This window comes from Paenibacillus antibioticophila (genome assembly GCF_000455265.1).
GTDB lineage: Bacteria > Bacillota > Bacilli > Paenibacillales > Paenibacillaceae > Fontibacillus > Fontibacillus antibioticophila.
The window spans coordinates 174,340-232,010 of the sequence record NZ_HG005141.1 but is presented as its reverse complement, the minus strand read 5'-3'; the positions used below and the strand labels follow the sequence as shown (position 1 = coordinate 232,010).

Here is a 57,671-nt window from a genome sequence, read left to right as displayed (position 1 = left end):
TCTCATTTAGGTTGAGGGTAACAAGGTTTTCCTGTTCTCAAATGACGCGGGTATGTTAGCATAATTAATGAGGGCGCTTTCAAAGCAAGCAAACCAGTTCAACTTCAGGGGAGCGATATAGCGATGATGAATGTGCTATTGGTGGATGACGAGCCTTGGGTAATCGAGGGGCTCCGAACGATGGTGAATTGGATGGATCACGGATTTCAAGTGTGCGGGGAGGCCTCCAATGGTCCTGATGCGTTCAGGATGATTCAGGAGCTTGGACCGGAGCTGGTTCTGACGGATATCAATATGCCGGTGATTAACGGGTTGGAGCTGATTGAGCAATCGAACAGGGTAATGGCCAGACCTCCGAAGTTTATCATATTAAGCGGATACGATAATTTTAATTATGCACTCACCGCGATGCATCAACGGGTAGCGGAATATTTACTCAAACCGATCGACGAGGAGGAAATTGAGGCGGTGCTGGTCCGCTTGCGCAGGAGAATTATGGAGGAGCTTGAAACGGAGCAAAGCCAAAGCCGCATGCATTTTTTGCTGGTGAACAATTTGGTGAATCGCTTGCTTCAAGGAGAAGACAGTGCGCAACTGATGCATCAAACGGCACATACCCTTCTGCTGCCGGAGGATGCCCTGCTGCGCTGCATTCTGATCGAGGCTTCCGGAGACACTTCCGATTTGCGCCGCCAGGCACGGAAGTATTTTGCGGAAACACCGGAGCGTATATTTGAGGATAGCGCGGGCAGGATTGGCGTCATTCTGCCTGATGATAAATTCCCATACTGCCGGGTACAGGAGCTCGCCGCAGGGCTTTACAATGAACTTAAGAATGAGTCGAACGGGCCGGTAACCGTAACGGTAAGCAACGCTCTCCAAGGTATCGGTTCGGTTCGCGAGCTGTATATGCAGGTGCTTGAGGTCAATAAATGCAAGCGTTGTCAGGAAAGAGACGGTGTGCATAATTACAGGGATTTACGGCAGCACGGAAATACCGGCAATCATGCCAGGGAGAAATTCAAGCAGCTTCTCGAGCTCGTGACGGCGGGCCAAACTGATGAAATCCACTCCGCTGTAGAGGACGCGCTGGCTTCCATGACAGAAGGGCTGCCCGATCTGAGGCATGCCATGGCCCATGTGGCCGATCTCGAATTGAATCTTTGCAGACGGATTGGGGAAATGAACGGGGAACCTGATGCATTCATGAAGAAGGTTCAGGATGAATATGGTAATATCGGGAGCTTCAAGACCTATTCGTCCTTGAGAAAATACGTCCTTGAGCTTTGCCTGGAGGCGGCACGCGTCCTTGCAGGGCTGGAGGAAAAGAACGAGCATAATACGATCTTCCATGTCATTCAATACGTGGATCGGGAATACCGCGGCAGGCTGCAATTGCAGGATCTGGCTAAAATGTTTCATATGAATTCAACTTATCTGGGTCAGCTGTTTAAAAAAGAGACCGGGAAACCGTTCAACGATTACCTGAACGAAAAAAGAATCGAGGAAGCCAAACGGCTGCTGAAACGAACTCAGATGAAAATTTCCGAAATCGCGCTTCAGGTGGGATACCCCAATACGGACTATTTTATCAGCAAATTCAAATGCAAGACGGGGATGCTGCCCTCTGTCTACAAACAGGAATCCAAGAGGCCGGCTTATTGAACACGCACTTGCAGGCAGGATGGTGCATAAATCATGAGAAAGCGCATTAGATTTCGGACACTCATTAACGATATTCCGCTGAATTATAAATTTATACTGATCTATGTAATTGGCGTATTGCTGCCTATTGTGGTGATTAATATCGTATTTCTGGACGAGATGACCGGAATTATCAAGGAACGGGAGGAACAAAACCTTGAAATCTCGCTCGAACGGGCCAGAAAGGATATTCACGATTTTATCGACGGCGGGGTGGCGATCAGCCATGCGCTCAACACGGACAAGATGCTCTATGAAACGTTGGACAGAACTTACGAAAGTCCGATCGAATTTTACGAAATATTTGACGACCAGCTGCGTCATCGGGTCACCGGTTATATACCGGTCAACAATCATATTCAGAGAATCAGCATTTTTACGGATAATGATACCATCGTATCCGGCGGGAGTTATCAGCTGCTTGATGACAAAGTGAAGAATAGCGACTGGTACCAGCTGCGGCAGCAATCGACGCTCCCCGTGCTGGTAGCGGCCTACCGGGCGACCGTGGCCAATAGCGCCACTGTGACAGGACCTTATCTCAGCGTGATTGAGAGTATGGATTACTTCGACACTTACAATACATATGACAAGCTGCTTCGAATCGATATCGACCTGAGCAAAATTTACGATGTCATCGTACGGGAGCAGGATTATTTAAACCTGTACCTGGTCAATGAGCGTAATGAAATTATTATGTCCGCGGACAGCGGCTACCAGCGGGGGGTTACCGATGCCTACCCGGTTTTTGAGCTTTCCGAGAAAGTGAAGAACAAGGACGTTCGTGTCATCTCTATCGGAACGGCCAGCTACGTAAAGGGCTGGAAGCTGATCGGCGTGACGCAGGGGAACCGGTTATCCAGCGCCATGCTCGATATGCAGCTTTATGTGGGATTCATCGCAGCCGTTATTACACTGTTTTCGCTTATATTCATTTATATCATGCTCAGATCCTACAATTACCGGGTGAAACGGCTGTCCCGCCATATGCAAAAGGTGACCAACGAGAAATTCGACCTGATTCGGATCGAAGAAGGGAACGATGAAATCGGCGGTTTGATCCAGAACTTCAATATCATGACGGCCCGGATCAACTCCTTAATCAACAATGTATACAAGCTTGAGATTCAGAAGAAGGATTTGGAGATGGAGCGGGTAAGGGCGGAATTGAACTTTTTACAAAGCCAGATGAATCCGCATTTTTTGTTCAACACCTTGAATGCTATTTTAGTCGTCTGTACCAAAAATAATTATGCCGACGTGACCGATATTATCAAAAGCTTGTCCAAGCTGCTTCGGAGACTGCTTGGCTGGAAAGAGGACATCGTGCCTCTGGAGGAGGAAATTTTATTTATCGAAATGTATCTCAAAATTGAGAAATTCAGATTCCGGGACAAGTTCGAATACGAGCTGGATATTGCCCCGGAGGCGCTCCATTATAAAATTCCGAAGATGAGCATCCAGCCGCTAGTGGAAAATGCATGCAAACATGGCATCCAGGCGGTAGAGGGGGAGGGTGTCGTCAAGATCGCAGCCTCCGTATCGGACGACCGCCTCTGCGTATCCGTGAAGGACAACGGCAAAGGCATCGAGCCGGAAAAGCACCGGGAGATGCTCATATCCATGCGCAGCGAGAGTACATCCGGCAACAGTATCGGTATCCGCAATGTATACCGTAGACTCGAACTGTATTATAACGATCTCGTCCGGTTCAATATCGACAGCAAACCTAATCAAGGAACGACAGTGTCCTTTGAGATTCCGATCAGGCTGCTGGACCATCAGGATTATCCGCAAGGAGAGTGACGGATGTGAGATTTAAAGTGCTTTTGATCGACGACGAGCCTGGCGCTTTGGAAGGCATGCAGCTGTGGATCGACTGGGAGAAGCTTGGCTTTGAAGTGTGCGGTACCTGCACCAACGGCGCTGAGGGGCTAAAAGCGATGGCGGAGCTTTCGCCGGATCTGGTCGTTACCGATGTGAATATGCCGCTGATGAGCGGCCTTGAGATGATTGAAGAATGGCGGAAGAGCGGAAACAAGAGCATCAGCTTCGCGATCATTAGCGGATACAGTGAGTTTGAGTATGCAAGGAAAGCTATGCGTTACGGAATCACTCATTATTTGCTAAAACCGGTCGAGCCGGAAGAAGCCGCTGGCGAGCTGCGAAAGATTTACAGTGAACTGCTGCATGAGGCAGAAGAAAAACAATGGAGCGAGATGGCCCTCGTGGAGGAACAGGTCTTCTTGATCAGACAGCTGCTTGAGGATAGCCCCGGTTCAGAAAGGGAATATCCGGATAATCTGATTACGCTGTCCGCTGGCCGGGAGGCATGGAACATCTGTCTGATTCAAACTGAGCCTACCATGTATGCTGAGCTTAGGGGAGCCGCGGCGGGATTGATTTCGCAGGAGCAGGCGATGTTTCTGATTGACCTGGCAATGAACCGCTTAGGCATCGTGTTCGGATATTCACCGGATCAAGGGCAGGCGGACGGTGTATGCCGGGTGCTTGCCAAGCTTGCCGCGCGGTACACCGGACAACGGGCGGCTGTGGCCATCGGCGCCCCGGAGGAGTCGCTCTTGCACCTTGCAAACTGCTATAAGACCGCAGAAGAAGCATTGAAGTTCAAATTTTATGACCCCGAATACACCGGGGTTATTTCTTATGCTTCAATTGAAGACAGGCATTTTCAATACCACTACGACCCGACCCGGTTGGTGGATAACGCGATGGAGGCGTTAACTCTTCTGAATGCAGCCGGTTATCGCGAGACGGTCACAGCGGAGGCGGAGCTGTTTCGTGAACTCCTGCTCGCACCGGAAATAGTCAAGAAGGCGATTTATCATCTAATGTACAAAATGAAAGAACACATGGAGGATTCCCTAGGCAAGAAAGCGTCAGATGCGCTGGCCAAATGGGACTTTTCCGCGTTGGCTGATTCGGCCCTGGGCCTGAATGAGCTTCTGGCCCTGCTGCTGAGCCTCGGTGACGAATGCATCGATTTGCTCAGCGAGGAGCAGGAACTTAAATCGCAGGGGATTGTACAGGAGATCAACGAGTACATACGGGAGCATTATCGGGAAAGGCTGACAATCAAGAAACTGGCCAAACATTTTTATCTGCATCCGGTCTACTTGGGGCAATTGCTCATGAAGAAAAACGGAGTCGGATTCAATGAATGGGTGCATAACCTCCGGATCGAGGAGGCCTCCCGGCTGCTCCTGGAAAACAAGCTTAGAAACAGCGAAATTGCGGAGCAAGTGGGCTATGTGAACTACAGCCAATTCCTGAAGCAATTCGAAAAACGGATGGGGATGTCTCCGGGTGAATATAAAGGCAGGAACTAAAGTTTTTAAGGGTAATGCTTTAATTGTGTTATAGTTCGCTTTTGGCAGCGCTTTTACAATTAAGATGAGTCATTGAAAGGGCTTACAGCCTGAATGGCTAAAACATTATGGAGGTGCTTTAAATGGGGGGCAAGAAACGATCGGTATTCCGGTTGAGCCTGATGCTGCTGCTCTCGCTCGGTCTGGTTTTGTCAGCCTGCGGCGGCAACAATAAGGAAGCCGCCAAAAGCGGAAATAACGAACAGGTATCCGGAGAAAATTCCGAAAACGGGGTGGAGCCGTTTGAAATATCGGTATTTATCGGTGAAGCCGGCCAACAACCGACACCTGACAACAAGATCTACAAGTTGATCAAGGAAAAGACGGGAGCTTCCTTCAAATTTGAGTTCCTTGCAGGCGATATCGATCAAAAGCTCGGCGTTATGATCGCAGGCGGCGATTATCCGGACATGATGACGGACAATCAGAAATTAAAGGCCGCAGGCGCCTTTATTCCGCTCGAAGACTTGATTGAGGAGCATGCTCCGAACCTGAAGAAGCATTATGAGAAGTACTGGAACATGATGAGGGATCCTAACGACAACCATATCTATACCCTTCCTAATTATGGCGTTTATAATTCTGACCCTGATTCGACCTGGTATTCCGGACCTGCCTTCTGGATCCAGAAGGACGTTTTGGCGGAAGCCGGATATCCTCGAGTGAAAACGCTGGATCAATACTTTGACTTGATTAAGGAATACAAGGAAAAGCATCCGGATATTGACGGAACCCCGACGATCGGCTTTGAAATTCTGAACTATGACTGGAGAAACTGGGGGCTGTTCAATGCACCGCAGCATTTGATCGGTCATCCGAATGACGGCGGCGTAGTGGTTAAAGACGGTGTAGCTGAAATTTTCGCGGATAAAGACTATGCGAAGCGCTACTACCAGAAGCTGAACGAGATGAATGCGGCAGGCGTCGTCGATAAGGAAACATTTACCCAAAACTATGACCAGTATATGGCCAAAATTTCCAGCGGCGCGGTTCTAGGGATGTTTGACCAGCACTGGAACTTCCAGAGTGCAGAGGACGCGCTGACGACTCAGAAGAGATTCGAAAGACAATATGTTGGTCTTCCGCTTGTTTATGATGAAAGCATAAGAGACCATTATAAGGATCGCCCGGCGCTTAACCTGGACAACGGGTTCGGAATTACAGTCAACGCATCCGAAGAACAAGCTATAAGAATCCTTAAACTGTTGGATACGTTGATTCAGGAGGATTGGCAAAAAATCTTTACCTGGGGTATTGAAGGCGAAGATTACATTGTCAATGAAGAAGGCCGTTTCATGAAAACGCAAGAACAACGCGATGCCTTTACCGACGGAACCTGGAAGCTGGCTAACAAAGCCGATGCCTTCTATGGCAGAGCTCCAAAAATGCAAGGCAAATTCTCGGACGGGAATTCCACGGATGCCGCCGCGCAGCCGGAAGAATATCAAGCTGGTTTAGAAGAATACGACAAGAACTTCCTCGCGCAATATGGCTTTAACAGCTATGTCGATTTCTTCAGTGAAGCGCCTGAGAACGAAGTGGCTTACCCTGCATGGTCTGTCGACCTGGTAGATAGCTCCGAAGCGAAAATCGTCAACACGAAGCAAAACGAATTGTCTACGAAGTACTTGCCGAAGGCTATTCTCGCAAAGCCGGATGAATTCGAAAGCGTGTGGAATGAATACGTTAGCGAAATTCGCAAGCTCAGCATCAAGGCTTACGAGGACCGGATCAATGAAGTGCTGCAATGGAGAAGAGATACCTGGACAGTGAAATAAGGCTTTGACTTAAACGGAGAATGGAGGGCGTTCATCTGCCTTCCATTCTTTCAAAAATAACAGGTTTTGGGGAGAAAAAACTATGGATCAGACCTTGAAAGAAGATCGAGCCGTCCGGAAGCCAAGGAAAGTAAAGAAGATTACCTGGTCCCTGATCAAAGATCAGAGTCAGTTGATATACATGTCCGTACCATTACTGGCGTATATCATATTGTTCGCCTATGTTCCGATTTGGGGCTGGACCATGGCTTTTCAGGACTACAAGCCCGCTAGAGATTTTAGCGAGCAGAAATGGGTAGGGTTTAAGCACTTCGAGTTCCTTTTTAAAGACGACAGCTTCCTGCAGGTGCTGCGAAATACGCTGGCCATGAGTGTCATCAATCTGATTCTCGGCTTTACAACAGCCATTATACTGGCATTATTACTGAATGAAATTAAAAAAGTATTTTGGAAAAGAACCGTACAGACGATTTCCTATCTTCCGCATTTTCTGTCCTGGATTATTGTAACCGGGATTGTGGCGACAAGCTTGGCGTCGGACGGGATCATCAATGATCTCCTGATGAAGCTGCATCTGATCAATGAGCCGATCCAGTGGCTCAGCGAAGGCAAGTACTTCTGGGGAATCGTCGGAGCGTCGCATGTTTGGAAGGAAGTCGGCTGGAATACGATTATATATTTGGCAGCGATGGCGTCGATCGACCCCGCGCTTTATGAAGCCGCAGATATTGACGGAGCAAGCCGCTACCGGAAAATGTTCCATGTCACTTTGCCGGGCATTAAATCTACAATTGTGATCCTGTTGATTATGCAGGTCGGCCACATTCTGGAGGCAGGCTTTGAAATCCAATATTTGCTTGGCAACGGCCTTATTGTCGACTGGTCGCAGACGATCGACATCTTCGTACTGAAATACGGGCTCGCTCAAGGAAACTATTCATTAGCTACTGCTGCCGGTATATTTAAAACGGTCGTTAGCGTAACGTTGCTGCTGATTGCAAACGGAGTCGCCAAACGGCTAGGGGAAGAGAGGCTGTTATAGTTATGGCAAACCAAACCGTCAGCCCTGGGCCAGCATCCGCTGCCGCAGTGACTAGACCTGTCGGAAAGAGAAGTGTGGAGCCGATCCTGTTTAATACCTTCAACGCCCTATTCATGCTTTGTCTAGTTATAGTCACGTTATATCCGTTTCTGAATACGATCGTTGTGTCCTTCAATGCGGGGAACGATACGATCCGCGGCGGTATTTACCTCTGGCCGAGAGAATTTACTTGGCAGAACTACAAAGCGGTATTCGCCTCGGGATATATTTATGATGCATTCTGGGTCTCGGTGGCAAGAACCGTACTTTCAACCTTGCTGAACCTGGGACTCACCACGATGCTGGCTTATACACTGAGCCGCCGGGAATATGTGTTCCGCAAACCGATTACCCTGGTCTTTATTCTGACGATGTACTTTAATGCCGGTTTGATCCCGGGATACTTTCTGATGAAGGAACTGCACCTGATTAATACGTTTTGGGTATATGTCATTCCATCGATGATCAGCGCGTTTAATATGATTGTTATTCGCACTTATATCGGAACGATTCCGGAAAGCCTTGTTGAATCGGCAAAGATCGACGGGGCGGGGGATTTTAAAATCTTTGTGCGAATTATCTTCCCGCTTTGTAAGCCGGTATTGGCTACAATCGCCTTGTTCGTTGCCGTAGGCGCCTGGAACACATGGTTCGATGCATTCATCTACACCTCCTCGAGACAAGAACTGAGTACGATGCAATATGAGCTGATGAAGCTGATATCGTCCAGTATGAATGCCAACAACAACCCTGCGGTTGCTGCAGGGGCGGGAATAACGCAGGAGGCTGCTCAGTCCATGGTAACGCCGATCTCGATCCGGGCTGCGGTGACGGTCGTTGCGTCCGTGCCGATCCTGCTGGTATACCCATTCATGCAGAAATACTTCGTCGTCGGTCTTAACGTTGGCAGCGTAAAGGAGTAAAGCATGGAGAAAAATTCGATAAACTATTCAAACCCGGTTCTGCCGGGATTTTACCCCGATCCGAGCATCGCTCGGGCCGGGGATGACTTTTATATGATCTGTAGTTCGTTTGAGTATTTCCCGGCCGTGCCGATCTTTCATAGCCGGGATCTGGCGCATTGGAAGCAAATCGGCCATGTCCTGGACCGGGACAGCCAATTGGATCTTCGCAGCCGCCGCAGCTCGGACGGCATCTATGCGCCTACCCTGAGATACCATGAAGGCACATTCTATATGATTACGACCGATGTGCGCGGGATCGGCAATTTTTACGTAACGGCCTCGAATCCCGCCGGCCCCTGGTCAGACCCGATCATGGTGCCGTACGGCGGGATTGACCCGTCCCTGTTCTTCGACGATGACGGCAAGGTTTACGTGACCGCCCAGCAGGGTGCGGATTACGACTCCCATGCGATCCAGTACGAGATCGACATTGCTACGGGGAAAGCGCTGTCGGAGCCGGTAGTTATATGGAGGGGAGACGGAGGTCCTTGGACGGAAGGTCCCCACTTGTACAAAATAAAAGGCATGTACTACATGATGACGGCCTCGGGCGGTACCGCGAAGGACCATCGGGAAATCATTGGCAGGAGCGCGAATCCCTACGGGCCGTTCGAGCTGTATCCGTATCCGATTCTGACACATCGGGGGATAGAGCATCCGATTCAGTATTTGGGCCACGCGGATCTGGTCGTAGATTCAAACGGGGACTGGTGGGCTGCCTTTCTAGGTGTCCGGCTCGTCGATTCCGGATACAGCGTACTCGGCAGGGAGACGTTTCTCGCTCCCGTAACCTGGAATGATGAGGGATGGCCGATGATCGACAACAATGAAGGCACCGTAAATCTGGAAATGAGCGTGCCTCGGCTGCCGGGGGAACAGGAGGAGACGATGTCCGCTCGGGCGGCTGTTTTTGAAGGCAAGGATGATTTCGAGGGACCGGAGCTTCCGCAGGGCTGGACCTTTCTCCGCAACCCGGCGAAGGGCAGCTGGTCTTTGAAGGAGCGGAGAGGCTGGCTGACCTTGCACGGACAGTCCGCCGGGCTGAGTGATGTCGGCCAGGTTGCTTTTGCCGGGAGACGGCAGCAGCACGTGCAGTCGGAATGGAGCACGCTGCTTGAATACGGCAACATCGGTGACGGCGAAGAGGCCGGGCTTTGCGCCAGAAGAGATGAAGACGCCCATTATGAAATCTTCTTGAGGCAAGTGGGCGGCAAGAAGCTCGTTGGCGTCAGACTGACGGAGAGAGGCGTATCAAGAATAGTCGCAGAGGATCCGGTTGAGGCAGACCGGGTGTTCTTTAAAATCCGGGCGAGTGTTACCGATTATTCGCTGCTGTACTCTCTGGACGGGCAGGAGTGGGTTCTGCTCGGCGAGGGATCCACACGGGCGCTGTCGCCTGAAGACTTCGTGAACAAGATGTGCTTTACAGGTGTGGTGATCGGATTATACGCCAGCGGGAACGGCAAGCCTGCTTCCGGAGCGGCTCGGTTTGACTGGTTCGAGGTCCGAAATGGATAAAGGGGGCGGAGATATGAATTCATCGGAGCAAATTATTACCGGGCGAACGGAAAGCACATTGTATAAAGCATGGCTGCAGTACAGTGAACCCGATTCATCCGAACTTCGCAACCTGTACAAGGGGATACTGGAACGGGTCGTGGTTGAAGGGGGAGTATCGAGGATTCCCCCGGCCGCAGTTCGGGAGCTTGCGGCAGGCGCGGATACGATGCTGGGCGTAACTCCCGAGTTCATGGACCAAATTCCTACGAACGGCGAAGGACCTTATCTATGGATTTGTCTTCATTCAGAAGAGAATGGTTACGGCGCTGACCAGCGGAGATGGGAAACCAGGCGGGATGCCTATTCACTCAAATACGTGTTATCTGCGAAAGAAGAACGACTTGAGCTCATTGCGGCCTCGAAAGCAGGAGTCATCTACGGTATTTTCCACCTGCTTAGAGGAATCTCCCTCGGCTTCAAGCCGGCACAATGGGCGATAGAGGAGCATCCGGTCAATCAACTGCGAATGATCAATCAATGGGACAATGCGGACGGCTCGATTGAGCGGGGATATTCGGGAAGATCTATTTTTTATAAGGACGGGGAGATTTCCAAAGATTTGGATCGCGTTCGCGATTATGCGCGGCTCCTTGCCTCGGTGGGGATCAATGCGATCTCGATCAACAATGTGAACGTTCATGAGGTGGAAACCGGGTTTATTACCGAGGAAGGTCTCCCTGAAGTGACCCGGGTGGCGGAAGTATTCCGGGATTATGGAATCGCGTTGTTCCTCAGTATCAATTTCGCCGCCCCGATTGCTGTGGGAGGACTTGATACCGCGGATCCGCTTGATGCGGGTGTCCGGGAATGGTGGAAAGAGATGAGCGAGCGGATTTACCGGCACATCCCCGACTTCGGCGGCTTTGTTGTGAAGGCGGATTCGGAGCACCGCCCCGGTCCGTTCGCCTACGGGCGGGATCATGCCGACGGGGCCAATATGCTGGCGGATTCGCTTGAACCGTATGGCGGGCTCGTAGTCTGGCGCTGCTTCGTTTACAATTGCATGCAGGACTGGCGGGACAGATCCACGGACCGGGCACGGGCTGCTTATGACCATTTCAAGCCGCTGGACGGCAAATTCAAGGATAATGTGCTGCTGCAGATCAAGAACGGGCCGATGGATTTTCAGGTGCGGGAACCGGTATCGCCGCTTTTCGGAGCGATGAGAGCTACCAATCAGATCATCGAATTTCAGATTGCACAGGAATACACCGGGCAGCAAAGGCATTTATGCTATCTGGTTCCGCAATGGAAGCAGGTGCTGGATTTCGATACACATGCGGCCGAGGAAGGCAAGGGCCAAGTGAATCGGATCGTGTCAGGCTCGCTGTTCGGCATGAAATACAGCGGTGTGGCCGCAGTGTCCAATATCGGGGACGATGAATGCTGGACCGGCCACCCGTTGGCACAAGCGAATTTGTACGGCTACGGGCGTCTGATCTGGAATCCGGGCCTTTCCGCCGAGGGCATTGCGCGGGAGTGGGCGCAGCTTACGTTTGGAAGCGATCGGGATGTCAGCGACAAAGTGACGGACATGCTGATGGCTTCCTGGCCGATTTACGAGAGCTATACAGCGCCATTAGGGGTGGGCTGGATGGTTGTCCCGCATTATCATTACGGTCCCGACGTGGACGGCTATGAGTATTCCCGCTGGGGAACCTACCACTTCGCAGACCGTGACGGCATCGGCGTAGACCGAACGATGGCGACGGGCACCGGGTACGCCGGACAATACTTCAGCCCGAACCGTGAGATGTATGAGTCGTTGGAAGATTGCCCGGACGAGCTGCTTCTTTTCTTCCATCATGTTCCCTACGGGCATGTGCTGCATTCCGGCAAAACCGTAATCCAGCATATTTACGACACGCATTTCAGCGGGGCGGAATCGGCGGATGGTTTGTGGGAAAGCTGGGCCTCACTCCAAGGTCGCGTGGACGCCGTCCGTCATAAGGCCGCCGCAGACCGGTTCGCGGAGCAGGCCGAGCATGCCAAGCACTGGCGTGATGTTATCAACACATACTTCTACCGGAAGTCCGGGGTGCCGGATGAGCACGGAAGAACAATCTATTAATATGGAAGCCGTCTTCAAAGCCGGTGATGATGAGTAGAATAGGGGCTGCCCAGAAATCAGCTTTCGCTGATACCTCTGAACAGCCCCTCTGTCATGCCCGGCTATTGCTTACTGCGCCATTCCTGGAATTGCTTGTTATACTCTTCTACCACGTAATCCATCCCCGCTGCCTTCATATTTTGCAGAGCGGTAGGGAAGAAGGTTTCATAATCGACCACGCCATACATCAGCGGATAGATACTGGTTTTTAATTCGGCTATGCTGTTGGCATAAGCGCTTGCCACATTTGAGGGATCAAAATTGAAGCCGATGGTGACGCTGTTGATCGCATCCTCTGCAATGGTAGTACGGCGTTGCAAACGGCCATCTTCAATATTGCTTGGGTATCGGTTGAACTCTACATGCCCAAGCAGCCAGTTGGCCAGCTCATATACAGGTGCGCCATTGTCTGTTGTGGCCAGGATGTCTTTCTTATGATCTCCGGTGTTTTTCCAATGCACGCCCTCGATGCCGCTTTGAACCAGGTCAAAGTTTGCTTGATCACTGAACACCCAGTTCAAGAACTGAATACCTGCTTCCGGGTGAGGTGATGTAGCCGATACACCGTTGGAATTACGAAGTGCGTTCGCTCTGAATTTGATGCTGTCGTTCATATAGAAGGCGTCGTTGCGAGCTCCGGGGAACGTTTCCCGTACGGCGTCGTTAATGCCTACATCGCCCGGGCGGAACAGATAACGTCCTGCCAGCTCTTCCTGATTGATCACTTCGGCCGGAGCCGTCAATACATCTTTCATGATCAGGCCGCGCTTGTAGGCCTCATTCATAAACTGAATGTCCTTCTTGAATTCTTCGGTTTCCAGCCAAGGCTTAACATTGCCTTCCTGGTCGACATAAATCAGCGTATCGATTACGGTGAACGGATAAGTGTCATATGTTGTATGCAGGTGGTTAGCGGGCTCCGTCAGCACCTTGATGTATACATCTTTGTTATCCTGCGGCCAATTCTTCTGGAACACTTCAGCTACATTTAACAGCTCATCTGTTGTGGTCGGCGGCTGCAGGCCATATTCCTCCAGCATATCCACCCGGAATGTAATCATGCCTTCATTCATGGCCACGTCAATCCAGAAGTTGGGAACGGTTACAATTTTGCCGTCGGTCTTCACAGACTCCCAAGCCCAGTCGGGCAGCTTCTCCTTCAGCACTGGACCGTACTCATCCAGCAAGTCATTAATCGGAATGATGCCTCCATTTCCGGCCAGAACGTTAGGGCCTTTGGTATCATGCATGATGGCAATCAATTCGAACTCCTCACCTGTGGACATCATCAGGTTTGTTTTCTGGTCCCAGGCATCCCAAGCGATATAGGTCGGCTGGTAAACCAGGTTGAGCCCGTCCGCTTCCAGCTTCGCATTAATTGCATCTACGACCTCACTCAAGCCCTGGGGCTCATTGCCGGGAAGTAAATAACGAACCGGCAGTTTCTGAGCGGTTGTTCCGCTCTCCTCTCCCTCGCTGTTTCCTTGCGCGTTCTTATTCCCTCCCGAGCAACCTGCGAGAATCAACATGAGAATCAGAATTGGTGCAAGCCATCGTTTCCAGTGCTTCATTGTGTAGCATCCCCTTCCGTGTATGTGGTTTGAGTGTTGCTAGTGCCTAATATAAAGGAGGGGAAAGCGACGCGTATACTTCAATAATAAGGATTTCTTCTTTTTATAAACGGGAAAGCGATTTCAATTTGGGGATTGCCCAATTTTGAAGCCAGATATTTAGTTACTGAACCGCACCGGTGCTCACGTTTTCTTGTTGACGGAATTGAGCCGGAGACATTTTGTAATGCTTCTTGAACAAGGTGTAAAAGTAAGTCGTGTTATATACTCCAACCTGTTCGCTGACAAGCTGTACAGGCATATCGCTAGATACCAGCAGCTCCCTCGCTTTGGTCAGCCTGACCTCATTCAAATAGTCGTTAAAGGAAATCTGACAATGGGCTTTGAACAATTTGCCGACATAGCTTCGGGATAAGCTGACTTCACTGGCAACCATCTCTAAGGAAAGATCAGGGCGCATATAATGCTTTTCCACAAACATTCTGATATCCGTCACGATTTTCTTGTAGCGCGTGTTGCTGGCCTCTTCCATTTCGTCGCACAGGCGATGGGCCAATTCCTTTAGGGAATCACCGATTTCCTCCAGCGTCTCATAGACATCGATGTGGTGAATGAACTGAGAGAAGGAGGCCGATACAGTATGATCACGCAGTGTCTTTGCATGGAATTGCCGATACAAGCTTCCAACCAGTTGATTCATATAAAATAACGCCTCATGATACTCGCAATCCCTGATGCCAAGAAGCCACTGTTCGATCTCTCGATTCAGACGAAAACGCTGCTGCGATTTAATCGCCTCAATGATGCTGGTTTCAAATTTATGCGGATATTCCTTGCTCTCCGTGGATACATCCTCGTCCAGTCCATAAAAGTAGATTTGACCTGCCCCATGCAGGAAGCGCTGCTGCACACAGGTGCAGGCTTTCTCGAAGGAGGCGCACAGCTCATCATATTCGTGAGCCGAAGAGCCGATGCCGATGGTGACGGACACCCCCAGCTGCTCGTAAATCCGGCTTTGCAATTCCATAAATGCACTGCCCGGCTGCGTTGGATTAGGTCCATCTGAAGCCTTGATTACGCCTGCGATCATACCTTCCTCAGCGATAGCCATCCGGGCTTCATTGTCTCCTAGTATCTCTTCGGCCATTTTATAGATCGAGGCATAGACGAAGGATCTGGCTTCGGCATCCCGGTTATTGCGGAAGGTGCTGAGCTTGTCCACTAGAATGACCATCACCGAATACCGCTTTGCCGGGAACTGCTGCTTGAACCGCTCATATTGAAGCGGGTTTCCTCCCTTGAGCATCTGCACCAGCTCCGCTTGTTGTCCTCTGCTGGCTGCTGACTCCATGGCAGATAAACGTTCCTTTAATTGCGAATAGCTGTCATCCAGCAACGCAAATTCGTTAAGCCGCATATTGCCGATTTTCGTCTTGCCGGCGGGCAGCATCTTATCGAGCAAATGGCGAAGCGGATTGTAAGCATGATTTGTGAGCCACAGAGAGACGCCAAGGCTAAGAGCAAATATGAGGATGGCCAGACCTAATGCGGACCATTTGAGCAAATTCATATTAAACAATAAATTTTTATAATCGCTGACGCTGACGAACATCCAGTCCAAATCGGGTGACTTCACAAAAGTAACAAGCTGATGCTTGCCGTCCGTGAAATAACCGCTTTCCTGCTCCGTTTTCAGAATGTGCTGAATGTTGGCGTCTTCGGACATATCCGTCAGGAAGCGTTCTGACTCGGAATGCGTCAATACCTGGCCTTTCGCATTGACCACGAACAGTTCATCGGCGGCTCCATTCTTGTATCCGCCAATCAGGGATTGAATATACTCCGAATCAATATTGATCAGGATCGCCCCTTGCTCCGGCATCAGTGAATAATAGCTGGGAAGAAGAACGAACGTCAATACCTGCCGGTCTGTTGAGGAGCCGGGCACGGTCACTTTTCTAGGGAATAAGTTGAAATACGAGCTGTTTTTCTGCACGATTTGCCGTAGCAGCGGCCGTTCCTGATCATAAGAAATGCCCGTCGTATTCATATATGAATCCGTCAAGCCGTTATACAGTCCGATGGATTGTATATAAGGATAGGTCGATTGCATCCGCCGCAGGGTGAACATCGCATGGTAGCGTTTTAATTGATCATTATTGCTATCGAATAGAGCCGAGATCACCTGCTGGTCAGCCAACAGCGAGTTTCCGATATTATACACTTCATCTTTGATCACGCTCGATACCGCGCTGTTCTGCTTGAGCATGGATTCGGATATATTACCGACCTCCCGCGCGGTGCTCCAGGAAAACAAGGCAAATAATACTACGGTCACCAGGGCGATAATTCCTGCCGTCAACAGCACGAAGCTTAGAAACATGTTGCGGTATACAGAATAGCGTATCAGTCTTTGTCTAATCAACTGCCATCTCCCCCTTAATTCCGCTTTAAACATAACGCCGGCCAGAAGTAAGCGCTTTAATTATTGTTGTTTCTTATTTTAAGTCCTTATTGAAATAGTTCAATAGCTAGTCTAATCATCCAAAATTACCCATATAACGAAGCTTTGATAGAAAAAGCCTGATAAATCAAGGATTTTCGTCAATTTTCAACTCCTTCTTCGATTCAGGGCATTGCTCAAACTTGAAGCTGGCGCCCAATTTTGAAGTTGAATCTACCCCGTTCAAACCTGATATCATCCACTATTCAAAGTTTACCGGCGGTTATGCCCCTTTTACACTTGAGTCAGATCAGCAACTACAACCGAGGGAAAGGACGTGAATCATTTATTATGCACACTAAAAGAAATAGAGGCTTTCTTCATGAAATAAGGCAAAATGGCTCCGCTTACTTGCTTGTCATACCTGCTGCCATCTATACCCTTATTTTTGGCTACTTTACTCTGCCGTATATGTTAATCGCTTTCCAGAAGTTCAACTTCAAGACCGGGCTGTTTAACTCCAAGTGGATCGGGCTTGAGAACTTCGAGTTTTTCTTCCGGTCGCCCAGAGCCTGGGAGGTAACCTTCAACACGCTTAAGCTCAACTTTTTATTTATTGTGGTCGGTACGGTTGTTGCGATGGCGCTCGCCATTCTCTTTAATGAATTGCGCAGCAAGCTGTTTTCTCGAATTACACAATCTACAATTTTGTTTCCGCATTTTCTGTCTTGGGTGATCGTCAGCTACGTTATCTACAGCCTCTTTTCAACGGATTATGGCGTCATTAACAAAATTATTGGCTGGGTCGGTCTTGATCCTATCAACTGGTATTCGACTCCAAAATATTGGACCACGATTTTAGTAAGCGCTGCCGTCTGGAAGGATGTCGGCATGAATCTGGTAATTTATTTGGCGGCAATTGTCGGCATTGATGACACGTATTATGAGGCGGGCCGTATCGACGGGGCCAGTCGTTGGCAACTGATCTGGCGAATTACAATACCGCTAATGATGCCGACCATCATCATTCTCTCTTTGCTTGCGCTTGGCAAGATCATGTATGGCAGCTTCGATATGATATACGCGATTATCAAGGACAACGGAGTGCTCTACCCGGCGGTCGATGTTATTGACACTTATGTGTTCCGTTCCCTGCGCACCATCGGCAACCCTGCTCAAGCCATGGCTGTCGGTCTCTATCAATCCGTAGTCGGCTTTATCCTCGTATGGGGCAGCAACAAAATAGTACGCAAAATCAACCCGGATCATGCTTTATTCTAATCGACGAAAGGAGAGGGGCGTACCGATATGAAAAAGCCTAAATTGTTCGATCTCGCCAACTATACCTTTATTGCCTTGTTCTCCATCCTTTGTATCCTGCCGATGCTGCTGGTGCTGATGGTGTCCTTTACGGACGAAGCCAGCATCAAGCAATTCGGTTATCAGTTAATTCCGGACAAGCTGTCCTTCGACGCCTATAAGCTGCTGCTGTTTGGCAACACACCGCTCTACCGCAGCTATATGATCTCTATTTTCATTACCATAGTAGGCACAACCGCGGCAGTCCTGATGACAGGCATGGCGGGGTATACCCTTTCTGCCAAGCACGCCAAATACCGTAACCATCTGGCTATATTTTTCTTCATTACTATGGTCTTCAATACCGGTCTGGTGCCCTGGTATCTGATCAATCTGCAATTGGGACTGAAAAATACGATTTTCGCTCTCATTATACCCTCTTTGATTTTTAACCCGTTCAACCTTTTTCTGGTAAGAAATTACATGTCTCAAATCCCGGTGTCTCTTACCGAGGCAGCCAAAATAGATGGAGCAACCGATTTCTACATTGCGTTTCGTATATTCTTTCCGCTGTGCATGCCTGTATTGGCGACGATTACGCTATTCTATGGCATAGGCTACTGGAACAATTGGTTTAACGCCATCATGCTTGTAGACAATCAGCAATTGTATCCGCTTCAATATCTGCTGTTCAAGTTGAATTCCGAGATTAATATGATTCAGCAGATGCAGAGCAGCGGCGTACTGTCCGGCACTGGCACGATGCCGCAGGAATCAGTCAAAATGGCCACGGCTATTCTGACCATCGGCCCGGTCGTGCTGTTCTATCCTTTCTTGCAGCGCTACTTCATCAAAGGCCTTTTGATCGGTTCTGTTAAAGGATAATGATCCGGCAGATGTGTCTTCTCCAGACAATCAAATTTGCAAAGGAAGAAAGGATTGAGACAGAGTGAGAGAAGGTTTTGTTGTACCTGATAAGTGGAAATGGTTCACAGAAAGTCGCTACGGTTTGTTCATTCATTGGGGTCCTTATGCGCAATGGGGACGGGGCGAGCAGGTGTTGTTTCGCGAGCATTTGAATCACGAGGAGTACACGGAGCAGGCATGTGCTTGGAACCCCCAGCACTTTGATCCTGAGTTGTGGGCATATACCGCCAAGAAAGCGGGATTTAAATACGCCTGCCTCACCACTCGCCATCATGACGGGTTCTGTCTGTGGGATAGCGCCTTTACGGATTATAGCAGCGCCAAGCAGGCTGCAGGCCGCGACTTTGTGAAGGAATATACCGAGGCTTTCCGCAAGGCGGGATTACGCATCGGCTTGTATTATTCCTGGATCGATTGGCGTCTGCCTGCTTACTTTGACGGTCCGCAGAAGGACCCCGAGGGCTGGGAGAAAGTTAGAACGTATTTACACAACCAGGTTAAGGAACTACTCACCAACTATGGGCAAATCGACCATTTCTTTTTTGACGGGGTATGGCCGCGCAATGCGGATGACCTGCAAAGCGTAGAGCTGTTGGAGGAAATGCGTAAGCTTCAGCCCAATATTCTGATTAACAACCGACTCGGTTATTCCAATAAAATCGACGGCTTTCGGGCTGATGGGGGCATTGGTGCAGGCGATTCGGATACGCTTGGAGACTTCGGTACGCCTGAGCATGCTATCGCTTCGGAAGCGACCCGGCTGTGGGAATCCTGCCAAGTGACAACTTGGCGTTTGTGGAGTCACGTCATCGGCGAACGCTGGCGCAATACGGATGTCCTGCTTGATATGCTGTGTGAATGCGCAGAAAAAGGAGGAAAACACGGAGGCAATCTGCTGCTGAATGTGGGCCCGACCGCCGATGGACAGTTCCCTCCGGAATTTGTAGAGCGTGCGCTTGAAATCGGCCGCTGGCTGGACGTTCATGGTGAGGCCATTTATGGCACAGAGGGCGGTTCGCTGACGGAATTTATTACCCGTGGGCGCCAGACGATGAAGGACAACAAGCTGTACCTGATTATCCGCTTCTGGGATGGACGTCCTGAGCTTAGACTGGCGGATCTGACAAGCCGTGTGCTTGACGTGGAATTACTGACAACAGGGCAGTCGTTGCCGTTCGAGCAGGATGGCGACACCCTTATTATTAACGGATTGCCACGGGAAGCGCCAACGCGCTTGTTCCCGGTCATTCGTATCACCTGTGACGGCAAGCCAGCCACGAATGAATGGGGAGAGTATCGGCTGTGGGAAGGGGATCCGGAGCGCGTAGCAGCCTGGGCCCGGGAGCGCCGCGGCGCATCCGTATATGTCGATGGACGTGAGCGGTAGCATCAACCAATCCTTTATTTTGAGGAGGAAGCAGTTATGAGCATGGTAGAAGAGCGATTGGCGGCGGCAGGGATCGTATTGGGCGAGGTTCCGCCTGCTGTAGCTAACTATGTGCCAGCCAAGCAGACAGGCAATCTGGTATATACCTCCGGTAATGACTGCCGGATTAACGGCGTTTTGATGTATACGGGTAAGGTAGGCGCACAACTCACGGTACAGCAGGGTTATGAAGCGGCCCGTCAAGTGGCGATCAACCTGCTGACGGTGCTGAAGGCCGAGCTGGGAGATTTGGACCGCGTCAAGCAGGTAGTCAAAATGCTGGCGTTCGTCAACTCCGCTCCCGGTTTTATGGAGCAACCGTTCGTGATTAATGGAGCTTCAGACTTGCTGGTGGAAGCGTTTGGCGATGCTGGCAAGCATGCGCGTTCAGCATTATCAGCGAATGAGCTGCCCTTTGATACACCGGTTGAGATTGAATTAATTGTAGAAGTAGATGGGGAGAGATGAGCAGCCCGGGTAGAGGTTACGATGGGCGGATCGTACCTGATATTAACGGTAGTCGTGTAGCGGAAATTTTGCAGCAGTTAGTTCGTATTCCGAGTGTGAATCCGGCGTTTCCCGGCGGGACTGGAGAAGCTGAACTGGGGCGTTACGTAGAGGAATTCCTGTATCGCCTGAATTTACCTGCTGAACGTCAGGTCGTGGCCGGAGGGCGCTTCAATGTGCTGGGCACACTGCCCGGGCGCAGCCAACGCAAGCTGCTGCTGGAAGCCCATATGGATACGGTTCAGACCATCGGGATGACCATCCCGCCCTTTGATGGCAGGATAGAAGGCGGTAAATTGTACGGACGGGGCGCCTGCGATACCAAGGCTTCCCTGGCCGCCATGCTTGCCGCAATCGAAGCTCTGGCGCTGGCCGGCATCCGTCCGGAAGTCACGACTGAACTGGCCGCGGTTGTGGATGAGGAGACGACCTATATCGGGGTGTCCGCTCTCGCCGAGCGGATTAAGCCGAACGCTGCTGATTATATGGGTGCCGTGGTGGGCGAGCCGACGGGTCTCGCTGTCATTTCGGCGCATAAAGGGTGCTGCCGCTTTTACGTGGATGTCTACGGCGTGGCCTGTCATAGCTCTAATCCGGCGCAAGGGGTTAACGCGATCAATCAGATGAACAAGGTGCTGACATTTCTGAGTGAGCTGCATGAGTCGCGTTATCCGCAGCGCGCCCATCCCTTGACGGGGCCGCCGACGGTCTGTGTAACCGGCATCCAGGGTGGCATCGCACCTAATACGGTGCCTGCGGACTGCCGGATCACGGTCGATCGGCGTACAGTTCCCGGCGAAGAGCCGCTTGTGGTTTACGAGGAGATGAAGCGGCAACTGGAAGAGCTGGCAAGTACCGAAGGGGTGGCAGTGACCGTCAGTGAGCCGTTTGTGATCGATTATGCGATGGAGACGGATCGGAATGAGCCGATCGTGCGCTATTTATTGGCGGCGACGCAGACGTATGAGCCGCAAGCGAGCGTCCAGGGTGCAGCCTATTGCAGCGATGCCAGCAAGCTGGTCAGAGTAGCTGTGCCGTCCGTGGTGTTCGGCCCCGGCCATATTTCGGAAGCGCATACGCAGGACGAATGGATCGAGCTGTCTCAAGTAGAACAGGCGGCTTGCGCCCTTCGTGATTTGATACTCAGCGTGAAAGCGATATAAGTTGAGCTAAAGAATAGGCATAACAAGCAAGCGAGAAAAATGATTAAAGTTATAAACCGGAAGGCGGGTCCACATTGAACATATTGCTATTTTACGATCAATCCTTTCCTTTTGACGGCAAGAGGCCGGACACCTCATTTCTGACTGCTGCGTCCGCGTGGGCCGAGGTGGTTGATGCCGAAGGGCTGGTATCCAGACTGCAGGCGAAGAAGTGGGACACCCTTGTCTGGCTGCATGGTCCATATTTCCCCAAGGAGTCCTGGACGGCGGTACGCGCTCATCTCCAGTCCGGTGGCGGTCTGCTGCATACGGGCGGGGCTCCATTCCGCCGGCCAGCGGTACAGACGGACACAGGAGAGTGGTGCATAGAACGTGAGCAGGTAGGCTACCATCAAGTGCTGGATATTCACGATGCCTTGCCTGTTGATGTATCGCTCGTTCGAACCCAAAAAGCCGGAGCGGAGTTCCCCGTTCTAAGCGGTAAAGAAAGCTGGTTTGGTATCGAGCCTACCTGGGGACTCACTTTGCATCCGAGCAAAACAAGCGATATTCCCGCTGAGATGGGATCATGCGGACCGATGGACTCGGTGATTACGCCGTTGCTGATTGGTGCGGACGCCGCAGGGCGCGAGCGTGCCGCATCTGTTGTGCTTTTGGAGCAAAACAAAGGTATTTATGCCGGCGGACGCTGGGTGCTCGTGAATCAGGAGATTCCTATGATTGTTGGCTGCGCTGAAGGAGCGGACTTGCTGCAGGAACTGGCGTCATTTGCGGGTTACGGAGTAACGGAAATCTGGCTCAAGCCTAACTACGCTTGCTATGAGCCGGGCGAGCAACCTCTGCTTACCCTGCAATTGCAAGCTCTGTCCCGCACGGAGGCCGGAGCGGAGAACCGTTGGCGCTTTGAAGTGGAGGTGCGGAAGGAAGGGGCGGATGAGCCTGTTTGGACAGCCAGCCTGGAATTTGAAGCAGGGAGAGCCGTTCCTGATTTGCAGCCCGTTCGCCTTCCGGTAAAGCTGGCCGCCGAGCCGGGATTGTACCGGGTTACAGCTTCTGCCTTGTCTGCCAAGGGAGAGCGCCGGCTGCTTACCCAAGCCTTCTGGGGCATGGACCGGGAACTCCTGCAAAGCGGGGAGCCGCTAAAGGCGGGGCGGGATTACTTCGAGCGCGGCGGCAAGCCCGTACCGATTGTAGGCATGACCTATATGACTTCCGACGTTTCGCGTAAATTTCTGCAATTGCCAAATGTGGAGCGCTGGGAGCGGGATATGGGCGAAATGAGCCGGGCCGGCATCAACCTGATCCGGACAGGCATCTGGACGGGATACCGCCAGATTATGTTTGCAGACGGCCACGCTGTTGAGGATGCTCTGCGTGCAATCGATGCCTTTATTTTAACGGCCAAACGGTTTGAGCTTGAAGTGACGTTTACCTTCTTCTCCTTTGCTCCGGAAAGCTGGGAAGGCGTTAATCCATACCTGGACCCTCGTTCGGTTGAAGCACAGAAGCGTTTTATCGCAGCCATTGTGTCACGTCAACAGGGGACGACCAATGTGCACTGGGATCTGATCAACGAGCCGAGTCTGTTCGATCCGGCCCGTATCTTCGAAGGTCCGGTTACCGCACGTGACACGTATGAGCAGCAAGCCTGGTCAGACTGGCTGAGTCAACGTTACGGCGGCGATTTGGCGGCCTTACAGGAGCGCTGGAATATGACGCCGGAGCAATTGCCCGACTTTGCCTCTGCTCAAGCGCCGGACCCGGATGACAAGGTATTCCGCAGCGTGTTGCAGCCCAAAAAATGGGCCCGTTGGCTGGACTTCACACTATTTACAATGGACATGCACAACCGCTGGGCCTCCGAGCTGATCGGTACGTTACGGCGCATTAATCCAGAGCATCTGGCAACCGTCGGACAGGATGAAGGCATATGCTCACAGCGGCCTTCTCCGTCGTTCTACGCCCGGGAAGTTGACTATACGACGGTTCACTCCTGGTGGCAGAACGATCATCTGGCCTGGGATGGACTGTTCACTAAAACTCCGGGCAAGCCCAACCTTGTTCAGGAAACCGGCATTATGCATATACAGCATCCGGATGGACGCGCTAAACGGACGGAAGCCGAGCTGCGCAACATTCTTGAGCGTAAATATGCTTATGCCTTCTCAACCGGCGGAGCCGGTGCTGTTCAATGGATTTGGAATATCAATTACTACATGAATAATGCTAACGAATCCAACATAGGGGCTTTGCGCGCCGATGGAACGCAGAAGCCGGAAGCAGATGTTTCTTATGATTTTGGAAGCTTTATGAGCGAGATTGGACATTGGTTCCGTGGCCGGAAGCTGGAGGAGGTGGTTGTGGTCTATCCGTACTCCAATGACTTCTCCAATCAGCCGCTCGCTTATGGAGCAACGACCAAGGCAATCCGAACACTTGCCCATGTGATGAATGTGCATCCGCGGGGCATTGGGGAATATCATTTGCACGAATTGCGCGAGCACCCGGCTAGGCTGATCATCGTACCAAGTGCGCATAACTTTGACGATGGGGCTTTTGCTGAACTTGTCGCGCTTGCGGAGCAGGGTGCCATCGTCCTGTGGAACGGACCGATTCGTCTTGATGCGCACTGGGGAGCGACCTCGGATCGCTTGCGAGAGGAACTGGGTGAGTTGGACCAAGGCAATGTATTGCGGGAAGAGACGCTTGAACTGGAGGGAAGACAGTACCAGGTAGCCTTTGGAGAACGCAAGATTAATACGCTGGTCGTGGAGCGTCCAGCCAAGTATGATAGTAAGCCGGGAAGTGCATTGTCGCCAGTCGTGGTAAGCCTGGGCGCCGGCAAGCTGATCTGGAATCCGCTGCCGCTGGAGCTGAACGAGCGGGATGAGCCGATCATTGCCGCTTACCGGCACGCTTTGGCCGAGAGCGGTGTGGCAAGTGAACTGGAATGGTTCAAGGGGGGAGAACTGGCGGGGATTTATGGACGCAAGCTAACCTTTGAGCAAGCCGACCTTTATATTTTTGTCTCGGAGTTCGGAGCGGATGCCGAGATCGCGGTTCGAAATCCTCAGACACAGGCGGCTTACCGGTTTATCGTAGAGCGCGAACGGACCGTTATGTTCGCCGCAGACAAACAAGGGGAACTACTGGCTGTGTACCGGCCGGATCAGGTTCATATCGAGCGAGTTTATCTAGATAAGCTGAATTAAGGAAAAGGCATAACAAGCAAGCGAGAAAAATGATTCAGAAGAAGCGGAGCGTTCGCCTTTGTGAATGGATTTCTACCTTATAAGAACTTATTAAATAAAAGAAATCCGTGAGCAACAGTGATCGTAGGAACATTTTCTCGTCTGCTTCTTTGCATTAAACATAAGTTCGACTTATATAGACTAAAGGAGATGTTGACGAATGAGCTATCGCAACGCCTCGCTTCCTCCGAAGGAACGCGTGCAGGATTTGTTGTCAAAAATGACCAGGGCCGAGAAGATCGGACAACTCGTTCAGCCTTTTGGCTGGAAATGCTACCGTAAGCTGGAGGACGGAACCGTAGAGGTGACGGAGGCTTTCAAGGAGCAGTTAAAGGCAGGCGGCGTAGGCTCATTGTACGGAGCATTGCGGGCCGATCCCTGGACAGGCGTCACGCTGGAAACGGGGTTGTCACCGGAGCAAGGCGCAGAGGCCGTGAATACAATTCAGCGATATGCGATCGAGCAGACCCGGTTGGGCATTCCGATTCTGTTCGGCGAGGAATGCTCCCATGGGCATATGGCCATTGGCGCGACTGTATTCCCGGTTCCGCTAACGATCGGCAGTACATGGAATCCCGCCTTGTTCAAGGAGATGTGCCGAGCCGTTGCTGTTGAGACCCGGGCACAAGGCGGGGCCACCACCTATTCCCCGGTGCTCGATGTTGTGCGTGACCCGCGCTGGGGACGGACAGAGGAGAACTTTGGCGAGGACCCTGTGCTTGTGGCCGAAATGGGTGTGGCCGCTGTGGAAGGACTTCAGGGCGACGACCTTGCATCCGAGAGCAGTGTCATGGCCACTCTGAAGCACTACACGGCGTACGGCAGTTCCGAAGGCGGGCGTAACGGCGCGCCGGCCCATATTGGCTTGCGCGAGCTGCACGAGGTCGATCTGTACCCTTTCCGTAAGGCTGTGGAGGCGGGGGCCGGTTCTGTAATGCCTGCCTATAATGAAATTGACGGTGTCCCTTGTACATCCAACCGCTATTTGCTGCATGATGTGCTTCGCGAGCAATGGGGCTTTGATGGTTTTGTCATTACCGATTGCGGCGCCATCAACATGCTGGTCAATGGGCATAACACGGCGGCAACAGGAGAAGAAGCGGTTGCGGCTTCGCTCAAAGCCGGGGTGGAGATGGAAATGTCCGGTGAAATGCTGAACAAGTACGCAGATTCGGCTATAGAGCAAGGCTGGATGGATGAGGCGGACCTGGATCTGGCCGTCGGCCGCGTGCTGGAAATGAAATTCAGATTGGGCCTGTTTGAACGGCCTTATGTCGATGCCAAGCACGCCAAGGCCGTGATCGGGCAACCCGAGCACAGGCGACTGGCCCGCCGTGTGGCTACTGAAGGCATCGTGCTGCTGAAGAATGAGCGGGCTACGTTGCCTTTAACGCGCAAGATCAGCAAGCTGGCTGTGATCGGCCCGAATGCCCACGCCCCCTACCATCAATTGGGCGATTATACGTCGCCGCAGCGCAGAGAGCAGATTGTAACCGTGCTGGACGGACTGCGTGAGAAGCTTTCAGCGGAGCAGACGGAAATACTGTATGCGCCCGGATGCCGAGTGAGGGGCGAGGATCGCGATGGCTTCCCGCTGGCAATGGAGCAGGCGATCAAGGCGGATGCTATAGTCGTTGTAGTCGGAGGGTCAAGCGCACGCGATTTTGGAGAAGGGGCTATTGATCTGCGGACAGGAGCATCCAATGTAACGGATAATAGCTGGAACGATATGGAGTGCGGCGAGGGCATCGACCGTACGACCCTTCATTTGACGGGAGTGCAGCTGGAGCTGGTTCAGGAACTGCGCCGGCTTGGTAAACCGCTCATCGTGGTCTATATCAACGGGCGGCCGATTACAGAGCCTTGGATCGATGAACATGCCGATGCCATCCTGGAAGCATGGTATCCGGGTCAGGAAGGCGGACATGCCATTGCCGATATTTTGTTTGGGGATGTGAATCCTTCAGGCAAGCTGTCGGTCAGCATTCCAAAGGAAGTGGGCCAGCTTCCGGTCTACTACCACTCCCGGCGTACCCGGGGCAAGCGCTATTTAGAGACCGATCTCTCCCCGAGCTATCCATTTGGTTACGGCCTGAGTTACACCACCTTTGAATACCGGAACTTAAAGGTGGAGCCCGCTGTTATTGATACGGCAGGGGAGGCCGTGATAACAGTTCAGGTTACTAACACGGGAACAGTAGCAGGGGCGGAAATCGTACAATTATATGTATCCGATCTGGCTGCTTCCGTTACGCGTCCGGAAAAGGCGCTCAAGCGCTTCGAAAAGATTGAGATGGAGCCTGGTGAAACCCGGGAAGTTGCCTTCCTGATTAACCGTGAGCAGCTTGAGTTAATTGGGCTTGATTTGCAGCCGGTCGTTGAACCCGGAGCCTTCGATATTATAGTAGGTCCTAATAGCGTGGAAGGGTTAGTGGGACGTTTGACGGTCGAATGACCAGAATATACGGTGCTGCGGCAGTAGCCGCCGGCACCGTATTTATTTGCTTTATCAGACCAGGCTGTCGTAACTTCCCTTGTTCAGACTACGAGAAGAGTGAGCAGAATAAACAGAGGAATCAGAGGAATCAGCTTCACTAGTGTTCAGTTTAAAGCGGCAATAAATGTACTTGCGCAGTACTGCGCTTATGAGCGATACTAGGATAATCCGGGTTAAAATAGCTTTTGATTCGCTGTTATTAGCGAGCGACAGGTTAAGGGGCCGAATGGGCCTCTTTTTTAGAGATTTCATATATATAAGTTGAACTAGAAAAATACACACAAAGGGCATAAGTGTGAAGTGTGCTGTAGTGAAAGCTTTCTGCAAGAAAGCTGCTTCGGGAGCATAAGCTCGTTAGCGCTCGCCTTTGTGAACGGATTTCTACGCTATGATGGCTTAGTTTAGTCAAAGAAATCCGTGAACAACAGCGATCGTAAGCACACTTCACACGTTGCCTCCAGTGTACAATCTTTAGTTCAACTTATATAGTTTTGATAAGCTGCCGGATAGAGGGGGAACATACTTTGAAATGGCTGCAGTCATATCCGCGTGAAGTCAAAATATTTCTAGTCGCCAGTCTGATCAGCTCTATGGGCGGATCCTTGATGTGGCCGTTGGTCACGATGTATGTGTTCAAGATTCTGGGCCGAACGGTAACAGATGCCGGGCTGGTATTATTGGTTATGTCATTGGGCGGGATTGCCGGACAAGTACTGGGCGGATCACTGTATCATAAGCTGGGCGTCAAGAAGCTGATTGTCGGGGGAACTCTGCTGAATGCGGTATTTCTGGTATTGCTTCCGGCGGGAAGCAGCAATTGGCATTTGTTCATTGCCCTGATGGGGATGGTGGGCTTCTTTAATGCGATGCCTATGCCAGCAATTCAGGCCTTTATTGGCTTCCGGTTTGCCGAGAGACGCGCTGAGCTATTCAACGTTATTTATGTTGCCAATAATATCGGCGTGGCGCTTGGTACGGCGCTGAGCGGATTTTTGGCGCAGATTTCTTATCATATGAGCTTTATTTTGAACGGAACGACCTCAGCGGCATTTGCTGTTTTTTTCTGGATTTATTTGAACAGGGTTCAAAAAGACGAGGGGCCTTTGCACCTGCAGAAGCGTAAGCAGGCGCCAGAAGGGCTCGGAGCAAAGCTGTTGTTAAGCAATGTGTCGATCTATCTTTTTATCGGAATGGGCTCCTTCTTCCTGTGGTTTGGCAACTGTATCTGGAATAACGGGGTATCCCCTTATACGATTAGTCAAGGAATGCCGGAGTGGAATTACAGTATCTTATGGACGCTCAATGGACTGTTGATCTTCGTTGGTCAGCCATTCGTCCTGTGGATCAAGCGGACCTTTGCCGGTTCCTCGGAATCGCAGCTGACGGCCAGCGCAATTTTCTATTTTCTCGGCTATGTCACGATCCTGACCTTGCATAATTATCCGGGCATGGTGCTGGCGATGATCCTTACGACCTTTGGCGAAATGCTGATCTCTCCAGCAATACCCGCATTTATCTCGGATCGTTCCGGTAAGGCGGCACCGTTCTATTTGGGCGTAGTCGGCGGGATGGGCGTCGCGGGCAGGGTTGTCGGCCCTTACGCGATGGGTATGCTGTTCGACTGGAACGGTCTTATTCCGGTAGCATGGCTGGCGATGGGCACCGCTGTATTGTCGGTCTCCTTCTTCCTGGTGCATGCAAGAGTGAACCGTGAAGCGAGGCTGTCTCTTGGCAGTGATTAAAGATGACTTTTTGAACAACCTCTAAAAGCTTGACCGGTTCAGGTATAATCTGAAGTAAGACTATGGAAGGGGGGTGATGGAATGGCGAATTCAGTATGGGTTCGTCTGTCGCAGATGAAGGATGCATCAGAGTTGATGGAGCTGGACCATCTCGTGTGGCAAAGGAATAACACGCCATCCGTCGTCCAGTGGAATAACCGGGAGGAGTTCTTGCGGAAATGCCCCCCTGGAAGTCAGCTCGTTGCAGGTATGGATGACAAAATCTGCGGATATCTGGGATTTGACCACCCGACCCCGCTTGAGAGCAACAAGCATGTGCTTGAAATTAATATTGCCGTTCATCCAGGTTGTCAGCGGATGGGAATTGGCCAGAAGCTGATGGAGGCCGTGAAGGAGTTGGCTGCAGCAAGGGGAGTTCGCAAGCTGAGTCTCCGGGTGCTCTCCAGCAATCCGGATGCGGTAGCCTTTTACCGGAAATGCGGCTTTCAAGAGCAGGGCAGACTCGTTGAGGAATTTTATCTGGACGGGCAATATGTAGATGATATTCTCATGTGGAGTCCGGTTGAACAAAGCTAGAGATACCGTTATATTAAAAAGAAGAAAATGAACGTTCGTATAAACAGGGACTCCTTACAAGGAAAGGAAAGATCAACGTGGAGAACAATAGCTTCACTCCTCCTAACTTCATTAAAAATATAATTACCGAGGACTTAAAGAGCGGGAAGGTAAACAAGGTCGTTACCCGATTCCCTCCGGAGCCTAACGGCTATTTGCACATCGGTCATGCCAAAGCGATCTGGATTAACTTTTCGCTGGCAGACGAGTTCGGCGGGCGGACGCATCTGCGTTTTGATGACACGAATCCGGTCAAAGAAGATGTCGAATACGTTAAATCTATCCAAGAGGATGTTAAGTGGCTGGGCTTTGAATGGGAAGGGCTGTATTATGCCTCTGACTATTTCGAAGAAATGTATGAGCGTGCGCTGGTCCTGATCCGTAAGGGCAAGGCTTATGTAGACGACCTTAGCGCGGATCAAATCCGGGAAACCCGCGGTACGTTGACAGAGCCAGGACAGAACAGTCCCTTCCGCGACCGAAGTGTCGAGGAGAATCTGGAGCTGTTCAACCGGATGCGGGCCGGTGAATTCAAGGATGGGGAGAGAGTGCTTCGGGCGAAGATCGATATGGCCTCACCGAACATCAACCTCCGTGACCCCGTCATTTACCGTATCGTTCATGCAGCCCATCACAATACAGGCGACAAATGGTGCATCTACCCGATGTACGCGTATGCTCACCCGCTTGAGGACGCCATTGAAGGGGTAACCCACTCCCTCTGTTCGACAGAGTTCGAGGATCAACGCCCATTCTATGATTGGGTGATCGCGGAGACCGAGATGCCTTGCGAGCCGCACCAATATGAATTCGGCCGACTGAACCTGGAAGGAGCCGTTACCAGTAAGCGTAAGCTGAAGCAACTGGTTGACGAGGGCTTGGTAGACGGCTGGGACGACCCTCGCCTGCCAACCATTTCCGGTCTTCGCCGTCGCGGCTTTACGCCGGAAGCGATCAAGGCATTTATCTATGAGACGGGGATCTCCAAGGCATTCGGGCACATTGATATAAGAATGCTGGAGCATTTCATTCGGGAAGACTTAAAGCTGAAGGCGCCGCGTACAATGGCGGTGGTTGATCCGCTCAAGGTAGTAATCACAAATTACCCGGAGGGACAAACTGAGCTTCTGGAAGCTGAAAATAATAGTGAAAACGAAGAGATGGGCAGCCGCCAAATTCCATTCTCCCGTGAAATTTACATTGAGCGTGAAGACTTCATGGAGGATCCCCCAAGCAAATACTTCCGCCTGTTTCCGGGGAATGAGGTTCGCCTCAAGCACGCTTATTTCATCAAATGCAATGACGTAATCAAAGATGAAACCGGCAAGGTAATCGAGCTTCATTGTACCTATGATCCGGAGACCAAGAGCGGCAGCGGCTTTACTGGACGCAAGGTGAAGGGGACGATTCATTGGGTGGAAGCTTCCCAAGCGGTTCCGGCAGAGTTCCGGCTGTATGAACCTCTGATTCTCGACAATGAGCCGGAGGAAGAGGGCGAGGAAGAGAAGCCTTTCCTCGAGCGGGTTAACCCGAATTCGTTGACCGTGGTACAAGGCTATGTAGAACCCGGAATGAAGGACGCGGCACCGCAGGATAAATTCCAGTTCTTCCGCCATGGATACTTCAACGTCGATCCGAAGTATTCGAAGCCCGGGCATCCGGTCTTTAATTTGATCGTGTCGCTCAAAAGCTCATTTCAATTGCCTAAATAAGCGCTAAAAAACTCCAGGCTCGCCCGCAGGCGGTGCTTGGAGTTTTTTAGCGTCAGGGTCTTAAAGCTCATCAGGCGGGGTGTGCGCCATAGCCGGCGTGTACCCGTTCACTCTCAGGATCTGCCACATAAACGCGAAGCCAATCGTTCCGAGCAGGGTTATGATCACACCGAGCTTATACATAGCAACCGGGCCAAAGTTCTGGAAGAGCCAGCCGCCCAAGAGCCCCGCGATGACACCAGCCGCACCGCTAAGGGCAAAGGTATAAACCGCCTGGCCTGCAGAACGCAGCGGCTTCGGCAGGAATAGACCGGTCAATCTAGTTCCGACGTAGAAGAAGCCTCCAAAGGTAACGGCATGCAATACCTGAATGAATATGATTTGAACCGGATGGGTAGCTTCGCCCATAAGGTCCCAGCGAATAGCGAATAATAGACTGACTATCGTAAGACAGCCCATGAGATACGTAATTTTCGTTTTGACATAACGCCGCAGAAGAACAAAAACTACGACCTCGAAGAGAGTGGACAGGAAGATCGCTCCGCCGACCTCCAGCTTGGAGCCCCCCAGATCATTCATAAACAGCGGCATGAAAATTCCGTTGATTGCATTAGGAATCGATACCAAGACCCCAAAACCGACAAAGGCAAGAAAGTATTTATTCTGCAGGGTAAGCCGGATTTCCCGTCCCGTAATCCAGGGCGTATTCGTCGTCATTTGGGATCTGGGAAGCAGCAGAGCCGAGCCGACCGAGAGCAGGAGCATCAGGCTGAATAAGACCGAGGTGCCGTTCTGCCCGACCGCATCAATAATAGGGCCGGCTGTCAGCGCGATAAAGCTCCACCCCAGCGATCCCCATAATCGAAACGCTCCGTACCGGCGATCCGTATTTTCGATCATTCCCAGTGTCAGGCTGTTGGTCTGAGCAAGCAGCGGGCTCTGAAAGAAGAAGAGCAGCAGCATTGTAAAATAGAGCATCGAGAACGTGTTAGCCCTGAACACAAGATGACCGATAATCAGTAGCCCGATTAACATGGCAAGCAGGATGAGCCTGACATTGCGTAACCGGTCGCTGAAATATCTCCACAGCGGGTGGGCGAACAAGGAGACCAGTGGGCCGATCGCCATCAGGCTTCCGATTTCGAGCATGTTCATGCCGATTTCCTTTAGATATAGCTGGAAAAATGCGGCGAAAATAACTAGTGTGCCATACACAAAAAAATTCAACAGGCCTAAAGGCAAGTAAGAGTTGGATAAATAACGCGTATCATCTTGCAAATGCGCCATTCCTTTCTCTTCAGATCGAATTCACTGAACATCATCCTGGACGATAAGAAGAACTACGCTCTCACTGTATCACACCGATGAAAGGGGATACAAACCAAGTTCTTTTTGTTTTTCCATTATTTGAGGCAAGAAGGTGAATTGTGAACAAGCTCACACATAATTTTATCTAGTCTGTGACAAATTCTGTATTCTGTCAAAAACATCACATAAAGCGCTTTCAAAAAGAGTTATAATAAAGACAAGGATACGTGATTCCCCTTAATCATGTGTCGGTAGTTCTTAAGTGGATGATTTCCGACATATCTTGGAGGTCATCTTTTTTTTAGTAGGGAATAACTATTAGTGAAAGTTCAAAAAGTGAAAGGTTCAAAAAGTGGGGGCTGACTTCAAGATGCGATGTCGATTTTGCTCCATGTATTGCTTCGTGATCAAAAGATGACTTTTTGAACTGCCTATATATAAGTTGAACTAGAAAAATACACATAAAGGGCATAAGTGTGAAGTGTTCTGAAGAAGCGTTAGCGTTCGCCTTTGTGAGCGGATTTCTACTCTATGATGGCTTAGTTCAGTCAAAGAAATCCGTGAACAACAGCGATCGTAAGAATACTTCACACGTTGCCTCTAGTGTACAATCTTTAGTTCAACTTATATAGAACATATAACTTTCAGGGAGTTGACCTTTATGACAATGCTATCCAGGGAGTCTGTGAATGTTCCGGAAGAGCAAGCCCGCTGGATGGAGGTTAGAGGCTGGATATACCAATTGCTGGTTGATTTTTTGGGACGGCCTCCCCGCATGTCACAAATCGCTCAATGGCGGAGACGCCTTGAGCATAAACAGATTATTCCTGTATGTCAGGGCGGTAAGAGATTACAGGAGTATCTCGAGCGTATTCCGGAGGATTTCCTTCGTCAGGTATGCGCAGAAGAGACCGAGGAATTTAAACGGTTATTCGCAGGCCATGATGCCAAGGTGCAGACTTGCGAGAGCTTGTACCGTGCGAGAACTGAAGGGGTGAACGGCTTTTTCTGTCTGACGGAAGTCCGGGATATGTACATGGACCGGGGTGTCGTCTTCAATAAAATCTCCGGCGAACGAGATGACAGCATCGCGATGGAGCTGGAGTTTATGGCGGTCATGAGTGAAAAAATGCTGACCAAGATTCATCTGCAGGACAGCTTCAAACGGCAAATAAATGCGCAGATTAATTTCCTTGAGAACCATTTGCTGAAATGGGTGCCCGCCTTTTCGGCCGATCTTAGAGCTTCTACCTCGAGTCCTCTATACTTGGGGCTGGTAGAGCTGTTAAATGAGTTCCTGGCGATGGATTTGGAGCAATTGCATAGATGGCGGGAAAGAATGGCGGAGGGATAACAATCTAACCTCCAACTAAGTAAAGCACTTGAAGAGAAGGGTGTCCCAAAAGTGATCCTAAGATGAACTGAGGGGCACCCCCTTTCATTTCGTCCAACAAAAAGAAACCGCTCTCTGGGAAAATGGAGGTACCACCCAACCCTAAACCCAAAGGAGACGGTTTCTTTGTACATTCGATATAGCAAGGATCAACTCTGTTTCCCAATATAAGCAATGCGGAACATTTGATCTAAGGGAAGGAAGTCTTGGTTTAACGGACATTATGTCTCCTTACAGTCCGCCTTTGGATGAGGCAGAATTGTAACGGACATTTTGGTTGCTAAGAGAGTAAAATGGAGTCAACCAGAGTCGTTTGAGCGTTCTAAGCGCCCGAAATGTCCGTTAACCCTTCGAATCATGAGAACAAGTATGCTAAGAGTCTAGAATGTCCGTTAGGAGTTTAAAATATCCGACAGCGAGCGGCAGACGGCTAATCAGAGAATCGGTTGCTCCCAAAGAGGAGTCTGATAAGGAGAGGCAAGCATCATTCTAAAAAAGATCATTTCGAAAAAAAGAGGGTAAGAAGTCTGAAAACTTCCTACCCTCTTTAGCATGAACAATGATCAAATTAGCATGAACAATGTTCGAATTAATCGAGATCGTCCACGGTGGTGCCGCGACGGAATTTCATCAGGAATTCGTAGACGACAGGCACAATGACCAGGGTAAGCAGTGTCGAGCTGACGAGACCTCCGATAACGGTAATTCCGAGACCGCGAGAGATGATGCCTGCGCTGTTCTCCCAGCCCATCACGAGCGGAATCAGCGCGCCGATTGTAGCCAGGGCTGTCATCAGAATCGGACGCAGCCGCGTTGCGCCTGCTTCAAGCAAGGCCTCGCGAGTTGACAGGCCTTCGCGTTCCTTATGGATAACGCGGTCAATCAGGACAATGGCGTTAGTAACAACAATACCAATCAGCATCAGCACACCCATTAATGCGGATACGTTCAAGGTTTCCTTGCCCAGTACCAGACCGACCATTGCACCAATTACGATGAATGGCAGTGAGAACAAGATCGTGAATGGAGCAAGCCCGCCCCCGAACGTTACGACAAGGACAAAATAGACGATGGCTATAGCCGCAGCCATGGCGAGCCCAAGCTGACCGAACGTATCGTTGATTTGCTCGGTTACGCCGCCGAATTCGACGGTTACCCCGTCCGGCAGTTCCATATCGTTAATCTTGTCCTGCAAGCCGCTGGAGGCCTTCTGCACATTGGAACTGAGAATATTTGCACTGACCTCTACGGACATTTTGCCGTTCACGCGCATGATCGAATCCGGAGATTGGCCTTCTTCAACTGTAGCCACTTCCTTCAGCGGAATTTCCATGCCAAGCGGTGAGGTCAGAGTTTGGTTTTCAATTTCAGTGATGCTGGAGAAGGTATTCTCTTCGGTCTCAATGTAGACTTTATAATCCTTCCCGTCGATCTGAATCTCGGTCAATACCGGACGCTGGCTGACCGGGGCCAGCTTCATGGCGAGCTGTCCTGGCGTCAAGCCCAGAGAGCTGAGCTTTTGCTGATCCGCAACAAGCGTATATTGCTCATAGGCTTCGGAGAGACTGGTCTCTCCCTTTTCAAAGGTCTTGGTATCCTCCTGAATCCAGCCCAGAATCTGATCCGCCACCGGCTTGATCTGTTCGAGGCTGTCGCCATACACGTTCAGACTCAACGAACCGCCGCCAAGGCCGCCGGTCATAAGCGCAGACATATCTCCCCACTCACCGTCCGGAATCTCTTGCTGCAAGCCAAGAAGCAGATCCTCCTTCACCTGGCTGAAGTTAGGAGTATCGCTGGCATATTCCGCATAGAACAGCCCGGAGTTGGAGGAGCCCATGCCAAGCGGATTGCTGCCGCCGATTGAATATTGCATTTTCTCCAGATGATCCTGGGCGAGAATGTACTTCTCGGCGCGCTCCAGCTTCTCCTGGACATCCTCAAGCCGGTCGCCGGGTGCCGGAGAATAAGTGATCATTACATACTTGTCTTCTTGCTCCGGCAGGAAGCTGACGCCGACGAGCGGATACAGGAACAGGCTGCCGACGAGCAGGACGACCGCTGCACCGAAGGTGATCAGCTTGTGATTCAGCGTCCATTTAAGGAGACGCTGATATCCGAGCGCCATCCCTTTCGGATTGCTGTCGTGATTATGAGTCTTCTTAAGCCCCTTCCGGAACAGGGTATGAGCCAATGCAGGAACAAGAGTGACCGCCACGACCAGCGAGGCTAGCAGTGAGAACACCATCGTTAACGCAAACGGCATGAACAGCTCGCCAACCATTCCGCTAACAAAGGCTAACGGCAGGAAGACCGCAATGGTAACAATCGTCGAGGACATGATCGGCACGAACATCTCACGTGTTGCCGCGACAATGAGCTTGCCGCCCTTCAGCTTCTCTCCGGTGAGAGACATGCGGCGGTAAATGTTCTCGATGACGACGATCGAGTCGTCGACGACCCGGCCGATGGCCACGGTCATGGCACCAAGCGTCATCATATTCAGTGTGATGTCCATTTGATGGAGCAACACAACGGCAATAAGCAGCGACAATGGAATCGAAATGATCGAAATGATTGTCGAGCGGATATTCCGCAGGAACAGCAGAATAATAATGACGGCGAACAGCGCTCCAAATACGGCCTTCATCAGCATCGTATTTACGGAATCCGTGATCGGCTTGCCTTGATCCAGCATCACCGTGAATTCCAGATGGCTGTACTGCTTGCCAAGGTCCTTTGCTGCATCCTTGACCAGGTTAGCTACGTCTACCGTGTTGGCGTCATTATCCTTGACGATTTGGATCCCGATCGATTCCAGACCATTGGTACGCGAGATGGACTGCGCCTCACCGACAACCTCGATGGAGGCAATATCGCTCAGTTTAACCGTAGGGATGCTTATGGAAATTCCGGCAGGCATTCCGGTCATATCGGCAGCGGAGGGCGCTTCGTTTCCTTGACCTGCGGCGGCACCGCCGCCTGCCCCTGCGCTAATGTCGGCTCCTGCGCCTAGACCGTTACCTGCTCCGGCACCGGCTGCATTGCCAGCGGCTCCGGATGCTGTCGAAGGGATAACAGGAATCGCAAGGTTTTTAAGTTCCTCCACTGTAGTGATGTTTCCATCGACAACAACGGCTTTTTGAGAGCTGTCGAGCTCATATAAGCCTAGCGGCACGCGCAAGGCCGAAGCTTGCACGATTCCCTTCACAGTATCTTCCGTTAGGCCCAACTGGGTCATTTTAGCCTCATCGAACTGAAGCTGTACTTCCTTGACATATTGTCCCGACACCTGCACGGAGGCTACGCCATTCAGGTCCTCAAGGGCAGGCTGAATATTGCTCTGAACGATTCGAGTCAAATTCTCGAGATCCCCGGATTCTTTGTCCGAAATGCTCAGGGAAATCACCGGCATAGAACTCAGGCTGAACCGGGTAATTTGCGGCTTTTGCACATCGTCCGGCAGGCTGACATCATTGAGCGCCTCCCGAACTGCCGCTGTCGCATTATCCAGATTAGTGCCATAATCGAACTCAAGGAACAAGGACGCGGCATTTTCCATCGAGGTGGAGGTAATTGTCTTGATTCCGTCCACATTATGGAGCCTGGTCTCCAGCGGCTTGGTGACATCCTGGACTACGCCTTCCGGTGCAGCACCCGGATAAACCGCAACAACACTTAAATAAGGCACATTAATATTCGGAATCGTCTCCTGCTTCATCGTCAGTCCGCTGTACAAGCCGACAACTGTGACGATGATCGTCAGGAGCCATACAGCAAATTTATTGCGGATGGAAAATTGAATTAGACTTTTCATCAGTGTGGTTTCTGCTCCCTTCTTTAATAAACATATAACGGTTTGTTTTTACATTTTTCTCTTGAACAACCGCTTTTACTTGATATAAGGCTTCAAAAGCCGCTCAAGTTCCTTGGTTTGCTTCTCAAGCGCCGGGAATTCAAGTACATTGAGCAGCATCCCCCGGATTACGACTTTGCGAGGCATAGGCTCCAGAATTTCGCTCTCCAGCACCTGCAGAGTATCCAACATGTCTTCACGTTGTGTGGAGGTCAGCTTTACACTCTTTCCGCCCAGCGCTTCCTTCATCTCCTTGATGACCAGCAGGGGATGGCGCTCCGCAGGCTTAAGGCAGCTCCCCTCTGTGCTCCACCGCTGCAGCTCGGCTTCCGAAATCAGCGGCTCCGGGCCCTGTTCAAGCAGCCGCTCCACCATGGCGTCGAGCAAGTCAACGAGGTAAACCGCCATTCTCCGATGGCTGCCCGCCATGCGAGGCTCGAAGAGCAGGCGGATCAATACGCCGAGAATGCCTTGGGCGATCATAACAAGATCGGCAGAATAGGGAATAATCCGTTCGCCGAAGGCTGATACAAGCGCTTTTTGGGTAAAGTGCAGAAGGGTAATGTTGTTTTCCTTGAATGAATCGGGCTCCCGATAGAGCTTGCCGTATTTGATCCAATCCTGAAACTGCATCACAAGAAACTCACGCAGCTCCTGTACCAGATTAAGCAGAACCTCAATTTGGCGGATCAAGCGCTCCTTCGGCCCTAGATGCTGCTCCAGCTCAACCTGCACCAAATGCTCCTGCAGCATCTGGAAGCAATAGTTGAACAAGCTTTGCTCCAGTTCATCCTTGGACTTGAAATGCAGATACAGGCTGCCCTTGGACATCCCGCACATCTCGGCGATTTCCTGCATGGAAGTGGCCGAAGGTCCTTTCGTAGAAAAGAGCTGCATAGCACTTCGCAAAATCAGTGTTTTTTTATCAGCAGATTTTAAGGACAATCCCTGACTCCCCTCCTTTTCTGACCAGTGAGTTCTTGAACTGACTTCCAAGTCAAAAATGATTATATTATAAAACTATCTCTGAAACAAATATTAGGAAGAAGTCGATGAATCATGTAGAATAGAGGCATAGTTTAGGATAAACAGAAGGAGTACATACAAGATGAGACGCGGAATTCAAGTTATATTTATTGCAGCCATCCTAGTTGCATTTTACTATTTTGGATTTGGCCTCCTGGGCAGCTTCGGCGGGACCTTGATTAGTATTTTCCAGACATTGACGGTTATTACGATCGGACTGGCTATTTTTATGGAGAACCGCAATCCTTCCAGCACGATGGCCTGGATGCTGGTTCTTGCGCTGCTGCCGGTTGTCGGGCTGGTGCTGTATTTCCTGCTGGGTCAAAATTATTTCAAACGCCGTAAATTCGACAAGAAGGCCGAAGAGGACCGCAAGAGCTTCGAGCGGATTGATCACAACGGCAATCTGCTGCCGCGCGATTTATCGCAGTTCTCGCCTGGCCAGCAGCGCCTGCTGCAAATGTCCCAACGGCTGGCGAGAACGCCGTTTTCCATGGCAACCCGTACCCGGGTGCTGACGAATGGGGAAGAAACCTTCTCTACTTTGCTAAAAGAGCTGAAGAAGGCCAGACATCACATTCACATGGAATATTATATTTATCGCGCAGATGAGATCGGTAGGGAAATTCAGAAGACACTGATTGAGCGGGCCAAGGCGGGCGTCGAGGTCCGGTTCATGTATGATGCCGTGGGGAGCCTGGGACTCCCGAAATCCTTCATCAATGAGCTTCGTGCTGCCGGTGTGAAGGTGGGCGTATATGGCGAGGTGCGTTTTCTTGCATTGTCCAGCCGTGTGAATTACCGCAATCACCGGAAAATTGTCGTGATCGATGGCAATACCGGCTTTATCGGCGGCCTGAACGTGGGCGATGAGTACCTGAGCCGAAGCAAGACATACGGCTTTTGGCGTGACACGCATATTCTTGTTAAAGGTGAGGCTGTCCGCTCGATGCAGGTGATTTTCCTGCAGGACTGGCAGTATGTCACGGGCGAGAAAATTATGGATCTGGAATACTTGTCGCCGCAGCTGGAGCAAGGCTGCAGCGGTGCGGTGCAGGTTATAGCCAGCGGGCCGGATAATGAAGATAAGGTGCTGAAGAGTGTCTTTTTTGCAATGATTACCACGGCCAAAAAATCAATCTGGCTGGCAACGCCCTATTTTATACCGGATGATGATATTTTAACGGCACTGCGGGTTGCGGCGTTATCGGGGATTGACGTGCGGATTCTCTTCCCGGCCAAACCCGATAAGCGGCTGCCATTCCTGGCTTCTCACTCTTATTTCCCTGCTTTGCTTGAGGCGGGCGTCAAGATTTACGAATATGAAAAGGGCTTCCTCCACTCCAAGCTGCTGATCGCGGACGGGGAGGTAGCGACGGTCGGAACCGCTAATATGGATATGAGGAGCTTCCATTTAAACTTTGAGGTCAATCTGCTGCTCGTCCAAACCGATAGTGTGCGGAAGGTGGTCAGAGATTTTGAGCGCGACCTGCTGTCCACCAAGCGGATTGTACTCACCGAGTTCATGAAGAAAAAGGTCGTGCTCCGCTTCATGGAATCGGCGGCAAGATTGTTATCGCCGCTGTTATAACGGCTAGCAAGGCGAGATAAGGGAGGAGTCAGAGGATGAGTGATACGTCGGGACGCAAGACCGAGCATATCCGGTTATGTCTGGAGGAGCAAGTAAGCGGGGCCGGGATAACCACTGGATTTGAAAAATACCGCTTCCGCCACAATGCGCTGCCGGAGCTGGATTTTGATGAGATCAGCCTGCAGACAGAGTTTCTGGGGGCAGGGCTGCGGACCCCTCTGCTTATCAGCTCGATGACCGGAGGAAGTGAGTTGGCCTGGCGCATCAATGAGCGTCTGGCGGAAGCGGCTGAACGCCGGGGCTGGACGATGGGCGTAGGCTCTGTGCGGGCGGCTGTAGAAAAAGAGGAGCTGGCGCGGACGTTCCAGGTTCGCCGCCACGCGCCGAGCATCCCGATCATTGCCAATTTAGGCGCGGTTCAGCTTAATTACGGCTATGGAGCGGATGAATGCAAGCGGGCGGTTACGATTGCCGGAGCGGACATGCTGGTGCTGCATCTGAACGGCCTGCAGGAAGTGTTCCAGCCTGAAGGAGACACCCGCTTCGGCGGCCTGCTGTCCAGCATCGGCAAGCTGTGCCGCCAACTGGACGTGCCTGTCGGGGTCAAGGAGGTCGGCTGGGGCATTGACGGGCAGACGGCACGCCGGCTTCGGGAGTCCGGCGTGGCCTTTATTGATGTGGCTGGCGCCGGAGGAACCTCCTGGAGCCAGGTCGAGAAGCTCCGCAGCGCCGACCCTGTGCGGCGTGCGGCAGCGGATGCCTTTGCGGGCTGGGGAATCCCGACCGCGGAGTGCATCCGCGAAGTGAGGGCGGCGGTGCGGGGCGTCGCCGTTATCGGCAGCGGTGGCCTGAACACCGGCGTGGATGCCGCCAAGGCGCTTGCGCTTGGGGCGGATCTGGCCGGGTTCGGCCGTGCGCTGCTCGGACCGGCGGTGCAGTCCGAGGAACAGCTTGACGCGCTGCTGGCGCGCGTGGAGCTGGAGCTTCGCACCGCCATGTTCGGGATCGGCGCCGGCAATGTATCGGCGCTGAGAGATACGCCGCGGCTTGTCCGGATCGAGAGCTAGCTCTCGGACGGGCTTGCTTGGCGGCTGCTTCTTCAGCGTGCGGTCCCTGCGTAAGCCAGGGAATTGCTGTAGGCTGGCTACAGCCCTAGTCAGTCATTTCGAGAAAATAAGTGACAAAAGGCATTAAAATTACTGGTGTGGGCGCAAGTGTGGCGATTATAGTGACAAAAGGCATTAAAATTACTGGTGTGGGCGCAAGTGTGGCGATTATAGTGACAAAAGGCATTAAAATTGCTGGTGTGGGCGCACGTGCGGCGATTATAGTGACAAAAGGCATTAAAATTACTGGTGTGGGCGCAAGTGTGTCGATTATAGTGACAAAAGGCATTAAAATTACTGGTGTGGGCGCAAGTGTGGCGATTATAGTGACAAAAGGCATTAAAATTACTGGTATGGGTGCATGTGAGACGATTATAGTGACAAAAGGCATTAAAATTGCTGTTGTGGGCGCAAGTGCGGCGATTATAGTGACAAAAGGCATTAAAATTACTGGTGTGGGAGCTCGTGCGGCGATTATAGTGCAGAAAGGCATTAAAATTCCTGTTGTGAGCGCAAGTGCGGCGATTATAGTGATAAAAGGCATTAAAATTGCTGGTGTGAGCGCCAAGTGGGCGATTATAGTGACAAAGAGCATTAAAATTACTGGTGTCTATCAAATTACTGGTGCCTATGGGTTGTGGTGTTTTGGCTCCATAGTCCCCGTTGCTGGAGGCGGTTACGAGGTTACTTCGGCTAAGCATTACGCGGTTGCTTCGACTAGGTCGAAGGTTCTCACAGGATGCTCGCAGGATTGCTCACAGGATTGTAGCGCCCCTTTACGTAAATTGAAGCTAATATAAATATAAGCTGATACAAATAAAAGCTGATAAAAGTTCAAGAGGATGTGTTGGACATGACTGGAAAAGTCACGCTGCAAGCGATGAAAGAAGAGGAGTATCGGGTATTCCTGACGAGGTTGGTGGCAGATTACGCGAAGGAGAAGGTGACTGCGGGAACCTGGGCGGAAGAAGAGGCGCAGAAGTTGTCGGAGCAGGCGGTGCACTCCTTGTTGCCGGAAGGGCTAAACACGAAGGACCACTCGCTACTCTTGGTTCGTGAGGAACAGACCGGAGCACAGCTCGGAGAGCTGTGGGTGCATTACCGCGCGGGAGGCGGCGGTCGTGAGGCATTCATTTATGAAATCATTATTTTCGAGGAATATCAGGGGAAGGGCTATGGGAAGGCAACGATGCAGGCGCTGGATGAGGAAGCGCGCAAGCAAGGGGCTGCCAGCATCGGGCTTCATGTGTTCGCCCACAATGAAAGAGCGCATCAGCTTTACCTGAAATCCGGGTATGTCGCAACCGATATCACGATGAAGAAGAAATTAGAATGACCCTCTTCCTTGAAATCTTTTCACATGATAGGTAGTATGTACTTTGGGAAGTTATGCACATCAAATATTGAGGAGTTGTCATAGATATGGCTTTAAAGGCTGGGATCGTGGGCCTTCCGAATGTTGGAAAATCCACGTTGTTTAACGCGATTACCCAAGCGGGTGCAGAATCCGCAAACTATCCGTTCTGTACGATTGATCCGAATGTCGGTGTTGTTGAGGTGCCGGATGAGCGTCTGACCAAGCTGACAGAGCTGGTTGTTCCGAACCGGACCGTTCCAACCGCATTTGAATTTGTTGATATTGCCGGCCTCGTACGCGGTGCGAGCAAGGGCGAAGGACTGGGGAATAAATTTTTGGCTCATATCCGTGAAGTCGATGCTATTGTGCATGTTGTGCGTTGCTTCGAGGATGAGAACATTACTCATGTCGATGGGAAAATCAATCCGATCAGCGACATCCAGACAATTAATCTGGAGCTGATTCTGGCGGATTTGGATAGCGTGGAGAAGCGGATCGAACGGTCGCGCAAAAATATGAAGGGCGGCAACAAGCAGTACGCCCAGGAAGTTGAAGTGCTGGAGCGGGTGAAAGAAGCGCTCTACAACGATCAGCCTGCACGGAGTATCGAGCTGTCCGATGAGGAGAAGCTGATTGTACGCGATCTGCATTTGCTGACCTTGAAGCCGGTACTTTATGCGGCCAATGTGGCTGAGGACGGCGTAACAGATGCGGACAACAATCCTTACGTGCAGCAAGTACGGGAATTTGCGGCGGCAGAGCAAGCCGAGGTTGTGCCGATCAGCGCCAAGGTTGAAGCTGAGATTGCCGAGCTGGAGGGCGAGGATAAGGCGATGTTCCTGGAAGAGCTGGGGTTATCAGCCTCCGGTCTGGATCGCTTGATCCAAGCTGCTTATCGTCTGCTGGGTCTTTATACGTACTTTACAGCGGGCGTACAGGAGGTTCGTGCCTGGACGATTCGGAAAGGAACCAAGGCACCGGCGGCGGCAGGTGTGATTCACTCGGACTTCGAGCGCGGATTTATTCGTGCGGAAGTGGTGTCCTATGATGATCTGGTGGCGGCAGGCTCCATGAACGTCGCCCGGGAACGCGGTCAACTCCGTCTTGAGGGAAAAGAGTACGTCGTACAGGATGGAGATGTTATGCATTTCCGATTTAACGTGTAGTTCGTTGCAATCCTGAACCGCTAAGAAACAAGCCTTCTGTGGAGAGCGTTTAGCGCTGCACGCAAGGCTTTTTTTCACTCGGCACAAAATTGGACGAATGTAATTATTTGTATTGAGGATGCATATTTCTATAGGTATAATTGATGAGAAAGATTTTTAACATTCTTGAAGGAGGAGTTATATTTGTACATGGATCAAACGATGGCACGTAAGGCCCAACTGGATACACGCGAACTGCTGCTGCTTGAATCCGAGGTGAAGAACCAAGGCAAGAACATGGTAGTAGCGTATATTTTGTGGTACTTTCTGGGCATGTTTGGTGGTCATCGCTTCTATATGGGGCGTACCGGTTCGGCAGTTGCACAGCTCATCCTCTCGCTTACGATGATTGGCATGATTGTAACGGCGATTTGGTGGATTGTTGATGCCTTCCTCGTGCACACATGGGTCAAGGAACACAATACCATGGTTGAGCACCGTACAATGGACCGCATTTTCCATGACCGCGGCAGATCTGCGGAGTATCCGATCTAATGCAGTTCTCAAAACATGATTTAACGACTACCGAGATGCTGATTCTGAATTCGGAAATGAATAAGCGGGAGAAATCACTGGCTCTTGCCTACTTAATGCTTCTGGCCGGGCATTTGGGAGTTCATCGCTTCTACTTGAAGCGAATTGCCTCCGGGGTCATTCAGTTAGTGCTATTCGTACTGACTTTTGTCTTCTACCTCGCCTTTGGCATTTCTTCCGGACTTGAGTCAGAGGCCTCTCCGGACACCTTTTATTCGTTGATTTTTCTGGTTCCATTACTCTTAGCAGGTTTAGGACTGACAATTTGGGTTATTGTCGATGCCTGCATGCTGCCCGGTATGGTTCGCAGCTGGAACCAGCAGTTGGAACAATCGTTGGTGGCACAAATCGCATCCCACCGGACAGATACGGATAACAATTTTTAGCCGGTTCGCGGGAATGCAAATAGGATAGGCGGATAGCCGCGGGCTTCAGCATCATGTTGAAGCCCGCGGTTTTTTGTCGCGGTAAGGCACATGCGAATGCGGCGCTCGGTCTGCGGAGAGCTGGAGCTGGACCGTGAACGCGCAGCAGACGAGCAGCAAGACGCCGATTAGCAGGAATGAGGCACGCAAGCTCACAAAGGCGGTGAAGAGACCAAACAGCAGGGGATCCATGAGTTGAGCAGCCCGATTGGACATCAGCCGCAGACCGATGCCGAGGCCGCGCTCCTCCGGTGCGGTGGAATGAGCGATCATCGACAGGGTTAGCGGCTGGTTGATGCCCAGAGCCAGACCGGTAATGAATACAAGCGCGGCTATGCTATAGAAGCTGGTGAGCAGCGGAGTGGCGAACAACAGCAGCAATGAGACAGCATAGGTCAGGATCAGCATCCAGCTAAAGCTCAGTCTCGCCATGAGCCGGGGGTAGAGAGGGCGGACAAACAAGGCGGATGCTGCGCCGATGGATACGAGCAAGCCGACCTTGGTGTTGGAGATGCCCAGAGACTCCAGGTGCAGCGGCAGATAGGCCGTACGCACATCGACGATGAACAGGGAGATGAAGGTCGTTAACAAAATGACTGCAAAGCTGCGGTTTCGGAGCAGTCCGAGGCATTTGCCGAACCAGTGGCGTATTATTCCGGCACTGTGCCCCAGCGGCATGGACAAAGCGGTTTTCCCCTCCCCGGAGCCCGGGGGCGGGGGGGCCTCATCCCGGCATTGCCAGGATGTAAAGATAAGCAGGACGCTGCTTAGGATGTATCCGGCAAACACGACTTTATAGCCGTAGTGGTCTGCCAAGTAGCCGGAGAGAATGGGTGCGAGCATCTGCCCAATTGCCATGTACAGAGAAAAGGTGGCGAAGCGCCCTTCATTGCCCTGTACCGGACCTTCCGTAATTAATACCTGTACGGCCAGCCAGACAGCCATCTGGCCCAGACCGGCCAGCAACTGAGCCAGAGCCAGCGTCCAGGGACCACTGGATATCAAGTAGAGCAGGCCGCTGCCGAGCATCATGAGCGCGCCGACTCGCAAGACGGTGGACCGGCCAAAGCGGTCAGCAATGAATCCGCCGGGAATGGCGGCAAGCATGGGCAACAGGGCATAGACCGCGAGCACGATGCCGATAGCAATGTCCTGCAAGCCCAGAGAGGCGGCATATAAGGTGATGATGGGCCTGGTCAGCGAGAAGGCGAACCAGTATAGGCCGCAGGATATGGATACCCAGACGAAATTGTGATGTGCAGCGGGAGTAGATGTCTTTGGCAGCGGCATGTAAGCGCCCCCCTTTGGTGGATTGACTTTATGGAAATGCAAAGGCGGAGTTCCCAGGGGCTCGGGGCTCCGCCTTTGCTTTATTCTTTGGGGTTTGTATTTACAGCACAGCGGTATTGGAAGGGGAGGCAGGGAAAGCAATTTTGCTGTCGTGCAGTCCCTTCGCCGTTTGCTTCATATAATTCACGGCTTCCTCCGTGCTGACTACGTCGGCATACTTGGCGTTCATGTCGAAGAGGTTGATGGCATGCGAGGCTTCCCCGCGGTCAAAGGTGCACTCTTCAACAACGCCGACATAGTAGTTATAGGAGAAGGCATCGATGACTCCGGCCCGAACGCATCCGCCGGTTGTCGTGCCGCAAATGAGCAAGGTGTCGATACCGAGATCGGTCAGATACCCCACCAGCGGTGTGCCATGGAAAGGCGAGGGCTTCAGCTTCTCGATAACAATATCTTCCGGCTGAGGCGCAATTTCACGTACGATTTCATTGCTGCCGTATCCCGAAATAGTCTCGCCTTCGGAGGAGCGGGTATTCTTCCGCCGCCAGCCGCCGGCATCGAATCCGTCGGGACGGCGGTCAACACCGGTGGTGTAGAAAATCGGAATGCGTTGCTCCCTGGCGGCATGCAGGAGCTTCTGAATGTAAGGAATGGCATCCCAGGCAGCTTCGCCGCAGCTATTGCGCCAGTGTTTGACCGAATCCAGAATCGGTTCTCTCTCATGTCCGCAGAATCCATAGCTGACGTCAATCACCAGCAGGGCCGGGCGTTGCCCGAAGCCGGCCTTAGCGTCATAACCGGCACTACCGAATACTTGCTTATCGCGATCCGTTAAAAAGCGGTCCCATACTTTCATAATTGATTCAGCCTCCTTGGTTATTTAATTATTTTACAAATTGGGTGTCTACAATGTCGCTATAGCCGATGCTCTCATCCTTGAGCAGGCCGGCAGCCCGGACAACCGATAGTCCTGTAGCGACAGACTCTTCAGTGATTTGACCGGAATACTCCCACATTTCATCCTCGTAGGACCGGTTGATAGTGGCTTCCAGCAGCTCCTGGGACATCGTAGGGAATTCCAGCTTGGCAATCTCCATGCTTTCTTCCTTGTTGTCGCGGATGAACTCCAGTCCCTTATGGATGCCCTCCACAAACTTCTCAACAGTGTCGGGATCGTTCGTGATGCTGTCCAGCTTGATATTGATGGTGGAGTAAGCATACGGGCCAAGCTCCTTCGGTACATTGTAGAACGGCTCACCCCATATGCCTTCCTCGATCCCTTGCGTGAGCAGCGGTTCGGTCACTACAGCCACATCTCCCTGGTTCTGCTGTAATACAGCAGGTATGGCTCCATTATCGACTTCCTTCAGCATCAGATCCTTGTTCAGTTCAAGTCCCCACTCTCCGGCTAAGTAACGGATAATCGAGTTGGGTGTTCCCCCGTATTGGGATACTGCTACGGTCTTGCCCTTCATGAAGGCGGCGATATCTGTGCCGGGATCCAGATCGGACCTTGCTACCAGGTAAACGTTGCCCCGGTTCACGATGTTGACGACGGCCCGCAGTTCGGCTCCCTTGGCTTTGGCAAAGGCATTATGCTCAGGGCCGCCGATGAAGCCGAAAGCCTGGTCGGTTAAAACGGCATTGGTATGCGCGCTTCCGCCTGAAAGGGTTACAGCCTTAACACTCAGTCCTTCAAACAGATTTTTGCGAATGGCGATGTATAGCGGTAAATAACCGGTGCTGTGAACGGGCTCGGCAATGGTCAATTCCTTAATTGGAGTTGAGTTGCCTTCATTGCCGGCCTCAGTGCCTGAGGCAGAAGCATCTGCCGGAGCAGGTGCCGGACTCTGTGCAGCATTGCTGCCGCAACCGGCAATGAGCGTGATGATCAGCGCGACGGCAAGCAGCCAGGCGTGACGAGCAAGTAACGAGCGTTGATTCATGATAGTTCCCCCTCCGTATCCCATGTTCTCTTTTTATTTATTTGTGGGTAAAGCCTTTGAGCAGATAACCTTCCAGCTTGCCAACCAGAATGTACAGCAGCATGGACAGGATGGACAGATTAAAGATATTGGCCCAGATGAGACTGATCTCGTAGGTTTGTCCCGCATAGAAGATCATTCGGCCCAGACCTTGCTCGGACCCGATATATTCACCGACGATAGCTCCTGTGAGTGCCAACCCGATATTAATACGCAGGGCGGAGATCATCGCCGGAATGGCCGTTGGAACGATGACCTTTCTGAATACTTGCAGTCTGGAAGCGCCCAGAGAATAGACCATGCGAACCAGATCTTTGTCGACGCTTCGCACCCCGTTGTAAGTGGTCAGGGTAGTAATGACGACAGTGATGGCGAAGCCCATGGCTACCTTGGAACCCATCCCGATCCCGAACACCAGCACGATGATGGGGGCGAGGGCCAGCTTGGGCATGGCTTCAAACATAATGATGAACGGTTCGAAGATACGGGCGTAATATTTGGACCACCAGAAGGATAATCCCAACAGCGTGCCGCCTGCCGTTCCTAGCAGAAACCCGTACACGGTGGAGCGAAAGGTATAGAAGGTATCCTGCCAGACGGCCCCCGTCTGTACCCCAACCCACCAGGTGCGGGCGATCTCCGACGGCTGGCTCCAGAAGAAGGAGTTGACCAATCCGATACTGGCTCCGAGCTCCCACAGCAGCAGGACCGCGAGAAATAACGAGAGACGGCCGATATTGACCAGCCAGGGCTTGGGGGCGGACATTTCGTACTTCAAGGCGTTGGTTCTTGTGCGGGGAGCAGGGGCATTTCTTAACTTGCTCAGGTTTCCCTTGCGTTCTATTACTTCTCCTTCACTTGGCATCATTGCTCACTCCTTTCGGTTTTGGCATTAACCGGCAGCTTCCTGCTGATATGCCTTGAGGGTTTCTTCGGAAAGCGTACGCAGCGCTTCTTCCTTCAATTGGGTAAATTCCGGCGAGGTGATGATCTGCGGTTTCCGCGGCCGTGGCAGATCGATCAACAGATGCCGCTTGATCGTGCCTGGACGGGAGGTCATAATGTATACCTCGTCAGAGAGGTAGATCGCCTCTTCCATGTCATGGGTGACGAAGAGAATTGTTTTTTGAAAGTCATCCCAGAGGTCGAGCAGCCACTCTTGCATCATGGCACGGGTCTGGGCATCCAGAGCGCCGAAGGGCTCATCCAGCAAAATAACGTCCCGGTCATACAGAATGGTGCGAAGCAGTGCAGCCCTCTGTCTCATGCCTCCGGAGAGCTGGGCGGGGTAATGATACTCAAACCCCTTAAGACCATATTTGTGCAGCAGAGGCAGCGCCTTGGCTTTTGCCTCTCGTTTGGAGGTTCCTTGAATTTCCAAGCCCAGAATCACGTTGTCCAGAATCGTCCTCCAGGGAAGCAACAAATCCTTCTGCAGCATATAACCGGTGATGCCGGTTAATCCATCGACACGGTTACCATTGACATAAATGGCTCCTTCCGTATTGTCGAGCAGCCCGGAGATGATGTTAAACAACGTGGACTTCCCGCAGCCGCTGGGACCGACAATGCTGACAAAGCGGTGGTTGGGAATCCGCATGTCGATCGGACCTAGCGCTTGAACCAGGGTGCCGTCGGCTGACGGATAGGTCTTGCTGATGTTCTCAAGCTCCATCTTGTAAGGGTTCATCTTTATCGCCACCTCCTTTGTGTTAAATTCATAGTAATATATATCACACAGGAGGAGCGATAAGAAGTGTTTATGTCAGATAATATAACATTTAAATGACGCGAAGCTTAATTGGGAGAGTAAAGGGGAAGGGATTATTGATCGCGGCTATTGCGGAATTGGTCTACCTGAGCGATGATACCGGCCTGCAGCTTGGGGAGCAGATTTAGGATTTGGTCGGATGCAGACTGCGAATATACACAATAAAAGCTTTGCTGCAGGTGAACCTCCGGCAGGGAAATTGTCTCGATAGCGGCGTCGCGGCCGGAGGGCCATAAAGAGGATACGGGCAAAAAGGAGCAGCCTGTTCCTTGCTCGACCATTTGGCGAATGACGTGCGAGGTGTCCACCTCGATCAGTTTTTGGGGATGCATGCGCAGGGGGGCAAACAACTGGTATTCTAGCAGTTCTCTCAAAGGCATATGTCTTTTGAGCAAAATAAAGGGAACCTCCTTCAGATAGGTAAAGAGGCTGCGGTAACGCGGGAATTCCGGTTGCTTCGGCCCGATGAAGGCAAGAGGCTCTTCAAACAGCTTGATGCTGTGAAGCTGGGGGAGCGGTGAGAAGGCCTGGTTGATGAAGGAAATATCGAGTTCCCCGGAAGCGGTGCGGAGGGCCAGATCCAGAGACTGGCCGGTGCTGATCTTCCACTCCATGAGGGAGGACTGATCCTTCATGGAGTGTATGACGGAGGGGAGCATGACGTGGGTAAGCGATTCTACGATTCCGATGCGCAGCTTCTTCTCCGTGTGCTGAGCCGACAGGGTGCGGAGGGATTCTTGCCCGGCTTCCAAGGCGCTTAAAGCATATTGGGCGTAAAAGTAAAATCTGCGTCCGGCTTCTGTCAGGAAAGCGCCGGAGCGAGTGCGGTGAAACAGGGAAGCATCCAGCTCGGTCTCAAGACCTGCGATGCGAATGCTGACAGCGGGCTGTGTCAGAGCGACATAGTGAGCCGCTTTGCTCATGCTCTCCGTTTCCGCTACAGCAATAAATACTTTCAGGTCCAACATGTCCATGGGTGAGCCCTCCTCGCTTCCGCCCAAATATCCGGTTCGATAGTTTGAGAATATTTTACATGAAAAGAGCGGGTGTAGCACTGGTTAAATTTCCCTGAGGGGCATGGTTAGTGCTCAAAATGTACTGGAAAAGAGTTGTTCATATCCTGCAATTTATGCTATAATAAAAAGTCGTTTACCCTGGTATTAATTATTTTAAAGTATACTTAGATCATGTCATTGTGAGTTTATCGGATAGAATGATTATTGCGAATGTGAAGAGAGGTGACTTCCCTTGTTGGACCGACTACAATCGCTGGCTGACCGTTATGAGAAGCTGAGCGAGCTGCTCTGCGATCCCGACGTGGCTAGTGATACGAAAAAGCTGCGGGATTATTCAAAAGAACAATCGGATTTACAGCCGGCTTATGAGGCGTACACTGAATATAAGCAGGTCATCGAGGAACTGGACGCCGCCAAGGTGATGCAGGCCGAGAAGCTGGATGATGAAATGCGTGAAATGGTGAAGATGGAGATCGAGGATCTGACAACGCGTCAACAAGTGCTCGAGGAGACCATTCGAGTGCTGCTGCTGCCGAAGGATCCGAATGACGATAAGAATGTTATTGTGGAAATTCGCGGTGCGGCTGGGGGAGATGAAGCGGCCTTGTTTGCTGCTGATCTGTACCGGATGTATTCCCGTTATGCAGATACCCAGGGCTGGAAGGTTGATATCATGGACGTGAACGAGAGCGATCTCGGCGGTTTCAAGGAAATTATTTTCATGATTAACGGCCGCGGGGCATATAGCAAAATGAAATTCGAGAGCGGTGCTCACCGGGTGCAGCGTATTCCTTCCACGGAATCCGGCGGTCGGATTCACACATCGACCTCAACCGTAGCCGTCATGCCTGAAGCGGAAGAAGTCGATATCGAAATTCTTGACAAGGATATTCGTGTCGATACGTTCTGCTCCAGTGGTGCGGGCGGTCAGTCCGTCAACACGACGAAATCGGCTGTACGCGTAACGCATATTCCGACGGGTATCGTTGCGACCTGTCAGGACGGCAAGTCGCAGAACTCCAATAAGGAGAAGGCGCTGCAGGTGCTGCGCGCCCGGATCTCCGATATGATGCGTCAAGAGGAAGAAGCGAAATATGCCGGAGAACGGAAAAGCAAGGTTGGCACCGGTGACCGCAGTGAGCGGATCCGGACGTACAACTTCCCGCAAAGCCGGGTGACGGATCACCGGATCGGACTGACGATTCATAAGCTGGACCAGGTGATGAACGGGGAGATCGAGGAGATCGTATCCGCGTTAACGATTGCCGAGCAGGCTGACATTATGGAAAAGGGAGAATAACCCTTGGACATGAACAAACACAAGTTTCGGTTATCCGAAGGGATAACGATTATAGAAGCCCGTAAAGAGGCTTCTTCTTTTTTAGCGTCTCATGGCGTAGCTGAGCCGGAATCGAATGCTGAGCTGCTGCTGAGGCATGTGTTGGAGCTGAATAACGGGGCCGCTTATTTGCTGGCCCTGCGCGACCCTTTTCCCGCCGACCGGAAGGAAGTATGGGAGGAAGCAATCCGCCGCAAAGCGGCGGGCGAGCCGGCGCAGTATATCATCGGGGAACAGGAATTCTACGGCTTGACCTTCCGGGTCACGCCGGACGTCCTGATTCCGCGCCCGGAGACGGAGCTGCTCGTGGAGGCGGTCGTGCGCGAAGCCGATCGCCTGTGGCCTGCCGGCGGCAACCTGCCTGCGGGCTCCGGCCCGCTTGTTGCCGACATCGGCACCGGCAGCGGCGCGATTGCCGCTGCCCTGGCCAGTCTGCGCCCGTCATGGCGCATCTCGGCGAGCGATATCTCGCCGGGCGCGCTCGCAGTAGCGGGCGCCAATGTCCAGCGGCTGGGGCTGGCCGTGGAGTTCAAGCAGGGGAACCTGCTTGAACCCTTTGCGGACATGCCGCTGGACATCGTGGTCAGCAATCCGCCGTACATTCCGGCGGAGACAATTCCGCACCTGCAGCCGGAGGTGCGGGACTACGAGCCGCGCGGCGCGCTCGACGGCGGTCCGGACGGGCTGGCCCCGTACCGGATCATGCTCGCGCAGCTGCCGCTGCTGCCCGCCGCGCCGCGCCTGATCGGCTTCGAGCTGGGCCTGGGCCAGGCCGGCGAGGTCGCGGAGCTGCTCCGCCGGGCGGGCCACTGGGATCGGATTTTGACGATCCCCGACTTGGCCGGTATTGAGCGGCATGTGCTGGGCGTGAGAACGGTGCAATAGCTGCGGAACAACCGCGCAATAGTACGCAATAACGGTGCAATAGCTGCGCAATAACCGTGCAATAGCTACGTAATAACGGTGCAATAGCTGCGCAATAACCGCCCAACAGCCGGACAGTAATCGCGCAACACTGGTAGTTTACGGCTAATTGCATTGATCGAGAGAACGGGTCCGCTTGCAGATTGCAGAAGCGGACTTTTTTGCAGCTTTAGCCAATTGAGCTCGCGAAGAGTGCGAAACAAAAAACACCTGTTATGCGGGTGAGAGAACAAAGGTTGAACCAACAGGATCATTGCTCTAGCTTATATTCAACCTATGGTATCGATTCAATATGGTATCGATTCAATATGGTATCGATTCAATTGTAAAAGGTACGCTTAAATACTGAATTTTGGCTTCGAATTTAGACATAGTTGTATTGAGTACAGTTAGATTGGCGAATCTCCGTCGTCCTGATACAAGAACCGATTTTTAACTGTAAGTTGTACACTTAAACCTGTGAAATTTGAAAATGTCGAGGTTTTAGTTGCGCTTGCTGCAATTAATCATCAAGATTATTCAGCGACCGGCCGCGATAGACTTAAAGGAGATGAAGCAGCCAACAGGGGGTATCCGTTCGAATAAACCGCCCGTTAGGTGAGGAAATGCAACTGCCCATTGAGTGAGGATTGTGATTATGAACGAAGGCGGGCAAATGGGTCTTTTTAGTGCGAGCTGGTTTCGCAGTTTATCGGGTTTTAAAGTATACTTAATGAAGGAAAGGGCGCAAGGCCCGGAAAGTGAGGGACGGCATGCTGAAGAGACTGAAACGAATCGATGTCACCATCATCATCATCCTGCTGCTTCTCATGGCAATCAGTATCGTAGTGCTCTATAGCGCGACCGTGAATACGAAGTACGGGGGGTACCATTTACGGATGCTCGTCTATTATGCGCTTGGGTTTGCAACCTTTTTCGGGATGGCCATGATTGACTTCAAGCTGCTTGTGAAGTATGCCCCGTTCATCTATCTGTTTGGCCTTGGGCTGCTCGTCGTCGTGCTGTTCATCGGGAATGAATATTACAGCGCAACGGGTTGGTTAACCCTTCCCGGAGGGGTGAGCTTTCAGCCTGCGGAGTTTTTTAAACTGCTGTTAATTCTGTTTCTCGCCTTCATGCTGCTTAAAAAGCGCAAGCCGAAGCTGGGATTCTGGAAGGATGTCCTGCCGATTATGGTGCTGACGTTCATTCCGTTCCTGCTCGTAATGGCGCAAAATGACCTGGGAAATGCGCTTAGCTATCTGGTCATTCTGGCGGGCATGCTCTGGATTGGAAACATTAAATATATTCAGGCCTTTATCGCTCTGGCCCTGTTCGCGGGAGCGGCATTTGGCGGCATTACCGCCTACAAGGTGTATCACGACGAGGTGTATACGTTCTTCGAGGACATTGGACGCGCGCACTGGATTGAGCGGATCGATCCCTGGCTTGTGCCGGAAAAAGCAACGGATAAAGCGATTTATCATACGCGGAATGCCAAGCTCGCGATAGCTTCGGGCGGTATGACGGGAGAGGGCTATCTGAAAGGAGAGACTGTCCAGTCAGAGCGCGTTCCTCTTACCTATTCCGACTCCATCTTTGTCGTGATTGCCGAAGAGTTCGGATTTATAGGCAGCTCGGTCCTGCTGCTGCTATATTTCGTATTGATACACCGGCTCATTCTGGTTTCGCTGGAATGCAAGGACAGGAGCGGACCTTATATCATCGTCGGGATCGTCGCCATGTTCCTGTATCAAATTTTTGAAAATATCGGCATGTTTATCGGGCTGATGCCGCTGACGGGCATTACGCTGCCTTTCATTAGTTATGGAGGAACCTCGCTGCTAATTAATATGGCATGCGTCGGAATCGCGATGAGTATCCGGATGTACGGGCAGGATGAAGCCGATGAGACGTCAGAAGCGGTCGCCCGCTATAAGCCGAAGCGATCCATCATTACTGAGGAATAGACGGACTTGTGAGTGGATTTCCACCTTATAATATCTTAGCTCAATTAGAGAAATCCGCGAACAACAGCGATCGTAAGCATACTTCACACATTGCCCTCAAAACCTAAAATTCAATAGTTCAATTTATATAGATTAATAGATTTGCTAGGTTTAAAACTCTCCTAACCGGACAGAATGGTAGACATCAGAGATTCGGTTGGAGTGTGAAGCCAAATGAGAGAGAACCGTCGGAAGTCGATTGCACTTATATGTTTTAGTATGTTGATTTTGCTGATGTCCTGGGAAGGACAGAAGGCGGATACGGCAGCTGCCGAAGGCTTGATCCCGCAAGAATCCATTCGTCTGCGAATCCTGGCTAATTCCGATAGTCTGGGCGATCAAGCGGTAAAACGGCTGGTCCGAGACGCGGTTGTGGAGCAAATGAACGGGTGGGTAGCCGAGCTGGCTCAGCCGGAAAGCCTGGAGGACGCTCGGGCTATGGTTCAGGGCAGGCTGTCCGACATTGAGCGGCGTGTAGGAGAGACGCTGAAGGCGAGCGGCAAAAGCTACAGCTACGAGGTTGAGCTGGGCGAGGTGCCGTTTCCGACGAAAATCTATGGAGGGGCCGTGTATCCGGCCGGGGACTATGAAGCGGTGCGGGTAACCCTTGGCAACGGAGCAGGCAAGAACTGGTGGTGCGTATTGTTTCCTCCTCTTTGCTTTGTGGATGCGGGCAGCGGAGATGCTTTGCAGAAGTCCGCAAGTGCCAAGTCTGGCGAGAAGGATGGCATTGCGGCAGCAAACGGGAGCATCGAAGCGAATGCCGGGGCCGATACAGCGATGGTTCAAGTTGATCCTGAAGAGGTGGAGGTCCGGTTTTTCCTTTGGGATATGCTGGTGAATTTCTGGAACTGGATTACGGGGCTGTTTGCCTAGCGCAGATGCTCCCCGGGCCTGGGCCTCGTCCTTGAATTGAATAGGATTGAAAAAGAACCGTACAGGATACTGAATTTCTGTGCGGTTTTCTGCGTTGTCGACATGAGCTATAATAAAAAGCGCGAGTTCGGAAAAATTTCTGAAAAAAATTACAGCAGTCTGGAAGGATGACCTATGGACGAAGAGCTCAAGCCATCCGCGAATCTTGTGCCCCTGCAAAAGGAGACAAGCTATTGGGATGTGAAGCTGCTGCCTGAAGAGATGAGCGGCAGTTCTGATCATTATATGAATCAAGCTCGGCTTGATGAGATAGAGCGTAGATTGAATGAAGCGGGCAAGGTCCTGGCGGCAGGGGGGACCGTAGCTTTTCCAACCGAGACCGTATATGGCCTTGGTGCGGATGCCCGCAACAGCAAGGCAGTGGAGGCGATCTTTGCCGCGAAGGGAAGACCCTCGGATAATCCGCTTATTGTTCATATCGCCTCAACGCATCAGCTGGAAGGGCTGGTTACGGGCATTAACGATACAGCCGCCCGATTAATGGAGGCCTTCTGGCCCGGGCCGTTAACGATTGTGCTGCCCGTCATGGAGGGAGCTGTCTCGCCGCGTGTAACGGCGGGGCTTGATACCGTGGCCGTGCGGATGCCGGACCACGAGGTGGCGCTGCGGCTCATCGCCGCAGCGGGCTGCCCGTTGGCGGCGCCCAGCGCCAACCGCTCCGGGCGGCCGAGCCCGACACTGGCGGACCATGTCCGCGAGGATCTGGGCGGCCGCATTGACGGCATCGTCGACGGCGGAGCCACCGGCGTCGGCGTCGAGTCCACCGTCGTCCTCGCCGGGGACGACGGGATCGTGACCGTGCTCCGCCCTGGCGGGGTCACGGTCGAGGAGCTGCCCCCTATGCCGCAGGGGGCGTAGAGCTGGACCCTGCGCTGCGCAGC

42 protein-coding genes and 1 pseudogene are annotated in these 57,671 nt (G+C 51.7%); 32 read left to right on the top strand and 11 right to left on the bottom strand.

The genetic code is table 11. The annotated features are described in order from the left end of the window. Positions 1-123: 123 nt before the first annotated feature. From TX85_RS18165 to TX85_RS18130, 8 genes are all read left to right on the top strand, one after another. Positions 124-1,665, top strand: coding sequence for a response regulator transcription factor (locus tag TX85_RS18165; protein WP_044481127.1), 1,542 nt, complete (start codon positions 124-126; stop codon positions 1,663-1,665). Positions 1,666-1,698: 33 nt separating this feature from the next. Then, entirely contained in the window at positions 1,699-3,510 is a 1,812-nt protein-coding gene (locus TX85_RS18160) for a sensor histidine kinase (RefSeq protein ID WP_044481125.1), read from the top strand. A gap of 5 nt (positions 3,511-3,515) precedes the next feature. Beyond that, positions 3,516-5,054 (top strand): response regulator, encoded by a 1,539-nt coding sequence (locus tag TX85_RS18155; protein WP_044481124.1) that lies wholly within the window; start codon positions 3,516-3,518, stop codon positions 5,052-5,054. A gap of 122 nt (positions 5,055-5,176) precedes the next feature. Further along, entirely contained in the window at positions 5,177-6,871 is a 1,695-nt protein-coding gene (locus tag TX85_RS18150) for a type 2 periplasmic-binding domain-containing protein (protein WP_044481123.1), read from the top strand. An 82-nt stretch (positions 6,872-6,953) separates the two neighbouring features. Next, on the top strand, positions 6,954-7,913 hold the full coding sequence (locus tag TX85_RS18145) for an ABC transporter permease (RefSeq protein WP_044481122.1): 960 nt from the start codon (positions 6,954-6,956) through the stop codon (positions 7,911-7,913). 2 nt (positions 7,914-7,915) lie between these two features. Beyond that, positions 7,916-8,875 carry a carbohydrate ABC transporter permease gene (locus tag TX85_RS18140; protein WP_081671800.1) on the top strand — a complete coding sequence of 320 codons (960 nt, stop codon included), beginning with the start codon at positions 7,916-7,918 and terminating at the stop codon, positions 8,873-8,875. Positions 8,876-8,878: 3 nt separating this feature from the next. Continuing rightward, on the top strand, positions 8,879-10,435 hold the full coding sequence (locus TX85_RS18135; protein WP_044481121.1) for a glycoside hydrolase family 43 protein: 1,557 nt from the start codon (positions 8,879-8,881) through the stop codon (positions 10,433-10,435). Positions 10,436-10,448: 13 nt separating this feature from the next. Beyond that, positions 10,449-12,548, top strand: coding sequence for an alpha-glucuronidase family glycosyl hydrolase (locus TX85_RS18130; RefSeq protein WP_044481120.1), 2,100 nt, complete (start codon positions 10,449-10,451; stop codon positions 12,546-12,548). A gap of 101 nt (positions 12,549-12,649) precedes the next feature. Here the strand turns inward: TX85_RS18130 and TX85_RS18125 are convergent, their stop codons facing one another. Beyond that, complete coding sequence (locus TX85_RS18125) at positions 12,650-14,158, bottom strand: extracellular solute-binding protein (protein WP_044481119.1); 1,509 nt, start codon at positions 14,156-14,158, stop codon at positions 12,650-12,652. A gap of 163 nt (positions 14,159-14,321) precedes the next feature. Then, entirely contained in the window at positions 14,322-16,583 is a 2,262-nt protein-coding gene (locus TX85_RS18120) for a helix-turn-helix domain-containing protein (RefSeq protein WP_044481117.1), read from the bottom strand. Positions 16,584-16,952: 369 nt separating this feature from the next. Between TX85_RS18120 and TX85_RS18115 the strand changes: the two genes are divergently transcribed. From TX85_RS18115 to TX85_RS18070, 10 genes are all read left to right on the top strand, one after another. After that, positions 16,953-17,882 (top strand): ABC transporter permease, encoded by a 930-nt coding sequence (locus TX85_RS18115; protein WP_044481115.1) that lies wholly within the window; start codon positions 16,953-16,955, stop codon positions 17,880-17,882. A 27-nt stretch (positions 17,883-17,909) separates the two neighbouring features. Then, positions 17,910-18,785, top strand: coding sequence for a carbohydrate ABC transporter permease (locus tag TX85_RS18110; RefSeq protein WP_044481114.1), 876 nt, complete (start codon positions 17,910-17,912; stop codon positions 18,783-18,785). Between the two features lie 64 nt (positions 18,786-18,849). Then, a complete protein-coding gene (locus tag TX85_RS18105; RefSeq protein ID WP_044481112.1) occupies positions 18,850-20,214 on the top strand; it encodes an alpha-L-fucosidase in 1,365 nt (454 codons plus the stop codon). Positions 20,215-20,250: 36 nt separating this feature from the next. Then, the gene (locus TX85_RS18100) at positions 20,251-20,721 is read left to right on the top strand and encodes a RidA family protein (protein ID WP_044481111.1); all 471 of its coding nucleotides are present in this window, start codon (positions 20,251-20,253) and stop codon (positions 20,719-20,721) included. After that, the gene (locus TX85_RS18095; RefSeq protein ID WP_044481109.1) at positions 20,718-21,923 is read left to right on the top strand and encodes a M20 family metallopeptidase; all 1,206 of its coding nucleotides are present in this window, start codon (positions 20,718-20,720) and stop codon (positions 21,921-21,923) included. Before TX85_RS18100 ends, TX85_RS18095 begins: the two co-directional genes overlap by 4 nt. Before the next feature lie 74 nt (positions 21,924-21,997). Beyond that, positions 21,998-25,135, top strand: a complete 3,138-nt coding sequence (locus tag TX85_RS18090; RefSeq protein WP_044481108.1) for a beta-galactosidase — start codon at positions 21,998-22,000, stop codon at positions 25,133-25,135. Between the two features lie 199 nt (positions 25,136-25,334). After that, complete coding sequence (locus TX85_RS18085; protein ID WP_044481106.1) at positions 25,335-27,629, top strand: glycoside hydrolase family 3 N-terminal domain-containing protein; 2,295 nt, start codon at positions 25,335-25,337, stop codon at positions 27,627-27,629. Between the two features lie 566 nt (positions 27,630-28,195). Then, positions 28,196-29,413 carry an MFS transporter gene (locus TX85_RS18080; protein ID WP_044481104.1) on the top strand — a complete coding sequence of 406 codons (1,218 nt, stop codon included), beginning with the start codon at positions 28,196-28,198 and terminating at the stop codon, positions 29,411-29,413. Between the two features lie 81 nt (positions 29,414-29,494). Next, entirely contained in the window at positions 29,495-29,989 is a 495-nt protein-coding gene (locus TX85_RS18075) for a GNAT family N-acetyltransferase (RefSeq protein ID WP_044481103.1), read from the top strand. 77 nt (positions 29,990-30,066) lie between these two features. After that, a complete protein-coding gene (locus TX85_RS18070; protein ID WP_392391851.1) occupies positions 30,067-31,740 on the top strand; it encodes a glutamine--tRNA ligase/YqeY domain fusion protein in 1,674 nt (557 codons plus the stop codon). A gap of 60 nt (positions 31,741-31,800) precedes the next feature. On the opposite strand, the gene TX85_RS18065 is transcribed toward TX85_RS18070, so the two are convergent. Then, positions 31,801-33,027, bottom strand: coding sequence for an MFS transporter (locus TX85_RS18065; protein WP_044481100.1), 1,227 nt, complete (start codon positions 33,025-33,027; stop codon positions 31,801-31,803). Positions 33,028-33,709: 682 nt separating this feature from the next. Here TX85_RS18065 and TX85_RS18060 point away from each other — a divergent pair. Further along, positions 33,710-34,402, top strand: a complete 693-nt coding sequence (locus TX85_RS18060) for a TorD/DmsD family molecular chaperone (protein WP_044481099.1) — start codon at positions 33,710-33,712, stop codon at positions 34,400-34,402. A 628-nt stretch (positions 34,403-35,030) separates the two neighbouring features. On the opposite strand, the gene TX85_RS18055 is transcribed toward TX85_RS18060, so the two are convergent. Then, complete coding sequence (locus tag TX85_RS18055; protein WP_044481097.1) at positions 35,031-38,258, bottom strand: efflux RND transporter permease subunit; 3,228 nt, start codon at positions 38,256-38,258, stop codon at positions 35,031-35,033. Positions 38,259-38,333: 75 nt separating this feature from the next. Continuing rightward, positions 38,334-39,242: a TetR/AcrR family transcriptional regulator gene (locus TX85_RS18050; protein ID WP_044481096.1), complete on the bottom strand. Its 909-nt coding sequence runs from the start codon at positions 39,240-39,242 to the stop codon at positions 38,334-38,336. Positions 39,243-39,405: 163 nt separating this feature from the next. Here TX85_RS18050 and cls point away from each other — a divergent pair, with 163 nt between their 5' ends. The 7 genes from cls (at position 39,406) to TX85_RS18015 (ending at position 45,502) form a co-directional block, all read left to right on the top strand. Beyond that, entirely contained in the window at positions 39,406-40,914 is a 1,509-nt protein-coding gene (gene cls, locus TX85_RS18045) for a cardiolipin synthase (protein WP_044481095.1), read from the top strand. Positions 40,915-40,949: 35 nt separating this feature from the next. Further along, on the top strand, positions 40,950-41,981 hold the full coding sequence (fni, locus tag TX85_RS18040; protein WP_044481094.1) for a type 2 isopentenyl-diphosphate Delta-isomerase: 1,032 nt from the start codon (positions 40,950-40,952) through the stop codon (positions 41,979-41,981). Between the two features lie 110 nt (positions 41,982-42,091). After that, positions 42,092-42,820 carry a hypothetical protein gene (locus tag TX85_RS18035; protein ID WP_044481093.1) on the top strand — a complete coding sequence of 243 codons (729 nt, stop codon included), beginning with the start codon at positions 42,092-42,094 and terminating at the stop codon, positions 42,818-42,820. Positions 42,821-42,873: 53 nt separating this feature from the next. After that, positions 42,874-43,356 carry a GNAT family N-acetyltransferase gene (locus TX85_RS18030; RefSeq protein WP_044481092.1) on the top strand — a complete coding sequence of 161 codons (483 nt, stop codon included), beginning with the start codon at positions 42,874-42,876 and terminating at the stop codon, positions 43,354-43,356. A gap of 86 nt (positions 43,357-43,442) precedes the next feature. Next, complete coding sequence (ychF, locus tag TX85_RS18025) at positions 43,443-44,543, top strand: redox-regulated ATPase YchF (RefSeq protein WP_044481090.1); 1,101 nt, start codon at positions 43,443-43,445, stop codon at positions 44,541-44,543. Positions 44,544-44,732: 189 nt separating this feature from the next. Next, on the top strand, positions 44,733-45,077 hold the full coding sequence (locus tag TX85_RS18020; RefSeq protein ID WP_044481624.1) for a TM2 domain-containing protein: 345 nt from the start codon (positions 44,733-44,735) through the stop codon (positions 45,075-45,077). Beyond that, positions 45,077-45,502 (top strand): NINE protein, encoded by a 426-nt coding sequence (locus TX85_RS18015; RefSeq protein WP_044481088.1) that lies wholly within the window; start codon positions 45,077-45,079, stop codon positions 45,500-45,502. The genes TX85_RS18020 and TX85_RS18015 overlap by 1 nt, the downstream gene beginning before the upstream one ends. Before the next feature lie 51 nt (positions 45,503-45,553). Here TX85_RS18015 and TX85_RS18010 read toward each other — a convergent pair whose 3' ends face one another. The 6 genes from TX85_RS18010 to TX85_RS17985 all read right to left on the bottom strand — a co-directional run bounded on the left by TX85_RS18010 (position 45,554) and on the right by TX85_RS17985 (position 51,561). Then, positions 45,554-46,831 (bottom strand): MFS transporter, encoded by a 1,278-nt coding sequence (locus TX85_RS18010; RefSeq protein ID WP_044481087.1) that lies wholly within the window; start codon positions 46,829-46,831, stop codon positions 45,554-45,556. 100 nt (positions 46,832-46,931) lie between these two features. Beyond that, entirely contained in the window at positions 46,932-47,687 is a 756-nt protein-coding gene (locus TX85_RS18005; protein ID WP_044481085.1) for an isochorismatase family protein, read from the bottom strand. 28 nt (positions 47,688-47,715) lie between these two features. Then, positions 47,716-48,777, bottom strand: coding sequence for an ABC transporter substrate-binding protein (locus tag TX85_RS18000; protein ID WP_044481084.1), 1,062 nt, complete (start codon positions 48,775-48,777; stop codon positions 47,716-47,718). A gap of 37 nt (positions 48,778-48,814) precedes the next feature. Next, entirely contained in the window at positions 48,815-49,681 is an 867-nt protein-coding gene (locus tag TX85_RS17995; RefSeq protein WP_044481083.1) for an ABC transporter permease, read from the bottom strand. A 27-nt stretch (positions 49,682-49,708) separates the two neighbouring features. Then, on the bottom strand, positions 49,709-50,506 hold the full coding sequence (locus tag TX85_RS17990) for an ABC transporter ATP-binding protein (protein ID WP_044481081.1): 798 nt from the start codon (positions 50,504-50,506) through the stop codon (positions 49,709-49,711). Between the two features lie 134 nt (positions 50,507-50,640). Next, positions 50,641-51,561 (bottom strand): LysR family transcriptional regulator, encoded by a 921-nt coding sequence (locus tag TX85_RS17985; protein WP_044481080.1) that lies wholly within the window; start codon positions 51,559-51,561, stop codon positions 50,641-50,643. A 274-nt stretch (positions 51,562-51,835) separates the two neighbouring features. On the opposite strand from TX85_RS17985, the gene prfA reads away from it, so the two are divergent. The 6 genes and pseudogenes from prfA to TX85_RS27670 form a co-directional block, all read left to right on the top strand. Next, positions 51,836-52,903, top strand: a complete 1,068-nt coding sequence (prfA, locus tag TX85_RS17980; protein ID WP_044481078.1) for a peptide chain release factor 1 — start codon at positions 51,836-51,838, stop codon at positions 52,901-52,903. 9 nt (positions 52,904-52,912) lie between these two features. Further along, entirely contained in the window at positions 52,913-53,827 is a 915-nt protein-coding gene (gene prmC, locus TX85_RS17975; RefSeq protein WP_044481623.1) for a peptide chain release factor N(5)-glutamine methyltransferase, read from the top strand. Between the two features lie 498 nt (positions 53,828-54,325). After that, positions 54,326-54,451: a hypothetical protein gene (locus tag TX85_RS27990; RefSeq protein ID WP_262362687.1), complete on the top strand. Its 126-nt coding sequence runs from the start codon at positions 54,326-54,328 to the stop codon at positions 54,449-54,451. Between the two features lie 167 nt (positions 54,452-54,618). Next, complete coding sequence (locus tag TX85_RS17970; protein ID WP_044481077.1) at positions 54,619-55,815, top strand: FtsW/RodA/SpoVE family cell cycle protein; 1,197 nt, start codon at positions 54,619-54,621, stop codon at positions 55,813-55,815. Positions 55,816-56,028: 213 nt separating this feature from the next. After that, the gene (gene spoIIR / locus TX85_RS17965; RefSeq protein ID WP_044481076.1) at positions 56,029-56,730 is read left to right on the top strand and encodes a stage II sporulation protein R; all 702 of its coding nucleotides are present in this window, start codon (positions 56,029-56,031) and stop codon (positions 56,728-56,730) included. 261 nt (positions 56,731-56,991) lie between these two features. Continuing rightward, positions 56,992-57,671 (top strand): annotated as a pseudogene (locus TX85_RS27670) (L-threonylcarbamoyladenylate synthase); the annotation flags it as partial.

Bases quoted from the DNA above. Each gene is read 5' to 3' on its own strand.
- TX85_RS18165 (WP_044481127.1), top strand. From the start codon at position 124: ATGATGAATGTGCTATTGGTGGATGACGAGCCTTGGGTAATCGAGGGG.
- TX85_RS18160 (WP_044481125.1), top strand. From the start codon at position 1,699: ATGAGAAAGCGCATTAGATTTCGGACACTCATTAACGATATTCCGCTG.
- TX85_RS18150 (WP_044481123.1), top strand. From the start codon at position 5,177: ATGGGGGGCAAGAAACGATCGGTATTCCGGTTGAGCCTGATGCTGCTG.
- TX85_RS18145 (WP_044481122.1), top strand. From the start codon at position 6,954: ATGGATCAGACCTTGAAAGAAGATCGAGCCGTCCGGAAGCCAAGGAAA.
- TX85_RS18140 (WP_081671800.1), top strand. From the start codon at position 7,916: ATGGCAAACCAAACCGTCAGCCCTGGGCCAGCATCCGCTGCCGCAGTG.
- TX85_RS18135 (WP_044481121.1), top strand. From the start codon at position 8,879: ATGGAGAAAAATTCGATAAACTATTCAAACCCGGTTCTGCCGGGATTT.
- TX85_RS18130 (WP_044481120.1), top strand. From the start codon at position 10,449: ATGAATTCATCGGAGCAAATTATTACCGGGCGAACGGAAAGCACATTG.
- TX85_RS18125 (WP_044481119.1), bottom strand. From the start codon at position 14,158: ATGAAGCACTGGAAACGATGGCTTGCACCAATTCTGATTCTCATGTTG.
- TX85_RS18115 (WP_044481115.1), top strand. From the start codon at position 16,953: ATGCACACTAAAAGAAATAGAGGCTTTCTTCATGAAATAAGGCAAAAT.
- TX85_RS18110 (WP_044481114.1), top strand. From the start codon at position 17,910: ATGAAAAAGCCTAAATTGTTCGATCTCGCCAACTATACCTTTATTGCC.
- TX85_RS18100 (WP_044481111.1), top strand. From the start codon at position 20,251: ATGAGCATGGTAGAAGAGCGATTGGCGGCGGCAGGGATCGTATTGGGC.
- TX85_RS18095 (WP_044481109.1), top strand. From the start codon at position 20,718: ATGAGCAGCCCGGGTAGAGGTTACGATGGGCGGATCGTACCTGATATT.
- TX85_RS18085 (WP_044481106.1), top strand. From the start codon at position 25,335: ATGAGCTATCGCAACGCCTCGCTTCCTCCGAAGGAACGCGTGCAGGAT.
- TX85_RS18075 (WP_044481103.1), top strand. From the start codon at position 29,495: ATGGCGAATTCAGTATGGGTTCGTCTGTCGCAGATGAAGGATGCATCA.
- TX85_RS18065 (WP_044481100.1), bottom strand. From the start codon at position 33,027: ATGGCGCATTTGCAAGATGATACGCGTTATTTATCCAACTCTTACTTG.
- TX85_RS18060 (WP_044481099.1), top strand. From the start codon at position 33,710: ATGACAATGCTATCCAGGGAGTCTGTGAATGTTCCGGAAGAGCAAGCC.
- TX85_RS18055 (WP_044481097.1), bottom strand. From the start codon at position 38,258: ATGAAAAGTCTAATTCAATTTTCCATCCGCAATAAATTTGCTGTATGG.
- cls (WP_044481095.1), top strand. From the start codon at position 39,406: ATGAGACGCGGAATTCAAGTTATATTTATTGCAGCCATCCTAGTTGCA.
- fni (WP_044481094.1), top strand. From the start codon at position 40,950: ATGAGTGATACGTCGGGACGCAAGACCGAGCATATCCGGTTATGTCTG.
- TX85_RS18030 (WP_044481092.1), top strand. From the start codon at position 42,874: ATGACTGGAAAAGTCACGCTGCAAGCGATGAAAGAAGAGGAGTATCGG.
- ychF (WP_044481090.1), top strand. From the start codon at position 43,443: ATGGCTTTAAAGGCTGGGATCGTGGGCCTTCCGAATGTTGGAAAATCC.
- TX85_RS18020 (WP_044481624.1), top strand. From the start codon at position 44,733: ATGGATCAAACGATGGCACGTAAGGCCCAACTGGATACACGCGAACTG.
- TX85_RS18015 (WP_044481088.1), top strand. From the start codon at position 45,077: ATGCAGTTCTCAAAACATGATTTAACGACTACCGAGATGCTGATTCTG.
- TX85_RS18010 (WP_044481087.1), bottom strand. From the start codon at position 46,831: ATGCCGCTGCCAAAGACATCTACTCCCGCTGCACATCACAATTTCGTC.
- TX85_RS18005 (WP_044481085.1), bottom strand. From the start codon at position 47,687: ATGAAAGTATGGGACCGCTTTTTAACGGATCGCGATAAGCAAGTATTC.
- TX85_RS18000 (WP_044481084.1), bottom strand. From the start codon at position 48,777: ATGAATCAACGCTCGTTACTTGCTCGTCACGCCTGGCTGCTTGCCGTC.
- TX85_RS17995 (WP_044481083.1), bottom strand. From the start codon at position 49,681: ATGCCAAGTGAAGGAGAAGTAATAGAACGCAAGGGAAACCTGAGCAAG.
- TX85_RS17990 (WP_044481081.1), bottom strand. From the start codon at position 50,506: ATGAACCCTTACAAGATGGAGCTTGAGAACATCAGCAAGACCTATCCG.
- TX85_RS17985 (WP_044481080.1), bottom strand. From the start codon at position 51,561: ATGGACATGTTGGACCTGAAAGTATTTATTGCTGTAGCGGAAACGGAG.
- prmC (WP_044481623.1), top strand. From the start codon at position 52,913: ATGAACAAACACAAGTTTCGGTTATCCGAAGGGATAACGATTATAGAA.
- TX85_RS17970 (WP_044481077.1), top strand. From the start codon at position 54,619: ATGCTGAAGAGACTGAAACGAATCGATGTCACCATCATCATCATCCTG.
- spoIIR (WP_044481076.1), top strand. From the start codon at position 56,029: ATGAGAGAGAACCGTCGGAAGTCGATTGCACTTATATGTTTTAGTATG.